Origin of the sequence: Lysinibacillus xylanilyticus (assembly GCF_001708185.1) — a bacterium.
Classification (GTDB): domain Bacteria; phylum Bacillota; class Bacilli; order Bacillales_A; family Planococcaceae; genus Lysinibacillus; species Lysinibacillus xylanilyticus_A.
In genome coordinates, this window is sequence record NZ_MDDN01000001.1 from 749,728 (window position 1) to 807,398 (window position 57,671).

Annotated in this window: 55 protein-coding genes (2 of these 55 only partly in view); 18 read left to right on the top strand and 37 right to left on the bottom strand. The window is 37.5% G+C overall.

All coding sequences use genetic code 11. From position 1 onward, the window contains the following. Both BFJ97_RS03690 and BFJ97_RS03695 read right to left on the bottom strand, forming a co-directional pair. Window positions 1-328 carry the 5' end (the start) of a tartrate dehydrogenase gene (locus tag BFJ97_RS03690; protein WP_068983272.1) on the bottom strand. Its footprint begins 725 nt before the window's first position, so 328 of the gene's 1,053 nt are visible here — the first part of the coding sequence; it begins with the start codon at window positions 326-328; the stop codon falls past the left edge of the window. 150 nt (window positions 329-478) lie between these two features. Further along, window positions 479-925 carry a YlbF family regulator gene (locus tag BFJ97_RS03695; RefSeq protein WP_068983273.1) on the bottom strand — a complete coding sequence of 149 codons (447 nt, stop codon included), beginning with the start codon at window positions 923-925 and terminating at the stop codon, window positions 479-481. 87 nt (window positions 926-1,012) lie between these two features. Between BFJ97_RS03695 and BFJ97_RS03700 the strand changes: the two genes are divergently transcribed. Beyond that, a complete protein-coding gene (locus BFJ97_RS03700; RefSeq protein WP_068983274.1) occupies window positions 1,013-1,513 on the top strand; it encodes a PaaI family thioesterase in 501 nt (166 codons plus the stop codon). Here the strand turns inward: BFJ97_RS03700 and BFJ97_RS03705 are convergent. Both BFJ97_RS03705 and BFJ97_RS03710 read right to left on the bottom strand, forming a co-directional pair. After that, entirely contained in the window at window positions 1,494-2,969 is a 1,476-nt protein-coding gene (locus tag BFJ97_RS03705) for a UDP-N-acetylmuramoyl-L-alanyl-D-glutamate--2,6-diaminopimelate ligase (protein ID WP_068983275.1), read from the bottom strand. The genes BFJ97_RS03700 and BFJ97_RS03705 overlap by 20 nt on opposite strands. Window positions 2,970-3,192: 223 nt before the next feature. Continuing rightward, entirely contained in the window at window positions 3,193-4,317 is a 1,125-nt protein-coding gene (locus BFJ97_RS03710; protein WP_068983276.1) for a CAP domain-containing protein, read from the bottom strand. A 149-nt stretch (window positions 4,318-4,466) separates the two neighbouring features. On the opposite strand from BFJ97_RS03710, the gene BFJ97_RS03715 reads away from it, so the two are divergent. Together BFJ97_RS03715 and ytvI are read left to right on the top strand one after the other, a co-directional pair. After that, complete coding sequence (locus tag BFJ97_RS03715) at window positions 4,467-4,832, top strand: YugN family protein (protein ID WP_068983277.1); 366 nt, start codon at window positions 4,467-4,469, stop codon at window positions 4,830-4,832. 213 nt (window positions 4,833-5,045) lie between these two features. Next, entirely contained in the window at window positions 5,046-6,110 is a 1,065-nt protein-coding gene (ytvI, locus tag BFJ97_RS03720; RefSeq protein ID WP_083226893.1) for a sporulation integral membrane protein YtvI, read from the top strand. Between the two features lie 197 nt (window positions 6,111-6,307). Here the strand turns inward: ytvI and BFJ97_RS03725 are convergent, their stop codons facing one another. From BFJ97_RS03725 to cyoE, 7 genes are all read right to left on the bottom strand, one after another. Further along, window positions 6,308-6,769 (bottom strand): DUF420 domain-containing protein, encoded by a 462-nt coding sequence (locus BFJ97_RS03725; protein ID WP_068983278.1) that lies wholly within the window; start codon window positions 6,767-6,769, stop codon window positions 6,308-6,310. 34 nt (window positions 6,770-6,803) lie between these two features. After that, complete coding sequence (ctaG, locus tag BFJ97_RS03730) at window positions 6,804-7,733, bottom strand: cytochrome c oxidase assembly factor CtaG (protein WP_068983279.1); 930 nt, start codon at window positions 7,731-7,733, stop codon at window positions 6,804-6,806. Window positions 7,734-8,362: 629 nt separating this feature from the next. Further along, window positions 8,363-8,707, bottom strand: coding sequence for a cytochrome C oxidase subunit IV family protein (locus BFJ97_RS03735; protein ID WP_068983280.1), 345 nt, complete (start codon window positions 8,705-8,707; stop codon window positions 8,363-8,365). 1 nt (window position 8,708) lies between these two features. Then, a complete protein-coding gene (locus BFJ97_RS03740; protein ID WP_068983281.1) occupies window positions 8,709-9,335 on the bottom strand; it encodes a cytochrome c oxidase subunit 3 in 627 nt (208 codons plus the stop codon). Further along, on the bottom strand, window positions 9,335-11,218 hold the full coding sequence (gene ctaD / locus BFJ97_RS03745) for a cytochrome c oxidase subunit I (RefSeq protein ID WP_068983282.1): 1,884 nt from the start codon (window positions 11,216-11,218) through the stop codon (window positions 9,335-9,337). The genes BFJ97_RS03740 and ctaD overlap by 1 nt, the downstream gene beginning before the upstream one ends. Before the next feature lie 40 nt (window positions 11,219-11,258). After that, a complete protein-coding gene (gene coxB / locus BFJ97_RS03750) occupies window positions 11,259-12,347 on the bottom strand; it encodes a cytochrome c oxidase subunit II (RefSeq protein WP_068983283.1) in 1,089 nt (362 codons plus the stop codon). A 100-nt stretch (window positions 12,348-12,447) separates the two neighbouring features. Then, entirely contained in the window at window positions 12,448-13,365 is a 918-nt protein-coding gene (cyoE, locus tag BFJ97_RS03755) for a heme o synthase (protein WP_068983284.1), read from the bottom strand. A 336-nt stretch (window positions 13,366-13,701) separates the two neighbouring features. On the opposite strand from cyoE, the gene BFJ97_RS03760 reads away from it, so the two are divergent. Continuing rightward, window positions 13,702-14,628 carry a COX15/CtaA family protein gene (locus BFJ97_RS03760; protein WP_068983285.1) on the top strand — a complete coding sequence of 309 codons (927 nt, stop codon included), beginning with the start codon at window positions 13,702-13,704 and terminating at the stop codon, window positions 14,626-14,628. 167 nt (window positions 14,629-14,795) lie between these two features. On the opposite strand, the gene pyc is transcribed toward BFJ97_RS03760, so the two are convergent. Genes pyc through BFJ97_RS03775 form a run of 3 tightly spaced genes read right to left on the bottom strand, consistent with a single transcriptional unit; the run spans window position 14,796 to window position 19,766 of the window. After that, the gene (gene pyc, locus BFJ97_RS03765; RefSeq protein ID WP_068983286.1) at window positions 14,796-18,230 is read right to left on the bottom strand and encodes a pyruvate carboxylase; all 3,435 of its coding nucleotides are present in this window, start codon (window positions 18,228-18,230) and stop codon (window positions 14,796-14,798) included. A gap of 12 nt (window positions 18,231-18,242) precedes the next feature. Next, on the bottom strand, window positions 18,243-19,424 hold the full coding sequence (locus BFJ97_RS03770) for an FtsW/RodA/SpoVE family cell cycle protein (RefSeq protein ID WP_068983287.1): 1,182 nt from the start codon (window positions 19,422-19,424) through the stop codon (window positions 18,243-18,245). A gap of 60 nt (window positions 19,425-19,484) precedes the next feature. Further along, window positions 19,485-19,766, bottom strand: coding sequence for a YlaN family protein (locus tag BFJ97_RS03775; RefSeq protein WP_004224778.1), 282 nt, complete (start codon window positions 19,764-19,766; stop codon window positions 19,485-19,487). 182 nt (window positions 19,767-19,948) lie between these two features. Between BFJ97_RS03775 and BFJ97_RS03780 the strand changes: the two genes are divergently transcribed. Both BFJ97_RS03780 and BFJ97_RS03785 read left to right on the top strand, forming a co-directional pair. Continuing rightward, window positions 19,949-20,449 (top strand): hypothetical protein, encoded by a 501-nt coding sequence (locus BFJ97_RS03780; RefSeq protein ID WP_068983288.1) that lies wholly within the window; start codon window positions 19,949-19,951, stop codon window positions 20,447-20,449. An 11-nt stretch (window positions 20,450-20,460) separates the two neighbouring features. Next, window positions 20,461-20,664, top strand: a complete 204-nt coding sequence (locus BFJ97_RS03785) for a YlaI family protein (RefSeq protein WP_068983289.1) — start codon at window positions 20,461-20,463, stop codon at window positions 20,662-20,664. A 258-nt stretch (window positions 20,665-20,922) separates the two neighbouring features. Here the strand turns inward: BFJ97_RS03785 and BFJ97_RS03790 are convergent, their stop codons facing one another. From BFJ97_RS03790 to typA, 5 genes are all read right to left on the bottom strand, one after another. Further along, complete coding sequence (locus BFJ97_RS03790; protein WP_083226894.1) at window positions 20,923-21,711, bottom strand: ABC transporter permease; 789 nt, start codon at window positions 21,709-21,711, stop codon at window positions 20,923-20,925. Next, window positions 21,704-22,471 (bottom strand): ABC transporter ATP-binding protein, encoded by a 768-nt coding sequence (locus BFJ97_RS03795; RefSeq protein WP_068983291.1) that lies wholly within the window; start codon window positions 22,469-22,471, stop codon window positions 21,704-21,706. The genes BFJ97_RS03790 and BFJ97_RS03795 overlap by 8 nt, the downstream gene beginning before the upstream one ends. Before the next feature lies 1 nt (window position 22,472). Further along, the gene (locus BFJ97_RS03800; RefSeq protein WP_068983292.1) at window positions 22,473-23,465 is read right to left on the bottom strand and encodes an ABC transporter substrate-binding protein; all 993 of its coding nucleotides are present in this window, start codon (window positions 23,463-23,465) and stop codon (window positions 22,473-22,475) included. Between the two features lie 262 nt (window positions 23,466-23,727). Then, complete coding sequence (locus BFJ97_RS03805) at window positions 23,728-24,126, bottom strand: YlaH-like family protein (protein ID WP_083226895.1); 399 nt, start codon at window positions 24,124-24,126, stop codon at window positions 23,728-23,730. 30 nt (window positions 24,127-24,156) lie between these two features. Next, a complete protein-coding gene (gene typA / locus BFJ97_RS03810; protein ID WP_068983294.1) occupies window positions 24,157-26,001 on the bottom strand; it encodes a translational GTPase TypA in 1,845 nt (614 codons plus the stop codon). Window positions 26,002-26,140: 139 nt separating this feature from the next. Between typA and BFJ97_RS03815 the strand changes: the two genes are divergently transcribed. Then, the gene (locus BFJ97_RS03815) at window positions 26,141-26,326 is read left to right on the top strand and encodes a DUF5325 family protein (protein WP_068983295.1); all 186 of its coding nucleotides are present in this window, start codon (window positions 26,141-26,143) and stop codon (window positions 26,324-26,326) included. Window positions 26,327-26,367: 41 nt separating this feature from the next. Here BFJ97_RS03815 and BFJ97_RS03820 read toward each other — a convergent pair whose 3' ends face one another. Then, window positions 26,368-27,162, bottom strand: coding sequence for an inositol monophosphatase family protein (locus BFJ97_RS03820; RefSeq protein ID WP_068983296.1), 795 nt, complete (start codon window positions 27,160-27,162; stop codon window positions 26,368-26,370). Between the two features lie 235 nt (window positions 27,163-27,397). After that, the gene (locus tag BFJ97_RS03825; protein WP_068983297.1) at window positions 27,398-27,595 is read right to left on the bottom strand and encodes a hypothetical protein; all 198 of its coding nucleotides are present in this window, start codon (window positions 27,593-27,595) and stop codon (window positions 27,398-27,400) included. Between the two features lie 128 nt (window positions 27,596-27,723). Between BFJ97_RS03825 and BFJ97_RS03830 the strand changes: the two genes are divergently transcribed. Further along, a complete protein-coding gene (locus tag BFJ97_RS03830) occupies window positions 27,724-28,350 on the top strand; it encodes a YktB family protein (protein ID WP_068983298.1) in 627 nt (208 codons plus the stop codon). 137 nt (window positions 28,351-28,487) lie between these two features. On the opposite strand, the gene BFJ97_RS03835 is transcribed toward BFJ97_RS03830, so the two are convergent. Then, window positions 28,488-28,775, bottom strand: coding sequence for a UPF0223 family protein (locus tag BFJ97_RS03835; protein WP_068983299.1), 288 nt, complete (start codon window positions 28,773-28,775; stop codon window positions 28,488-28,490). 20 nt (window positions 28,776-28,795) lie between these two features. Then, on the bottom strand, window positions 28,796-29,755 hold the full coding sequence (locus BFJ97_RS03840) for an NAD(P)H-dependent flavin oxidoreductase (RefSeq protein ID WP_068983300.1): 960 nt from the start codon (window positions 29,753-29,755) through the stop codon (window positions 28,796-28,798). A 145-nt stretch (window positions 29,756-29,900) separates the two neighbouring features. On the opposite strand from BFJ97_RS03840, the gene BFJ97_RS03845 reads away from it, so the two are divergent. Continuing rightward, window positions 29,901-31,370: an aminotransferase class I/II-fold pyridoxal phosphate-dependent enzyme gene (locus BFJ97_RS03845; protein WP_068983301.1), complete on the top strand. Its 1,470-nt coding sequence runs from the start codon at window positions 29,901-29,903 to the stop codon at window positions 31,368-31,370. A 273-nt stretch (window positions 31,371-31,643) separates the two neighbouring features. On the opposite strand, the gene BFJ97_RS03850 is transcribed toward BFJ97_RS03845, so the two are convergent. Continuing rightward, window positions 31,644-32,312: an LrgB family protein gene (locus tag BFJ97_RS03850; RefSeq protein ID WP_068983504.1), complete on the bottom strand. Its 669-nt coding sequence runs from the start codon at window positions 32,310-32,312 to the stop codon at window positions 31,644-31,646. Window position 32,313: 1 nt separating this feature from the next. Beyond that, the gene (locus BFJ97_RS03855) at window positions 32,314-32,757 is read right to left on the bottom strand and encodes a CidA/LrgA family protein (protein WP_068983302.1); all 444 of its coding nucleotides are present in this window, start codon (window positions 32,755-32,757) and stop codon (window positions 32,314-32,316) included. Between the two features lie 265 nt (window positions 32,758-33,022). On the opposite strand from BFJ97_RS03855, the gene BFJ97_RS03860 reads away from it, so the two are divergent. Next, window positions 33,023-33,238: a hypothetical protein gene (locus tag BFJ97_RS03860; protein WP_068983303.1), complete on the top strand. Its 216-nt coding sequence runs from the start codon at window positions 33,023-33,025 to the stop codon at window positions 33,236-33,238. 628 nt (window positions 33,239-33,866) lie between these two features. Here the strand turns inward: BFJ97_RS03860 and BFJ97_RS03865 are convergent. The 5 genes from BFJ97_RS03865 to pdhA form a co-directional block, all read right to left on the bottom strand. After that, a complete protein-coding gene (locus BFJ97_RS03865; protein ID WP_068983304.1) occupies window positions 33,867-34,649 on the bottom strand; it encodes an SDR family NAD(P)-dependent oxidoreductase in 783 nt (260 codons plus the stop codon). Between the two features lie 269 nt (window positions 34,650-34,918). Next, window positions 34,919-36,334 (bottom strand): dihydrolipoyl dehydrogenase, encoded by a 1,416-nt coding sequence (gene lpdA, locus BFJ97_RS03870; RefSeq protein WP_068983305.1) that lies wholly within the window; start codon window positions 36,332-36,334, stop codon window positions 34,919-34,921. 5 nt (window positions 36,335-36,339) lie between these two features. Further along, a complete protein-coding gene (locus tag BFJ97_RS03875) occupies window positions 36,340-37,674 on the bottom strand; it encodes a dihydrolipoamide acetyltransferase family protein (RefSeq protein WP_068983306.1) in 1,335 nt (444 codons plus the stop codon). 53 nt (window positions 37,675-37,727) lie between these two features. Next, window positions 37,728-38,705: an alpha-ketoacid dehydrogenase subunit beta gene (locus BFJ97_RS03880; RefSeq protein ID WP_068983307.1), complete on the bottom strand. Its 978-nt coding sequence runs from the start codon at window positions 38,703-38,705 to the stop codon at window positions 37,728-37,730. Window positions 38,706-38,708: 3 nt separating this feature from the next. Then, window positions 38,709-39,824, bottom strand: coding sequence for a pyruvate dehydrogenase (acetyl-transferring) E1 component subunit alpha (pdhA, locus tag BFJ97_RS03885; RefSeq protein ID WP_068983308.1), 1,116 nt, complete (start codon window positions 39,822-39,824; stop codon window positions 38,709-38,711). A gap of 395 nt (window positions 39,825-40,219) precedes the next feature. Here pdhA and def point away from each other — a divergent pair, with 395 nt between their 5' ends. Then, window positions 40,220-40,777: a peptide deformylase gene (gene def, locus BFJ97_RS03890; RefSeq protein ID WP_068983309.1), complete on the top strand. Its 558-nt coding sequence runs from the start codon at window positions 40,220-40,222 to the stop codon at window positions 40,775-40,777. Window positions 40,778-41,154: 377 nt separating this feature from the next. On the opposite strand, the gene BFJ97_RS03895 is transcribed toward def, so the two are convergent. Next, window positions 41,155-41,925, bottom strand: a complete 771-nt coding sequence (locus BFJ97_RS03895) for a Cof-type HAD-IIB family hydrolase (RefSeq protein WP_068983310.1) — start codon at window positions 41,923-41,925, stop codon at window positions 41,155-41,157. Between the two features lie 442 nt (window positions 41,926-42,367). On the opposite strand from BFJ97_RS03895, the gene BFJ97_RS03900 reads away from it, so the two are divergent. From BFJ97_RS03900 to BFJ97_RS03910, 3 genes are all read left to right on the top strand, one after another. After that, complete coding sequence (locus tag BFJ97_RS03900; protein ID WP_068983311.1) at window positions 42,368-42,577, top strand: DNA-dependent RNA polymerase subunit epsilon; 210 nt, start codon at window positions 42,368-42,370, stop codon at window positions 42,575-42,577. 5 nt (window positions 42,578-42,582) lie between these two features. Continuing rightward, window positions 42,583-44,250, top strand: coding sequence for a ribonuclease J1 (rnjA, locus tag BFJ97_RS03905; protein ID WP_068983312.1), 1,668 nt, complete (start codon window positions 42,583-42,585; stop codon window positions 44,248-44,250). Between the two features lie 380 nt (window positions 44,251-44,630). Continuing rightward, window positions 44,631-45,404: a protein kinase domain-containing protein gene (locus BFJ97_RS03910; RefSeq protein WP_068983313.1), complete on the top strand. Its 774-nt coding sequence runs from the start codon at window positions 44,631-44,633 to the stop codon at window positions 45,402-45,404. Window positions 45,405-45,442: 38 nt separating this feature from the next. On the opposite strand, the gene BFJ97_RS03915 is transcribed toward BFJ97_RS03910, so the two are convergent. Beyond that, window positions 45,443-46,276: a TetR/AcrR family transcriptional regulator gene (locus BFJ97_RS03915; protein ID WP_068983314.1), complete on the bottom strand. Its 834-nt coding sequence runs from the start codon at window positions 46,274-46,276 to the stop codon at window positions 45,443-45,445. 99 nt (window positions 46,277-46,375) lie between these two features. Here BFJ97_RS03915 and BFJ97_RS03920 point away from each other — a divergent pair, with 99 nt between their 5' ends. From BFJ97_RS03920 to BFJ97_RS03925, 3 genes are all read left to right on the top strand, one after another. Then, window positions 46,376-49,465 carry an efflux RND transporter permease subunit gene (locus BFJ97_RS03920; RefSeq protein ID WP_068983315.1) on the top strand — a complete coding sequence of 1,030 codons (3,090 nt, stop codon included), beginning with the start codon at window positions 46,376-46,378 and terminating at the stop codon, window positions 49,463-49,465. A gap of 374 nt (window positions 49,466-49,839) precedes the next feature. After that, window positions 49,840-50,043: a hypothetical protein gene (locus tag BFJ97_RS23960; RefSeq protein WP_139114368.1), complete on the top strand. Its 204-nt coding sequence runs from the start codon at window positions 49,840-49,842 to the stop codon at window positions 50,041-50,043. Between the two features lie 29 nt (window positions 50,044-50,072). Continuing rightward, window positions 50,073-50,645, top strand: coding sequence for a GNAT family N-acetyltransferase (locus BFJ97_RS03925; protein WP_068983316.1), 573 nt, complete (start codon window positions 50,073-50,075; stop codon window positions 50,643-50,645). A 102-nt stretch (window positions 50,646-50,747) separates the two neighbouring features. On the opposite strand, the gene BFJ97_RS03930 is transcribed toward BFJ97_RS03925, so the two are convergent. Then, window positions 50,748-51,248, bottom strand: coding sequence for a GNAT family N-acetyltransferase (locus tag BFJ97_RS03930; RefSeq protein WP_068983317.1), 501 nt, complete (start codon window positions 51,246-51,248; stop codon window positions 50,748-50,750). A 20-nt stretch (window positions 51,249-51,268) separates the two neighbouring features. Further along, entirely contained in the window at window positions 51,269-52,234 is a 966-nt protein-coding gene (locus tag BFJ97_RS03935; protein ID WP_068983318.1) for a S66 family peptidase, read from the bottom strand. A 349-nt stretch (window positions 52,235-52,583) separates the two neighbouring features. Between BFJ97_RS03935 and BFJ97_RS23965 the strand changes: the two genes are divergently transcribed. Then, window positions 52,584-53,120 carry a hypothetical protein gene (locus BFJ97_RS23965; RefSeq protein ID WP_139114369.1) on the top strand — a complete coding sequence of 179 codons (537 nt, stop codon included), beginning with the start codon at window positions 52,584-52,586 and terminating at the stop codon, window positions 53,118-53,120. A gap of 66 nt (window positions 53,121-53,186) precedes the next feature. Here the strand turns inward: BFJ97_RS23965 and mprF are convergent, their stop codons facing one another. The 3 genes from mprF to BFJ97_RS03950 form a co-directional block, all read right to left on the bottom strand. Next, the gene (gene mprF, locus BFJ97_RS03940; protein WP_068983319.1) at window positions 53,187-55,709 is read right to left on the bottom strand and encodes a bifunctional lysylphosphatidylglycerol flippase/synthetase MprF; all 2,523 of its coding nucleotides are present in this window, start codon (window positions 55,707-55,709) and stop codon (window positions 53,187-53,189) included. 268 nt (window positions 55,710-55,977) lie between these two features. Beyond that, window positions 55,978-56,682, bottom strand: coding sequence for a response regulator (locus BFJ97_RS03945; protein WP_068983320.1), 705 nt, complete (start codon window positions 56,680-56,682; stop codon window positions 55,978-55,980). Further along, a protein-coding gene (locus BFJ97_RS03950; RefSeq protein WP_068983321.1) for an ATP-binding protein crosses the window boundary here: on the bottom strand, window positions 56,683-57,671 show its 3' portion. The gene runs 613 nt beyond the window's last position; only the last 989 of its 1,602 coding nucleotides appear in the window; its start codon lies off the right edge, out of view; it ends in the stop codon at window positions 56,683-56,685.

Below are 57,671 nucleotides of genomic sequence, written 5' to 3' on the forward strand. Positions count from 1 at the left end.
GCTTTGCTGGACGTACATTAATAGATTGTTTCATCTCACGGCGAATTTTAATAAGTAGTCCCCATAATGAAATGTGATCTGGTACTAAATCAGGCATGCCAACCGCACCTAAGAAAATTTGATCATAACCTTTCAATATTTCAATACCATTATCAGGCATCATTTTACCTGTTTCTAAATAATAGTCACAGCCCCAGAGGAATGTTGTCCATTCAAACTGAAAGCTTCCATCTAATTGAGCAGCTTTATTAAGAACTTCTATCGCCGCTGGTACAACCTCTTTACCTATGCCATCTCCTGGTATAACGGCAATTCGATAAGTTTTCATTTGTTTATCCTCCTTTTATTTCTATATTGCTTATTCAATTACTATACAATTTTTCTGCAACTATTACACCCCGCAGTTATAGAAAAAAGACTGTATACAAACTCATAATTCATCGAGTTTGTTACAGTCTAAAAAGAAGTATTACTTAGTTTATGCAGAGCAAGAGCAAGAACCGCCTGAGCCACATCCTCCGCCACAGGAAGAACCTGATGCAAAGAACGGATTACTTACAGGAACTTTCACTGCTTCTGATACAGTTTTCCCCATAAGTAGACTTATCTCGTCAAGTAAATCTTGAAAATCATTTTCAGCAATCTTTAAGGCCGAAACTTTTTCATTTAAATCGAGCGCGCGCTTTTGCTGACGAATCGATTTCATGATTGTATGATAGTCCGGATGATATTTTCCGAAACGTTGTACATCTTCGTACTGCTCTTTTATGCGATTAAATGCGTAAATAGCTTGCACTAATTGAGCATCGCTATAAACAGCATCATACGCTTGTTGCAGCGTTTTCGCAGGCTCAGAGGAAAGAATCATCTCACAAAGCGCATCGGCCTCATCCAAAATGATTACCCAGTCAGAGGTCATCATCATATTAAATTCCCCCAATCTCTTTCCCATCATAACAGATTTTGTGGTAATTTTACATTATTGATATTTTTAAATAAAGGAGTTTTCTAATTGGTCACATCGTCTAAAGGACAAATAGAAGAATTACTAGCAGATATTTTACAAAACAGCACAGCTGAAGATGAGGAAGTTTTACTGCATTTATTGTCAGGACTTCGTGATAAACAACAAGGTGTCCACCGCCGTTATATTAATGCCGCCTTACATATGGTTGGCAAATTTGATACTGAGATTAGCGAGGTTCGTATCCCCATTACACCCGTTATCCATAATACCATTAAGGTTCCACATGGAGGAATTATTGCTACAATTGCAGATGCAGCAATGGGAGGGCTTGCTTCGCGTTCTGTACCAGAAGGCTTTAATGTGGTCACAACTAATATCAATGTCTCTTATATTGCAACAACAACTAACAAAGAACTAATCGCTCGTGGACGTTTCGTACATAAGGGACGTCAAACACTTGTGATGGAATGTGATATTGAAGATGAGACTGGGCGAAAACTTGCGATTGCGACCGCTACTTTCTTTGTCATTCAACGCCGTCCTTAGTCATAAGATTTAAAAAGTAATCTCGAATACATTGTTGATCGGAAAAAGGGAGTTTTTGATTTTTTATTTGTTGAGTCTGTTCATGCCCTTTTCCGGCAACTAATACAATATCACCTTTTTCAGCCTTTGCTAATGCCTTATGAATAGCAATTTTTCGATCTAGATAGATTTCATAGTATTGCTGTTCAGTAAAACCAGCAATAATACTTTCATTAATTAAGATCGGGTCTTCATCACGTGGATTATCGGTTGTTAAATAAATAATATCCGCATACTTACTAGCTACCGCTCCCATCGCAAATCGTTTGGCCTTATCACGATTCCCCCCACAGCTAAATACGAGATAAAGCGTTTTCGAGCTATCAAAAGTTTGTAAAACAGCCTGCAATGCTTCTGCAGTATGCGCATAATCTACATACACATCAATTCCAAATGTATTGTCTATTTTTTCAAGTCTTCCTTCTGGTAGCCTCAACAACCATATATGCGCTGCTATTTCATCAATGGAAAAACCTAGGCGCCACAAAGTCATTAACGCAGCTACAGCATTTTGCACATGATACTTACCAACAAAAGGAATTTCTACAATATGCTCACTTGATGAGGTTTGTAAACAAAGTACTGTTTTTCCAATTGATTCACTGACAATTTGGATATGTAAATCATTGTGATTATCAAAGCCAAATGAGCAGGATTTTTTCTTATCATAAATACCGACAGAACGGCAAAAATTATCATCTCCATTTAATACTAGCTTTTTTGATAAATCTGCCAATCTTTTTTTCGCACGTTTATATGCCTCAAGTCCTCCATGATCTTCTAAATGGTCCTCCGATAAATTTAAAAAAACGCCACAATCGATATCACAATGATCAAGTCTATGTTGCTGTAACCCCATCGATGAAGCTTCTAAAACAACATGTGTAACACCATTTCGTACACATTGCTTTAAAATCGGATGTAACTCTTTTGCTTGCAATGTTGTTAATTGCTCATACTTTGTTTGTTGTTTCTCTTCATTAATGAAAAATCCTACCGTTCCAATAACTGCTACATTTTTATGTAAGGCTCTTAACAACTGGCTCACAAAATGACTGACTGTTGTTTTACCATTTGTACCTGTAATCGCAATTACTGTTAATGCTTCTGCTGGAAAGGCTGAAAGTTTTGCACTCGCATACGATAAAAATAACGATGTATTCGGAACCCACACAAAAGGTATGTTTTGATCGGTAATAGGTAGTGAGATACTTTCCTCTGATACTATAGCGGCAGCACCCCGATCAATTGCTTCATTTACAAAGCGACTTCCCGATGTTTTCTTCCCCTTACGAACAATAAAAATATTTCCAGGCTTAATCGCCTGTGCATAATCCTCAACGCCCGTAATAATTGTGCGAATCGATCCTCCAGTCACGCTACATGGCCAGTCTTTCAATAGTTCAGCTAATTGCAAGCTTCATTCCCCCTTTCAGTTCTCTATCATATGACGGCGTCTGTATCCGTGTGACGAAAAATCTAAGCGGTCATTGTGCTTATCTTTTTCGTATAAAATGAAAAGACTGAAGATAAACTTGATTGTGCCAAGTTTATCTTCAGTCTTAGATTTATATGTATCCCGCGTTAACGCCTAATTGGTGGAGACTACTATCAGTGAGGATGAAGAAAACCCCCACTGATTAATATGGTGATGATTCATCAATATTTTCTACCGGTTCCTCAGTGTCTTTATTCTCACTATCCAGCTCTTGAGAAGAAGGTTCTAAAAATATTTGTGTATAATAGTTTAAAAATACGCCAGATCCTACTGTAGTGTATTTATCATTTAAAATAACCTTTCGATGCTCAGGGGAATTAAGCCAACCATGCATTGCTTCGATTGCATCAAAATAATCAGTTGCAAGATTTTCATTGGCCTCACTATAGATGATTCCCTGTGTTTCTAATCTCTTTTTTAAATCTCCATTTGTTGGTGATTCATGTCCAAGAAAATTTTGAACCTTCATATCTTCACTATGCATTTTTGCTACTTCTTCTAATGACTCATCAATTTCTACTACTGGTAAATCATGATGAACCCTTGTTACATTTATTAAATCGTCTAACTGTCTAGCATTTGCTTCATTAATTTCCTGCTGTAAAAACGAGGAAGGTGGTGTTGATGTAACAAGTTCACCTTGATAAGTCATTTCATAAGGTTGATGAAGAGCAAGCGTTTTACTATTAGTAAAGCGTATTCCTTGTAGCTCACTTGTTTCTCTATCTATATAGAGTTGCGCAAAAAGCCCATCGAATTTTACAAGCAATCGTGTCTGCATATCTTCTTCACTCATCGAGAACACGAAAATATTTTCACCTACATTCGCAGATACTTCATAATCAATGAGTGTCATTCGGTAAATATCATCGCGCTTCTGTCCAATTTTAAACGGATAAGCATCTAAATCTTCACCAGCTATGTAAACTTGTGTCACAACATTATTTTGAACGCCTACCATAAAAAATGTAGAAGCACTTGCATTATAGACCCACCATTCATAGCCAAAGGATGATGGTTCTTTCCGCGCTGGTTCACCGTATTTATCCAAAACCTTCTTTGCTTCTTGACCGATTAATGTCGACATCCCACTTTTTGGGCGTGTCACCGCACCTACTTCAGGCTGCTTTAACTCGGTTTTAGGAATAACATTTGAATTGGCATTCGGACCTTTTAATGGTTCGTTTTCCCGTGGTGTATTAAAAAACATAAAGCCAATCAACGCAATTGCAGCACATGCCATAAAAATGCGAAATAAAGCTTTCATATTTGACTCCTTTTCATCGCCATTATTCTGTAAATTATTATATCAATTGTAATTGGGTTGACACAATGTTGTCATTGCAACAATGTTAAATATGCTCTATTATAAAAATGAGCGTATACTTTGTACGAGAACCTAAAGGAGGATTATAGATGTATTTTGAAAATACTAACCTTGAAAATTTAACAGCTGATCAAGAACTTATTGTAAGCATCATGAAACAAAATGGTTTAGAATGTGATGGCGGCTGGGACTACGAACGTATGACATTTGATAAGCGTTTCGATACTCGCGAGGGACGTTACTACTTACGTGTATTTGCATATGCAAAATCTGGTGATGTTGGTGCACACGATGCAATCCTAACATTAATGAAACCAGTTCTTGGTAAGTACTACTATCCACACGGCGTTGAGTATGGAGATGACGAAGTTTTCCCAGCTCATCTGGTAAAAAAATGTGAAGAAATCTTAAAAAAGGTTAAATTAGACCTAGAAGCTTTTAAAATTCATGCGTAATTTTAGATAGTTATTTCACGGTGCATGTCGATTAAACATTCGGAATCATTTTATTATTTATCTGTCAAACGGTGACAGTACATCAAGTTGGCAACAGCATACAGTGCAATAGCTATATCTGAAAAGACTGGTGGTCCAGTCTTTTTTATTTTGAGTAAAAAAACTATTTCTTCTCATACTACCTATATCTTTAACATGATGTAGGTGAGATAAATGTTACAATTCTTTAAAAGTCCTTTTTTTCGTCATCCAATAATCGTTATAGCTATCGCGATTGCAATCCTCTGGATTATATCCTTGTCATTACCAATACTACTTGCCTACGTAACAGCTTTACTATTAGAACCTGTAATCATACGAATCAGTAAACGATTCCGAAAAAAACGCAAAGTAGTCGCTTCCATTTTTTTTATGTTCTTTTTAAGTATGACATTACTATTATGTATTTTCGTTATATTTATAAGTTGGAAACAATTTTCAACATTTATCATTCAAATTCCAGAGTACCTTAATCAGCTATCAGCCATATGGATTCAAATACAATCCAAGCTTTCCAATTATACTTATCAATTGCCCTTAGATCTAGTTATACAAATTCAACTTATGATAGCACAGGGCCTATCCGCAATCGAAAAATTTGCACTTTCTTTAACAAGTGTGAATGTTTGGTCATCTTTACTTACGTATATAGCTTCACGTTTGTTTGATATTTTTGTTTATTGGATTGTGTTATACATGTTCCTTTTAGAATTACCAACTATTAATCGTAAAATGTTAACGCCTATTCCCTTCCACTACCATCAAAAAATACTATTTATTGGACAACGTGTAAAACTTGCATTATTTGGTTTTATAAAAGCACAATTTTTAGTTAGTATTTGTATTTTTGCTATAGCTTTAGGAACCTTTTATTTTCTTAAAACACCTTTCCCACTTATTTTAGCACTCTTACTAGTCATTTTAGATTTCATTCCTTTTTTAGACTCATTTATATTGCTGATTCCTTGGGCAATTTACAAAGTCTTTACAGGTGATTATGTCTTTGTTGCTGTTTTAGTCATACTCACAATCGTACTATTTTTAGTTAGACGTATGATTGAGCCTAAAGTAATCGGAAATAAAATCGGACTGTCTTCACTGACAACTTTTATTGCCATGTTTATCGGTTATGAAATATTTGGGTTTTTCGGTATTTTAATTGGTCCTTTACTCGTTGTTGTGTTTCTTTCTCTATTTAATCAAACATCTATAAAAAATCTCCCACCTTCTCAAGAATAAGGAGGGAGATCTTTTTTAATCAATTATACCTCGGCATAATTGTGTCTGGAAGCTTTAGGCCAACATGTAGATGTTGGTCACTTAGTCGTTGCCACAGGACGTGGCGTTCTTAGACTGAGTTCCTCTATTTCAGCGGATGTTTTTTGTACCGAAATCGTAGCGACAGGTACGGATGTTTGGATACCCGCTAATAGAAGTTAGAAACCAAAAATAGCTTTAATGGCAGATGTTGTTTCACCTGGTTCGAATAAAACATATAGTAAAAAGTATACTAAAACCCCAGTAATCGCTACGAAGAACCAAATAATACTTGTAATCGGTCCAATACGACGGTGAAGCTTGATATTAGTTTTCAAACCAGAAATAATGCTAACAATACCAAATACTGCTCCTACTGTCGCAAGGGTAATATGGAAAATCAAGAAGAAAGTATAATATGGTTTTAAATCTTCTCCTCCACCAAACGCTGTATTACCAATAAATACTGTACGTGAAACATAAATGATAAAGAAGGTAAGTGCAGCAACCCCTGCAGCTAACATTACTTTTTTATGTGCTTCTACCTTTCTTTTTATGATTAAGCCCCAACCAATAGCCACAAGTACAGCACTGATAACGATGAATGATGTACTTATAGTAGGCAAAATTTGCAATTCCATTCACAAAACTCCTTATACAAAGTAAATTTCTATTTTACAATTGATGTTGCTGCTGACTTTCCCATTTCTTTTGATGTTCTTTTAACGCATCAGCTGTAATTTTATCAGGATCCTTTTGTTCTGATCGATACCATCTTGTAAAGATAGTGCCAATTAAAACGCCAAAAATAAGCTCTTGTAAAATCTTCATAAGAACGCCGCCTAGTTGCTGATCCGCAACAGGTGTCATATCTGTAAAGAGCTCTGGTCCTGATAGGGATAAACCAGATAATGTTGAAGCTGGTACACAAAGCTCCATTGCCTTAAGCCATGCTTCACCATTTGTATATGTTTCATACATAGCGTTTGGTGCGAAAATAATTAGCCCACAAGCAGGTGTAATTAAGACCGCATTAGCAATAATATAGGCTAACTTATGCAATGGCTTCATTTGCGGACTATTTGGCACCGTGTGGATTAATGGCCAATACATTAAAACAGCAGAAACAAATAATACAAACGTATATGTACCATGTAATGTTTCATTTAACTTAATGTAATCTAATACATCTGGTAAATGATAGAAAGAAAATAGACCGATAAACACAATTACCGCAACGACAGGTAATGTTAGCACTCTAAATACAGATCTAACAACTGGTGCTTCAATCGCAACTTTCCATACCCACCACGGAATCCCTTTAATTAAGAAAATCGGTACAAGTAACAATAGTATAGCCATTTGCACCATATGCATCGTAAACATAATGTGCGCCATTAAATCTATTGGAGATCCTTTAATAATATAAATCGTTACCATTGCCAGTACAAAATAAATTGCCTCTCCCTTTTTCAGAGGCTCACTTACTTTAAAATCCTTGCGCCACTTTGTTGTGACTAAAAAATAGATGACTGTTATGAAAACAAGAACCCCTATTAAGTATGGGCTCCATAAAGCTTGGAAACCAAATATACTAAGTGGCATATAGAACGCACTCCTTTAACTTCAGTACTCCTATTATAGAACGCTTACACTTATTCTGCAATGAACGAAAGGTGAACAAATAACTATCCACAGTTTACTGTTGTTCACATTGTAAAAAATAATACGGTCAAAGAAATCTGTGAATGGTGTTGGGCTTTAATGTGGGCGATTTCCGTTCCAGGCTACTCGCTTTCCTGTGGGCGAGCGTCGAGCCGCTTCCTCCGCTTCGCTCCGTCCAGGGTCTCGTCTGTCTCGCTTTCCCACGGGAGTCGAGTAGCCTTCCACTCCAATCAACAATAGCGTAGAATTTTTATAAATTTTATGAATTTCAAAATTGGACGCTAGGACAACGAACCATTATTGAACAGAATATATTTATAACAGTGAAGTAATTGACATTGTTGCCGCTTTTGTTTTCTCGTAGCAATCACAGAAGCGGCTCATCTGAAGCCCCCAGGAAGCTCTGCTCTGTGCGAAAGCAAAGCGTCAGTAACAAAGCGTCCAGTCGGAACGGAAATCAACCACTCGTTTTGCCCAAGCCATACTTTAAAACTCCATAATTTCATTGATACAATAGAAAAAAGAAAAGCACGTTCCTACGCTAGGTAGAGAACGTGCTTTTTTGGTGATTACCACCAAATAATTGTTAAAAATGCTAAGAAGAATGTAAATGCGATTAATATACCCATCCACATGAAGAAACCAATTACACCACCGAAGTGTGTTTTTTTGTCTTCTAAGTGCATGAAAGAGTAAAGTTGAAGAACAACTTGAACACCAGCAAGCAATAAAATGAGCGGGAATATTAAGTATTTAGAAAAATCAGCTGCAACTACTGCGAATGCGATAAACGTAAAGAAAATCATGATCGCAAAGTTGACTACTTGTTTACGCATATGAACGGCATTATGATGACGATCATACTCGTATTGTGCCTGAGACTTAGCAACTATCGGTGTATCGTGTGATGACATATTATCCGATCACTCCCATCAAGTATACTACTGTAAAGATAAATACCCAAACTACGTCGATAAAGTGCCAGTATAAAGCAGCCACGAAGAATTTAGGCGCATTGTATAAGTTAAGACCACGTTTAGCGTTACGAATCATTAACGTTGAAATCCACACAAGACCTAAAGTTACGTGGAAACCATGTGTACCAACTAATGAATAAAACGCAGTTGAGAACGCAGATTGGTCAAATGTGAAGCCTTTGTGTACATAGTGATAAAACTCATAGATTTCAAGACCTAAGAATCCAAGACCTAAAAGTAATGTAATACCAAACCAAGTTTGCATAGCTTTAAAGTTAAAGTTACGCATATGGTAAATTGCATAAACAGATGTTAGTGAAGATGTTAATAATAACATCGTCATAGCGAAAGCTAAAGGTAATTCAAATAAACTTTGTGTTGTGAACTCCATGCCAGCTGGCCCTTTGTTCTTAAGCGCTAGGTAAGTAGCGAATAAACTTGCGAAAAGTACAACTTCACAGGCAAGGAAAATCCAGAAACCAACAACTTTATTTTTACCTTCCATCGTAGCTTGTTCAGGATGATCTGGCCAAGTATGAGGAGTAAATTTAGTATTGAAATCCATTATTTATTTCCCCCTTTGCCGTAAAGATGTTCTTCAATTTCAAGAATTTCTTCTTTGTGTAAGTGGAAACCGTGATCATCCTTAACAGAACGGAAAATCATAGCACCAAATGTAATTGCAAGACCACCAATTAAAATATAAATAGACCAAGGTTTATCTGCATCTGGATGATAAAGTGCACCGAATGCTGCAATAAACATACCTAGAGAAATAACAAATGGGATAGCTGAGTTGTTAGGCATATGAATATCACCGACTGGCTCAGCAAAAGTCATTTCTTTATTTCCTTCTTGTTTTTCAATCCACCATGGATCTAAACCACGAACAAGAGGTGTTTGACGGAAGTTATAGAATGGGATTGGTTGTGGAATAGACCATTCTAAAGTACGTCCATCGCCCCATGGGTCGCGACCTGCTGGTTCGCCTTTGATAGACAATAAGCAGTTAATTACCATTATGATAACCCCTACACCCATCATTAATGCACCGATCGTAGAGATAAAGTTGAACTGATCCCAACCTTGACCTTCCATGTAAGTGAATACGCGACGTGGCATACCCATTAAACCTAAGAAGTGTTGAACGAAGAACGTTAAATGGAATCCGATGAAGAAAATCCAGAAAGTAAGTTTACCAAGCGTTTCGTTTAACATACGGTTGAAGAAAATTGGCCAGTAGAAGTGTGCTGAACCAAATATCGCTGTTACGATACCACCAACGATTACGTAGTGGAAGTGAGCAACGATAAAGTAAGAATCGTGTAATTGGTAGTCAAGAGGTGCAGATGCTTGCATAACCCCTGTAACACCACCCGCAACGAATGACGGGATGAAACCAAGTGCATAAAGCATTGGTGTTGTAACTTTAATAGATCCGCCCCAAAGAGTTAAGATCCAGTTGAATACTTTCATACCTGTTGGTACAGCAATTGCCATTGTTGCAACAGCAAAAATTGCGTTGGCTGTTGGCCCAAGACCAACTGTAAACATGTGGTGAGCCCAAACCATGAACCCTAAGAAACCGATTAAAATTGTTGCGAATACCATTGAAGAGTATCCAAATAAACGTTTACGAGAGAACGCTGGAATAATCTCAGAGAATAAACCAAACGCTGGTAATATTAAGATATAAACCTCTGGGTGTCCGAAGATCCAGAATAAGTGTTCCCAAATAATTGTGTTACCACCCATTGTATGATCGAAGAAGTTACCACCGAACATACGGTCAAATAACATCATTAATAAACCAATAGTTAATGGAGGGAATGCGAATAGAATTAGTGCACTTGATACAAGAGCAGTCCAAGTGAATAATGGCATACGCATGAATGTCATACCTGGAGCACGCATTGTAATAATCGTAACGATAAAGTTAAGACCTGAAATTAATGTACCTGCCCCTGAAATTTGTAAACCAAGAACATAGAAGTCAATACCATGTCCTGGAGAATATAAAGATAATGATGCATAAGACGTCCAGCCCGCATCAGGAGCGCCACCCATAAAGAATGACAGGTGAAGGAATACTGCACCTAGGAAGAATAACCAGAACCCTAAAGAGTTAAGGAATGGGAATGCAACGTCACGCGCACCAATTTGTAATGGTACAAGCATGTTCATAAATGCGAATAGTAATGGAGTCGCAGCTAGGAATAACATTGTCGTTCCGTGCATTGTTAATAATTCATTGAAAAAACCAGCTGAGATGAAATCGTTATTTGGTTTCATTAACTGAATACGCATTAATAACGCTTCAAAACCAGCGATAGCAAAGAACAATGTACCGGCTAATAAATACATTACTGCTAACTTTTTATGGTCGACAGTTGTAATGTAGTCCCAGACATTTGCTCCAAAGCCCTTTTTCTGTGTGTATGAGCTCACAACTTTTACCTCCCTCAAAGTTTGTTACAATAACTAAAAATTATTTCTCAACAGATAAGCCCATGATATAAGTTGCTAGAGCTTCAATTTCTTCGTCGGATAAGTCGCCATAAACAGGCGCAGTGCCCTCTGCATTCATCATTAAGTTACCTGGTTTGAATTCTCCAGGGTTCTTAATCCAAGCTTTTAAGTTTTCTTCATTATGTTCTAAGAAACCAGCAACACGGTTACGGTCACCAAATGTAGTTAAGTTAGGACCTGGTGTACCTCCTGCTCCTGATCCAGAAACAGCATGACAACCTAAACAACTTTTAGCAAATGTTGCTTCACCAAGATCTGTTGAAGCTTTGTCAGCCACTTTTCCTTCTGTTGCTTTCATTGAAGCTACCCATGCATCGAATGCATCTGGGCTTAATGCTTTAACTTTGAAGTCCATTAATGCGTGTGAAGGACCACATAATTCAGCACATTTACCATAGAATACGCCGTCTTTAAGGTCTTTCGATTCTTTATCGAATACTAGATAGAATTTGTTTAAGTTATCTACGTTCGTATCCATTTTACCGCCTATAGCAGGAATCCAGAATGAGTGCTTTACATCGGCAGCCTTTAAGTTAAAGTAAACTTTTTGACCTGTTGGTACAACTAGTTCTTGAGAAGTTATAATACCTTGGTTAGGGTATTCAAACTCCCACCAGTATAATTTTGCAGTTACATTTACTGTAAGTGCTGTTTTGTCACCATTTTCATCTACTTCGTCCATAGCAGCAACATCTGCAAATTTGTAAGTAGCCGTAACAACTGGTACAGCTAAGATTAATAATAAAATAATTGGAATAACTGTCCAAATCACTTCGAGAGTGTGACTTCCTTCTACTTGCTTAGGAATAACATTTTCGCCAACTTTTGAACGGCGGAATTTTACGAATGCAAGTAAATAGATAACGGATACTACTACTACTACTAACGTCATAATTCCCGTAGCTAACAGTAATAGATTGAATTGTTCTTTACCTACTTGACCAGATGGTTTCAGTGCAGAAATATAATCTTCACCACAACCAGAAAGGAAAACCATCATCACTGCTAGAAGTGAAAAAAGACGCCATTTTTTAAGCCCTTTCATCATAGCTTAATTAAACCCCTCTTTCTTTGTTGTATTTTCATGTGTACCTAGGACATTAGTTCTGTCTATATGAATTCTTTAGGATAAGAAAGAATCCCCAAATTTAGCTAAACAACGCAAATATGATAATGGATACAAATAGTATTGTCATATGGTTCAATGAATAGATAAACATTTTATTTGCCCATTTCAAATCATCTTTTGTAGTAAAGCCTTTAAAAGCTAGAATCACCCAGCCCAAGTTCAATGCAGTCGCAAGAATTAAGAAGCCTACCCCAAGCTCTGGTAAAAGGAATGGTAACGGTAATAATAAAATAATCCAAAATAACATCGAGTACTTCGTTCGTTTAAATCCTTTTACTACAGGTAGCATCGGTATATTAGCTGCACGATATTCTTCAGTACGTTTCATGGCAAGCGCGTAAAAATGCGGAGGTTGCCATACAAACATAATAAGGAATAAGGCAAGTGCTCCTGGACCTAATGCAGGTTCAACAGCTGCAAACCCAATAACTGGTGGAATCGCACCTGAAATACTTCCTACAACCGTGTTACTAACATGCTTCCTCTTTGACCACATTGAGTACAGAACGACATAAGCAAATATTCCTACTAGTCCCCACATGCCGGCTGCAAACGATGCCGCAAATAACAAAATTTCACCTACAATTAAAAATGAGAGGGCAATGGTCAATACAAAATTCGGCTTAAATCTACCTGTTACTGTCGGTCTTGCCTTCGTTCTTTTCATGATTGGGTCAATATCCTGATCAATAAAGTTATTCATTGCGCCTGAGCCACCTATTATTAATGCCGCACCCAGCATGGTGAACAATATGACATCAAGCTCTTGCAAGAAGTGTCTACTAGTAAATTGAAATGCCAGCCACATCCCTGTAAACGTTGTGACAAGATTCGAGTTTACGATTCCAATTTTTATTAGTGCTAAGAAATCTTTTACAACAGATGTTGATTCTGGTCCACCATTTCTAGTAGCCGTCAGTGCACGACCGTTTGACATGATACCTCTCCTTTCATTTTTGTAAGCATATTCCGCTAATGTTTACTATAGCGAAATTTGCGATTGATTTCTAGACATTAAGTGAAATTTAGATGAAGTTGTAAAAATTAGCTTTGTCTAGAAATATAATTAAAAACAACATATCTATAGTAAAACATTTTCTAAAATGAATTGTGAAGGTTAAAGTACGAAATTATGAACAATTTGTGAAATGGAATCGACATCTAATACTCCCTACTCTTTACAAGTTGTTTTTTTCCTGTATTTTCGATATTATCTAGTAGCAGAAACATTACTTTCATGTAATGTTTATAGATAAAGTAGGTGACTCATTTTATGCAACACAACAGGTATATGAAGTGGTTTGCTGTTGCCGCTACAATTGGAATGCTTCTTATTTTATTAGGTGGAGCACTTGTTACCAAAACAGATAGTGGCTTAGGCTGTGGTCGAAACTGGCCTGATTGTAATGGTTCTCTTATTCCAAAAGAAATTACACCAGAAGTCTTAATTGAATTTTCACATCGTCTTGTAACTGGAATTGTATCTATTTCTATTCTTGTGTTAACAATTTGGACATGGCGTAAACTCGGTCATATTCGCGAAGTAAAGTTATTAGGTTTTTTAGCGATGTTTTTCTTAATCGCACAGGCTCTTATTGGAGCTGCTCAAGTATTGTGGGGGCAAGGCGATTTTATACTAGCACTCCACTTTGGGATTTCTCTTATTTCCTTTGCTGCCGTTCTCCTTCTCTCTATGATTGTATTTGAAGTGGATCGGAAATTTGATGCCGATAACGTTTTTATTGGTAAAAAGTTACGTTGGCATACGATTGCTGTCACAATTTATTCTTATTTAGTCGTTTATACAGGGGCGCTTGTTCGCCATACAGAATCTAGCTTAATATGTCCTGACTGGCCATTTTGCAACAATGAAACACCATTCGCACCACTAAATAATATGTATGAATGGGTGCAAATGGGGCATCGATTTGCTGTTCTGATCTTTTCTATTTGGATTGCATACATAACTTGGCACGCTATAAAAGAATATAAAAATCAACGTGTTATTTACTATGGCTGGATTATTGCCTTTATTATAGTAATTTTACAGGTGATTGCTGGTATGTTAGTAGTCCTAACTAAATTGAATTTAACAGTCGCGTTACTACATTCATTATTTATTTCAATATTATTTGGTCTACTTTGCTACATGGTATTGCTAGTTGCACGTAGCGATTATAATGGAAAAAATAAAGAATAATAGAAAAGATTCGCTACATCAGTGGCGAATCTTTTTTATTTATTTAAACGACTTCAATTACAAAGCACTAATGACGTCAAAAAAATGGACAAGTTTCTTACTATAGATAAATAAAAAAGGTTATTAGTATGCTATTAAAGCCATCTAATAACCTTCTTTCGGTTCAATTATTCAATCTCAATTAGCAAATCACCTGTTGAAATGGCGTCGCCTGCACTTGCGTATACTTCTTTTACGACTCCATCTTTCGGTGCTTGAACAGTTGTCTCCATTTTCATCGCTTCAGTAATTAACAAATGGTCTCCACGTTTAACATTACTTCCTTTCGATACGACTACCTTTAAGACCGTACCTGGCATTGTAGCTCCAATTTGGTTTGGATTGCTTGGATCTGCCTTTAATGCTAAACTGCCATCTACTTCAACAGTCATATCTTGAATCACCAACTCACGGGATTGACCATTCAACTCAAAGTACATCACACGTGTTCCGTCATGCTGTGGCTCACCAATCGAAACGAGTTTAATAATCAGTGTTTTTCCTTTTTCGATTTCGACTTCGATTTCTTCACCTAGCTTTAATCCGCAAAGGAAAGTTGGTGTGTCTAATACCGAAATATTGCCGAAAGAGTCCACTGTTTTCGCATACTCTTCAAACACTTTCGGGTACAAAGCATACGCCAGCACATCCTTCTTTGTCACCGGTCTGTTCAATTTTTCCTCCAGTACTGCCTCTAGCTGCTCAAAATTCACAGGTTCTAGTAGCTCACCTGGACGTACTGTAATGGCTTCGCGATCCTTTAACACAACCTGTTGAAGTGCCTCCGGGAAGCCACCATGTGGTTGTCCTAAATAACCCTGGAAGAACTCAATCACAGAATCTGGGAAATCAATGGTTTGTCCTCTTGTCAGTACAGAGCTTTCATCTAAATCGTTCTGTACCATAAATAACGCCATATCACCAACTACTTTTGAAGATGGGGTTACTTTGACAATATCACCAAATAGAAGGTTCACGCGGGAATACATGCGCTTCACTTCCTCCCATCTATCCCCAAGACCAACTGCTTTGGCTTGCTGCTGTAAGTTACTGTATTGACCCCCAGGCATCTCATGGACGTAAATTTCAGAATGTGGGCTAATCATGCCGCTTTCAAAATCCTTATAATATTTACGCACATCTTCCCAGTAGTACGATAGTTTTTCTAGTGCTTCAATATCGGCACGAACCTCACGCTTACTGCCCTTCATTGCATAATACAAGGAGTTTGCACTTGGCTGTGACGTTAAGCCAGCCATCGAACCGAGCGCCGTATCAATGATATCCACCCCTGCCTCGATCGCCTTGGCATATAAATAAATACCATTACCACTTGTATCATGTGTATGCAGATGGATTGGCAAACTTGTCGTCTCTTTTAACTCGGAAATTAAACGATACGCTGCTTCTGGCTTCAATAACCCAGCCATATCTTTTATCGCTAAAATATGGGCACCTGCTGCCTCTAGCTCCTTCGCCATTTGCTTGTAGTATTGGACTGAATATTTTGCCCTCGTATCATCAAAAATATCGCCTGTGTAACAGATTGCTGCCTCGGCAATTTTACCAGACTGACGGGCTGCATCAATCGCTACTTCCATGCCTTTTATCCAATTCAAACTATCGAAAATACGGAACACATCAATGCCCGATGCCGCTGATTCAGCGATAAACTCACGAATTAAATTGTCAGGGTAGTTCGTGTAACCGACGGCATTCGCTCCACGCAGTAACATTTGAAATAACACATTCGGTACTTGTTCACGCAACTTGGCTAGACGCTCCCATGGGTCTTCCTTTAAGAAACGGTACGCCACATCAAACGTCGCGCCTCCCCACATTTCAAGTGAGAAGAAATCATGCATCATGCGTGCTGTTGCATCTGCAATTTCGAACATATCCTTTGAACGTACACGTGTCGCAAGCAGTGATTGGTGTGCATCTCGGAAGGTTGTATCCGTTAATAGCACGTCCTCCTGCTCCAGAATCCATTTCACAAGCCCATCTGCTCCTTGAGCATCTAAAATTTGCTTTGTCCCTGCAGGGGGAACGATTAATTTATCAACTTTTGGGATACTCGGCTGAACAAAAATTGGTTTCGCCTTCTGCTCTACTCCTGGGAAACCATTGAGTGTCACATTACCGATATAGCTTAATAGCTTTGTCCCACGGTCCTTACGCACAGGGAAATTAAATAATTCAGGTGTTGTATCAATAAAGCTAGTATCAAATGCACCCGTTAAAAATTTCCCGTGCGTCACGACATTATTTAAAAATGGAATATTCGTTTTCACCCCACGAATACGGAACTCTTTTAAGTTGCGGTCCATCTTTGCTGCGGCTTCTTTAAATGTCATTCCTGATGTTGAAATTTTCACCAATAGCGAATCATAGTATGGTGTTACAACAGCTCCCTGGAAGCCATTGCCGGCATCTAGGCGAACGCCAAAGCCACCACTTGAACGATACACCATTAGCTTTCCTGTATCCGGCATAAAGTCATTGGCTGGGTCTTCCGTGGTAACACGTGCTTGAATCGCATAGCCAATCATTGGGATATCCGCCTGTTGAGGAATATGGATCTCCTCGCTATGAAGACCGTAACCCGCAGCCACTTTTATTTGAGCATGCACGATATCGACACCTGTAATCATTTCAGTAATTGTATGCTCAACTTGAATACGAGGGTTGACCTCGATGAAATAAAAATCTTCTCCTGCGACTAAAAATTCTACTGTCCCTGCATTTATGTACGAGACATTTTTCATTAGTTGAACCGCTGCATCACAAATACTATTTCTTAAATTTTCTGAAATCGAATGAGATGGTGCGATTTCAACAACCTTTTGATGACGACGTTGTATCGAGCAATCACGCTCATATAGATGGACAATATTGCCTTGTTGATCGCCAATAATTTGGACTTCAATATGCTTTGGCTTAATAATTGCCTTTTCTACATACACCTCATCAGAGCCGAATGCTGCCTTCGCCTCTGATTTTGCACGTTCATAGGAGGAAGCTAGCTCCTCTTGACTATGAACAAGGCGCATACCACGACCACCGCCGCCTAGCGCTGCCTTAATCATAATTGGATAATCATATGTGCTAGCAAAAGCCTCTACCTCCGCTAAATCAGCTACCGGTCCATCTGTACCAGGAATAACAGGAATACCTGCAACAATTGCCTGTTCACGCGCTTTAACCTTATCTCCGAACATATCTAAGTGCAGGGAAGTTGGTCCAATAAAGACAATGCCCTCTTCTTCACATCGACGTGCAAATTCTACGTTTTCCGATAAAAAACCATACCCCGGATGAATCGCATCAACACCCGCATCCTTTGCGATGGCAATAATACCTTCAATATCTAAATAAGCATCGATTGGTTTCTTGCCAGCCCCGACTAAATAGGCCTCATCTGCTTTAAAGCGATGGAATGCCCCACTATCCTCCCGCGAATAAATGGCCACGGTTTGGATATTTAGCTCCGTACATGCACGGAAAATACGAATTGCAATTTCCCCCCTATTGGCTACGAGAATTTTGTTGATTGATTCCATAGATATCCCCCTTTATGATTGTGATTTTTTTCTTTCTACCTTTTCAAACATAGAAACATTAATTAATATTCCCATAGCTAAAGATAGAATAATTATAGATGTCCCGCCATAGCTAATAAAAGGTAGCGTTACACCGGTTAACGGGATTAACCCAGTTACACCCCCAAGGTTAATAAACGTTTGCCAGCCAATCCAGCTCGCAATACCAGCCGCAATCATACGTGCTAGTGGATCTTTTGTGCGCAACGCAATCGAAAATCCTTTATACACAATAAATCCTAGACCACCTAAGACGATTATCACACCCCAAATACCTAGTTCTTCCATTATAATCGCCATAATAAAATCTGTTTGTGGTTCAGGTAAATACCCCAATTTTTGAACGGATTGACCGAGGCCTCTTCCATCTAAACCGCCTCCGCCTATTGCATAATAACTATTTACAACTTGGTGACCCATATCATTTTCATAATCAAATGGATTAAAATAAGATAGTATTCGGCCTTTACGGTTACCCGTTAATAGCTCCCCTTTAAATAACCAAAGCATACCAAGGATAGCTGTACCAAATGCCCCTAATACCCCAAAAAACTTCCAAAATGTTTTAAATGGAATACCACTCGCTGCTACTACAGATACAGCAATGCCACAAAGTATAATGACAGCTCCTAAATCTGTTTCAAACGCTACACAAGCAACAACAAGGATCCAGAGAAATATTGGATAAAAAATTTCTGTCGGTTGTAGCTTTTCAAACGTATATTTTTGTCCTTTCCGATAAAAAGCAGCGGAAAAATATAAAATTATAAATAGTTTCGCATATTCAGACGGTTGAAAATTCCCTAGACCTGGAATGTGTATCCAACTCTGAGAACCTACTTGATCCGCACCATGACCGGCTACTTTTAACCAAGTAAATAGCACGGCAAGAACGACGGTAAGAAACAACATAACATTCTTATTGGCATAATGCTTGTACGGGAAAAATGCGGTCACTAAAAAACCCATAAAAGCTACAGTTAAATTTGTCACTTGCTTTTGATAAAAATAGTCTGGAGCCTGTCCTTCCTTTATAATAGCTACCATCATACTTGAGCTATAAATCATTACTAATCCAAATAAACTTAATAATAGAAAAGTAAAAAATAATGGGTAATCAAAATTTCGTGCATATCTTTTTAAGTATTGTTTCATCGAAAAACCTCATTCTAGAAAAAAAACTCAAATCGCAAATAGCGTTTGAGTTTTTTCTTTTTATTTGTCTGTATACGCGTCGTGCAGTACAGACAGTTCTTTCTCGAGTGAATCGAGAATCTCTTTGCCTTTTTCGCGTTCAATGAGTCCAAGCTTCACAGCAAAGTCAATTTCACGTGAAAGGCCGAACATTTGTGTATCTAATACTTCTTCATATAAAGGGCATTGTGGCATTGTTAAATGATCCATTTGTACTCGAATGAGGCGAGCGATTTTATCTGCATCAGCAACTAAAAGCTCCAAAGCCTTCTCCTGAAAAGAAGTTTGTGATTTCGTATCCATGAGGACGCCCCCATTATCTGATATTTCTTCGATTCTATCTTAATAAAGTTTATCTTTTAGTCGTTAAAATTGCAAGTGTCTTCATTGGAAAATAGAGAAATCAAATTATATTTCTTTATTATATCTAGTCATTAGCGTTATACTATTTCATGGATATACAAGATTTGAGGAGGATTTCTATAATGGAAACAATAATTCCTATCAAGGGCGCAGTTTCATTTCAACTAACGTTAGATCCCACTGTTTGGATTTTCGATGATCGTAAATTAGATTTAAAAACGTACTTCACCTCACAAAAAGTGGAAGAAGATATGGATATAAAATATATGCGTGAAGTCGGTGCGCACTGGTCACGTGAAATTATGGAAGGGGCAACTTTCCCACCAACATTAAAATCCGAACGAAAATTTGACCGTAAAGGGATGGAAACAGGTACTTTCGGTATCGAATTAAGTCACTTCTTGAAAAACGCTGAAATTAAACCAGAAGCGACAACAATCGTCATTGAATGCGAAGGTGGCAAAGAGTGTCCATTTACAATTGAAGAAGCTCATACATTAATTTTGCAATACAGCCAAGATGGGAAGCCTTTACTAGAAGATGGCCCTGTCCATGTATTATTTAGAGACGGTTCAAATGTAGACAACCCTATCAAAAATGTATTAGCTATTCGTGCCGAGTAGGAGGGAATGCAATGCGCGTAAAGTGTGTCATTTGCGATACAATTAACAATTTAGATGATAGTTTACCGTTAGCAAAAAAATTACGCAATCGACCAATTCATACGTATATGTGTGATACGTGCCATGATCGTATTAAAGAAAATACCATTGCACGCGTTGAAACCGGGAATTTCCGTTTTTATCGTACTTCACCACAAATGGATAAAGAGTTTTAACAGCTACTAAAGGAGGTGACCCATTATTTGAGCCACCTCCTTTATGCTGTTGAAAAGCTATTGTGTCAATGAAATTAAAATGTCCTATAAAATAAGATATGCTCTTCGGCAAAACGAGGGGTTGATTGAAGTCATTGTTCATATTATGTAGAAACAAACTGTACGACATTTTATTCTATCGCCTAAAATGTCTTTATATCATAAAAAATAGTATGCCAGATTTCTTCTAGCATACTATTTTATTTCGATTATTAACCATTATTTTTTTATAATCGCCTTCTCAATCAATTCCACAACCTGATACATAATCGTCGCAAAAAAGGCGATGATGAGCAGTGACATAAGCACGAGATTAAAGTTAAATACTTGAAAGCCATAAATAATTAAATAACCAAGACCTTTTGAGGACACTAAAAATTCACCAACAATAACCCCTACCCAAGATAATCCTACGTTTACTTTTAAAGTAGAAATAATTGTTGGGAAGGAGGCAGGCAGAATCACTTCTCTAAATATTTGCCATTTAGTTGCTCCAAAAGTTTGTAATACTTTGCTATAGTTTGGATCTACCCCTTTAAAGGCCGTGTAAACAACAATCGTCGTAATAATAATCGAAATTAAAGCACCCATTGCGATAATCGAAAAATAGCCTGGGCCAAGGGCAACAATTAATATTGGTCCTAGCGCAACTTTCGGCATCGCATTTAAAATAACTAAATATGGATCGAGTACCTTTGACAGCAAAGGTGACCACCACAAAACGCTGGCTATTAATGTCCCTAGTAAGGTACCCGCAATAAAACCAATAACTGTTTCCATTAGCGTGACACCAACATGCAACGTTAACGAACCATCACTTACTTTTTCTATAAACGTTTGCCATACATATGTTGGTGAACTAAAAATTAAACGATCAATCCATCCAAATCTAGAAAGAAGCTCCCACCCTCCAAAAAAAACGAGTAAGATGATAAATTGATATAATCGAACAAAGCGTTTTTCCTTTTTCAACATTTGCTGATACTGTTTAAATAATGTATTATCCAAGGCTCTCCAGCTCCTTCCAAATAGTTTGGAATACATCTGAATATGCCGGATGCTGTCTCACATCAAACGGAGATAGCTTGCGTAATACTTCAGGTATTTCAAAAACTCTATGCAATGAACCTGGATTAGCTGAAAAAAGAAAAACTCGTTCACTCATGGCGATGGCTTCACCAATATCATGTGTCACAAGAATCGCTGTTTTTTGATAGGCCTTTAAGGTTTCAACAACTAAGTCCTCAAGCTTTAATTTTGACTGATAATCAAGTGCCGAAAACGGTTCATCTAGCAGTAAGATTTTAGGATTTACTGCCAATGTCCTCGCAAGTGCTACACGCTGACGCATACCCCCTGATAACTCTCGGGGAAAATTGCTCCCTACATGTGGTAAACCTACTTCTCGCAACAGTGCATTGGCGGTCACTTTATGTGTTTTATTGCTCCGCTCCATAATTTTCAAGCCAATTGTGACATTTTCCTCGATAGTTTTCCAAGGAAACAAATAATCTTGTTGAAGCATGTAGCCAATCAGAGACTGATTTTGTGCTGAAATTTCCTCTCCATCAATGTATACATTGCCTTCAGTAGACGGAAATAAACCCGCAATAATTGATAATAAAGTTGTTTTCCCACATCCACTCGGCCCTATAAAAGATACAAATTCACCTTCACTAATTTCTAAATTGATATTACGTAAAACTTCCTTTGCCTGAGTATTGGAAAAATAGCTATGGTGAATATGTTCTAGTTTTAAAAATCCCATATTACTCAGCAGCCTTTTTAGCAAAAGTTGTATTCACAAGCTTTTCATAATCTACCCGTTGAGGAAGTTCACCTGCTTCCTCCATAATTGTTTGCAAGTTATCCCATTCCTCCTTATCTAGAATGGGATCCGTTGCATAAGAGCCTTGAGACTTATAACGCTCCACTACTGTTTCAATTAAAGCAACATCCACATTTTCAAAATATGGCTGAATGATTTTCGCTACTTCTGCAGCACTCTCTTTCTGTACAAAATCCTGCGCTCGTTTCAATGCGTTTGTAAAACCTTGAACTGTTTTCGCTTCATCCTTCAAATAACTACTTTTGGACATAAACGATGTGTAAGGTATATGACCGGATTCAGTTCCAAATGAAGCAACAATATAGCCTTTACCCTCTTTCTCAAAGATACTCGCTGTTGGTTCAAATAGTTGTACAAAGTCCCCTGTTCCAGAAGCAAAGGCCGTAGAAATATTAGCAAAATCGATGTTTTGAATGAGTGTTAAATCGTTTGTAGGATTGATGCCATGTTTTTTCAGTACAAACTCACCCGCCATTTGGGGCATTCCACCCTTACGTTGCCCTAAAAATGTAGTGCCTTTCAATTGACTCCATGAAAAATTATCCATTTTTTCACGCGCAACTAAAAATGTACCATCTGTTTGAGTTAGCTGTGCAAAATTTTGTATTGGATCATTGGCGCCTTGAAGTGTCACATAAATAGAAGTTTCCGATCCAACTAAGGCAATATCAATGCCATCAGACAGTAACGCCGTCATTGTCTTATCGCCACCTGCAATCGTTTGTAACTCAACAGAAAGCCCCTCATCCTCGAAGAAACCTTTTTCAAGTGCTACATACTGCGGCGCATAGAAAATCGAGCGCGTCACTTCTCCAACTTTGACCTTTTCAAGCTCCGTTTTATTACACGCTGTCAAAGAAAGGAGTAACAAAGCAATAACACTAAATAATAAACCTTTTTTAAGCCAACGCATTCCATTTCCTCCTCGATTGATGAAAATAAGCCTATCAACATTAACTTATTCATATCAGAAGATTTCGGTGCCTATCAATTTAGGTTTGAGAGACACAATCGATTGAAAATGGGTTCCGTAGCCAATCGTTTATATGTAGATGGCTTAAAACGATAAAATTTTTTACGATACCAAATAAAACAGCCTTAGCAAATTAATGCTAAGGCTGTTTTATTACTTAAAAACTCAATACAAGTTTCACGGTATAGGAGCCAAGCTACTCTCATTGATTGGCAGCTTGTTGCTCTTCTCTTTTTTCACGCCACATACGTGTTTTATATACAATCAAAATTAACGCCGCTACAATGAGCCCTTCTACCATTGGAAGATATAATGCAAAAAATGTTAACATAATACACCCTAAAAACAGGAAAATGTAAATAACTATATTTTGTGATAGTTTTAATTTCTTTGCAAAGCCTAGTTTATAAACAAGTGCAGAGAGCAAAAACACTAGAGCAAACAGAACATAACCTGCCATTTCATAGCTAGGTAAGTTTTCATATAAAAAACGCGTAATCCCTGCCATTTTTTCATAGGCATTTGCTGTTTCCTCTACATTTGTCTGTGCAGCAACTTGAATAAAATTCAGTTCACCCAATAAAGCGGACTTTATATCCAAGACTCCTCTTCCTTTCATGTCAGCGGAAAATTATTGTTCTGCGTTACGTAATTTTTTCGCTGCTTTCTCACGTTCGTTTTTATCTAGAATTTGTTTACGAAGGCGAATAGATTCTGGTGTGATTTCTAAGTACTCGTCATCACCTAAGTATTCAAGCGCTTCTTCTAGTGATAAAATACGTGGCTTTTTAATAACATTCGTTTGGTCTTTATTTGCTGAACGGATGTTTGTTTTTTGTTTCATTTTTGTGATGTTTACAGTGATATCAGCGTCACGAGTATTTTCTCCAACGATCATACCTTCGTAAATATCTGTACCTGGCTCCAAGAACAGTGTACCACGGTCTTCAATTTGCATCATACCATAAGTTGTTGATTTACCAGTTTCCATTGAAACTAGTACACCTTGGTGACGGCCACCAATTTTTCCTGGTAATAATGGTTGATAGCAATCGAACGTATGGTTGATAATACCGAAACCTTTTGTCATTGACATGAATTCAGTTGTATAACCGATTAATCCACGAGCTGGTACTAAGAACGTTAAACGAACTTGACCACTGCCGTTGTTCACCATATCAAGCATTTCACCTTTACGTGTACCAATTGATTCAATAATTGAACCAACATTTTCTTCAGGCACATCGATTTGAACGCGTTCGAAAGGTTCACATTTCACGCCGTCGATTTCACGCACGATTACTTGTGGTTTTGACACTTGTAATTCGTAGCCTTCACGACGCATGTTTTCGATAAGGATAGATAAGTGAAGCTCCCCACGACCTGAAACTGTCCAAGCATCTGGAGAATCAGTATCTTCAACACGTAAAGATACGTCTGTTTGTAATTGAGCACGTAAACGCTCTTCTACTTTACGAGAAGTAACCCATTTCCCTTCACGACCTGCGAATGGAGAATTGTTTACTAAGAAAGTCATTTGTAAAGTTGGCTCATCAATACGTAATGGCGTTAGCGCTTCTGGGTGTTCAACAGGGCAAACTGTTTCACCAACGTTGATGTCTTCCATACCTGAAACGGCGATTAAGTCACCAGCTTTTGCTGTCTCAACTTCTTCACGTTTTAAGCCGAAGAAACCAAAGATTTTTGTTACACGGAAGTTTTTCACTGTTCCGTCTAACTTCATAAGAGATACTTGTTGACCTACAGAAATTGTTCCGCGGAATACGCGACCAATACCGATACGTCCAACGAAGTCATTATAGTCAAGTAAAGCTACTTGGAATTGTAATGGCTCTTCTGAGTTATCAATTGGTGCTGGGATAGCTTCGATAATTTTCTTAAATAGACATTCCATATCCGCTTCTTGCTTAGCTGGATCAGCGTCTAAAGAAGCTGTACCATTTACACCTGAAGCATAGACAACAGGGAATTCTAATTGATCTTCATCTGCACCTAGTTCAATGAATAATTCAAGTACTTCATCTACTACTTCTAGTGGACGAGCTGAATCTTTGTCTACTTTATTAACAACAACGATTGGTGTTAAACGTTGTTCTAATGCTTTTTTCAACACAAAACGTGTTTGTGGCATACAACCCTCATACGCATCGACAACTAGTACAACGCCATCTACCATTTTTAAAATACGTTCTACCTCACCACCGAAGTCAGCGTGTCCAGGCGTATCAAGGATGTTGATACGAGTTCCTTCATAGTTTACTGCTGTATTTTTAGCTAAAATCGTAATACCACGTTCGCGTTCAATATCGTTAGAGTCCATTGCACGTTCTTCAACACGTTCGTTTGAACGGAATGTACCTGATTGTTTTAATAATTGGTCGACTAAAGTAGTTTTACCATGGTCAACGTGTGCGATAATTGCGATATTGCGAAGATCTTGACGTAAGTTTGTCATTATTCCACTCCATATTCTTTTTTCGAATGTTTAACTGTGATATTATAGCACAAGAAGGATAGAAATGTCCTTATTAGAATTTACATCATTCTAAAAAAATATATTTAAATTACAAATTTTTCATATAGGAGGCTCGGCTATGAATCGTGCAAAATTCGTAATGGGCATTTTCGCATTAGCAGCTGTTTTAGCAATGTGTTCTATTGGCTATTCTGTAGCAGCTGGTAGTGGTTTTGGTATAATAGCAGGCATTGTGGCTACTTGTGTCATTTTTATGACAGCCTTTAAATTGAAACGTAAACTGCGTGAGCAAGGATTACTTTAATAAGTAAGTAGGAGCCTGTCTAAAATTAGACGGCTCCTTTTTTATTCATAAGGCACAATATATTTTTCTAATAGCTCTTTGTGAATAGAAGGATTGGCAATGATGAAAGTATCCTGATGTAGGAAATCAAAGCTCTCCCCATGTAAATTAGTGGCGATAGCCCCAACTTCCTTAGCAATAATGGTACCTCCAGCAATATCCCATGGCGACAGTCGCATAGATACATAAGCATCTAGTTTACCACTAACAACAAACGCTATTTCCATTGCAGCTGAACCATACGACCGTGTACCACGTACTTTCCGAACCATTTCAATGACTTTTTCATTGTGAATATGTCGATTTGGTGCTACCCAGTGTGCGTTTATACCAATGACCGATTCCTCCATTTTGACTGATTGCAATTTACGTAATGGCGAGTCATTGTACCATGCCCCTTCGCCTGCAATTGCATAAAATAAGTCTTCACGCATTACATCAAATATGTAACCTAGCTTGCCCACCCCATTAATAAAAATACCAATAGAAATCATAAAATGCCGATGTTGTTTAACAAAATTCATCGTGCCATCTATTGGATCAATAATCCATACAACACCTTCTAACGACTCTACTTTTTCTCCCATGCCTTCTTCCCCTAAAATTTTATGGGTTGGATCAAAAGCGCGTATCTTTTCGATAAAAAATAATTCTGTTTCACGGTCAATATTTGTAACAAGGTCATTAGCGCTTGATTTGGTCTCGATCACTAAATTGTATGAAAAGGCATCTCGAATCCGGCTCCCTGCTTCAAATATAATACTTTTCGCAAATTGATCAATTTGTTGTAAATCCATAAAAACCCACCCTTCGAATAGGCACTATGCTTCTAGCCCTTCTTAAAAATACTTGCAACTTATCTTCATTTAAAGATGTGCTAAAGGTTCTCATTCCTCATGATGATGTTAAACACAGCACATAATCTTTTCTTTCCATTATGATATATTGTCTATTTTAACCTTTATAACAATAAAAATCACCTGCTGTCGGAATATTCAGCAAGTGATTTTTCAAATTGGTATGAAAGTTTTATTACGCATAGGCGTGCAAACTTTCAAGTTCCAGTTGAATTTCAGCTAGACGTTTTTTACTTTTGTCAATTTCAATCTCATTTTTTTCATTCATTGCAGAGAATAAAGAGGCCAATTCATAATCTAATTCTAATTGTAGAATGTATTCATATTGCTTTTCAATGTCAACTTTACGTATAATTTTTACGATTGGTTTCATAAAAATCACATCCTTTTTTAAATTTTTTTTTACAAAAACTTATCAATTTTGATAAAGTTCTTGTTATAAGATTTTTTCCCAATTTTCTAATAAAATAAACCTTATAAATCGAAAGGAGTTAAATAAAATTGCCGAAAATTAAATGGACTAATAAAGACTTCAATGTTTTTCAAATAGATGGATTAGACCAGAGAATGGATGCGTTAATTTCATCTGTACGACCAAAATTCCAACTGCTTGGAGAGGATTTTTCTTCCTTCTTTTCAAGTCATCTTGGAGAAGAATTTTATCCTCATGTTGCGAAGCATGCACGAAGAACAGTAAATCCCCCAAACGACAGCTGGGTTGCCTTTGCTCCTTACAAAAGAGGTTATAAATCATTACCTCACTTTCAGATTGGTCTTTGGAGCACGCATTTATTCATCGTCTTAGCTATTATTTATGAAGCTCCTCAAAAAAATGTGATGGCAGAACGTTTAATTGCCAATAAAGCATTGCTTCAACAGCTTCCTAATGATTTTATTGTTTCTGGGGATCATATGTCTCCAACAGCCATCTCCATGCAAGCCGCAAAGGAAGACAAGCTAGATGAATTGCTTATTCGTTTGCGTGATGTTAAAAAAGGTGAGTTTTTAGTCGGCCGACATATTCCAAGAGAACAAGCCATCCAACTGTCAGCTAGTGAACTTTATCAAATTACAGAAGAAACTTTCAATAGCTTACTCCCTATTTATAACATCATTGTTGGAAAATAAAGTTGAAGAAAGTTGAAGTGTTGTGCTTCATCACCATAACGTTAATTGTATGTAGTGTATGCACAGTACTTATTTTTAACACGTTAAACCATAAGATAAAAAAATGTGGACGTGAGAAATACTCACATCCACATTTTTTAACGGCGTTGCTTTGGTACAACTTTAATAATCGTACCATCAGCTGCTTCTTTCGTTTGTTTAATAACAGGGTAACTGACATAACCACTTGCCTCTTCAAATTCACGAAAAATTGATTTTTCCCCAGCTTGTGAAGGAACAATTTCTTTAAAACGACGATATTTCGCCATCATTACTTCACGCTTAATGCCTTTATCATAAGCTTGTTCAATCCCTTCAAAAAATTGAACAACATCGACAATTTCCTCGGTCGACCAATCGATTGAAAATGGATAAGAATATTCCATTAGACATAACCACCTTTATGTTACTGAATCCATTTTACCCGGATACTTTCTGCTTCTGCAACCATTCGAGTGATTAGCTCCTCAACTGTTGGAATATCATGAATCATCCCTGTAACTTGTCCAGCCCAACCAAACCCTTCATCTTTCTCACCATTATAAATAAATCGTTTATTGGCAGTGCCACTAATATAATTTTTCAACGCCTCATACGTTGGTGTCATTTGTTCAATTTCTAAAATCTTTTCGGTAAAACCATTGCGTAACGCTCTTGCTGGAGCCCCAATAGAACGCTTAATAATTGTGGTATCTGCTTCCGAACTTGCAAGTAATGCCTCTTTATAAGCCTCTGATGCATCGATACATTCCTTAGTTGCAATAAAACGTGTACCCATTTCAATTCCCTCGGCTCCTAGTGCATGTGCTGCCATCCATCCTCGCCCATCACCTATCCCTCCAGAAGCAATAACAGGAATTTTCACACTGTCAACAACTTGTGGCACAAGCACCATTGTTCCTACATCATCACGACCAAGATGGCCACCACCCTCTTGGCCAACTACCATCACAGCATCTGCCCCAAGTTGTTCTGCCTTCTGAGCTTGCCTACGTGCAGCTACAAGTACTAATTTCTTAATATCCGTTCCTGCCAATATATCAAAAATAGGTGCAGGATTACCTCCAGTCATCGTAACAACCGGTACCTTTTCTTCCACCGCAACACGCACCATATCCTCATAACCAGTGCCATACATACCAATTGCAAAGTTTACACCAAATGGTTTATCTGTTAATGTACGTACTTTATGAATCTCTGCGCGCAATAAGTCAGGATCTCGTAAACTCATTGCTGTTATTTGTCCCAGCCCTCCAGCATTCGACACCGCTGCTGCTAAATCAGCATATGCTAAATAGGCTAATCCCCCTTGAATAATTGGGTATTTAACATTTAAAAGTTCCGTTACACGTGTATTCCAATTCATAGTACCTCCCCTTTCGTACAATACTAACTTCTCGAAATCATCAAAAAATCCTTTTATTTTTTTATGTAAAGTCTATTCTTTCGTGTCATTAGGTGCTATAATTCATTTGTTTTCTTAGATATTATAAAGTGAGGTGGTACCTGCGTTGTCACAATTAGAGACTCCATTGTTCGACGTATTACTAAAACATCGGAACAGACATCCAATTCAGTTCCATATTCCAGGCCATAAGAAAGGGCAAGGTATGGATCCTGCTTTCCGTGAATTCGTCGGCGACAACGTTTTATCAATTGATTTAATTAATATTGCTCCACTAGACGATTTACATTCACCAAAAGGTGCAATTAAGGAAGCACAAGCACTTGCTGCCGAAGCCTTTGGTGCTGATCATACATTCTTTTCCGTTCAAGGTACTAGTGGCGCCATTATGACGATGATTCTGACCGTCGTCGGTCCAGGTGATAAGATTCTAGTGCCACGGAATGTTCATAAATCAATTATGTCAGCGATTGTTTTCGCTGGTGCAATCCCGATTTTTATTCATCCTGAAGTAGATAGCGAGTATGGTATTTCTCATGGAATAACGCCTGAAGCTGTCGAAAAGGCTTTAATTGCTTATCCGGATACAAAAGCAGTCCTTGTCATCAACCCAACGTATTATGGCTTCACAGCTGATTTAAAGCGTATTGTCGAAATAGTTCATAGCCGTAATATCCCAGTAGTTGTTGATGAGGCCCATGGTGTACACATTAAATTCCATGATGAGCTTCCTTATTCAGCGATGGAGGCAGGTGCCGATATGGCAGCTACAAGCGTACATAAGCTTGGTGGTTCCATGACACAAACATCAGTTCTAAATGTTCGTGAAGGCCTTGTCTCTGCAAAACGTGTACAAGCTGTTTTCTCAATGCTAACAACAACATCGACATCTTATCCACTACTTGCTTCGCTTGATACAGCTCGACGTCAGCTAGCAATTCATGGCTATGATTTAATCGATGATGCACTTCGTTTGGCTAAGGATGCTCGTAAACGTATTAACCAAATTGCGCATTTAAAATGTGCTGGTAAAGAAAAATTAAACTCATCTGCAACTTATGATATGGATCCGTTAAAACTATTGATTAGTGTTAAGGATTTGGGCATTTCTGGTCATCAAGCCGAAGAATGGCTTCGTCATAATGCTAATATCGAAGTAGAATTATCTGATCTATATAATATTTTATGTTTAGTAACATTAGCTGATACGAAAAAGGAAATTAATCTTCTAATTAATGCCCTTAGTCGTATGTCTAAAACATTTGATTCAGAAGCTGCTATTACGGAAGCAGTTGTTAATGTTCCGGATATCCCAGCACTTGCCATGTCACCACGTGATGCATTTTATGCGGATACTGAAGTTGTTCCTCTTGCAGAGGCGGATAATTGCATTTGTGCAGAATTCATAATGGTATATCCTCCTGGTATTCCGATTTTTATTCCCGGGGAAATAATTACCCAAGAAAATATTCGTTATATTCAAATGAATATTGAAGCCGGTTTACCTGTTCAAGGACCAGAAGATACAACATTAAAAACGATTCGCGTCATAAAAGAACGCAAACCGATCTTTTAAATACTAAGCTACCTCTAAATGGGGTAGCTTTTCTTAACAAAAAAACTACCATAAACTATAGAACATGGCTAACACAGGAAAAATAATCCACCAATAATACCACAAAAAATCCCCGATTGTTTTATGATAATTGCGTCCGGAATCCGCTTTGTGCTTGCAAATCGGTTATTAAACATTACTCTAAAAGCTATTATTTGCAAATTCGCAACGATTAGTTCCTTTCAACGAAAAAGAACGATTATTAGTTTGTATACATTCATTTTTGTCATTTTTTTACATAAATAAATATACAAATAACGGGCATAGAAATGCGCCAATAATTGCTGATAAGCCCATAGATAACGAGCCTACTGATAATTCTTGCTCTCCGTATTCTCTTAATTTAACAAGTCCAACGCCATGCGAAGCACTACCTACTGCAACCCCTCTGCTAACAGCTGAGTCAATATTGCCGTATTTAATGACTAATGGTCCGATAATAGCACCTACAAATCCTGCCAGCATTACAAACACAGCTGTTAATGGTGGAATGCCGCCAATTGTTTCACTCACCTGCATACCAACCGGTGTCGTTAATGATTTCGGCAAGGCTGTCAGCATCCAGCTATCGTTGACACCGATCCATTTCAACATAATAAATATTGTCACTAAGCCCGTAATCATGGCGATAAAAATACCTGACAAAATAGAATACTTATACTTTATAATAATCGCACGCTGATTATAAAGAGGATACGCAAGTGCAACAACTGCTGGGCCTAGCATTTTTTGAAGCCACTTGCCTCCCTCCATATAAGTAGAATATGGAACATTAAAGACTAATAAAATGATGACACTGACAATAGTTGTCGTCACTAGTGGAATCAATAAAGGATGTGGAAAACGCTGATAAAGTTTTGTAAATAACAAGAACAACACAATTGTGCCGATCACAACAATCATTTCAATCAATAGTTAATTCCCCCTCTCCATCCTCTTCAATAACCTCTGTTTCTTTTTTAGTCTGCTCCTTTTTCTCAATCATTTGGGTAAGTAATCCTGTAATATAAATAGAGATTAATGTGCTAGCTATAACAGCTAAAATGATTAACAGGCCTGTCGTTGACAAAAGTTCAGGATAGTCAATCACTCCCACTGTTGCAGGGATGAAAAACAATGTTAATACGCCAATTAAAAAGCCTGCTCCATTTTGAATGTATTCTACTTTAATTATTTTAAAAATGAGTGAAAGTGCTAATAATAGTAATCCAATTATACTTCCAGGAAGAGGTACATGTAATAAAGACACAATACCTTCGCCAATGTAATAATAAATATTAAGTATTCCAATCTGAACAATAATACGAACAACTCTCTGTAATATCGCAGCAAAATTTCCGTTCAACATTTCGCCACATTTCACCCCCTATTACGTTCATTCTACATCTGCAGGAATTTTCTGTCTATTATAATTTTAGGATAAAATAAAAAAAGAAGATAGCTCAAAAACACTTTAAGCGATCTTCTTTTTATTCAAACGATCAATAGGTTGTCTATAGAAACACACTAAATATGGCTCATCATCATAACGTGTAGTTGATTTCCGTTCCGACTGGGCGCTTCGTCGCTGACGCTTCGCTTTCGCACAAAGCAAAGCTTCCTGGGGGCGTCCAATGAGCCGCTTGGGGCAACAAATGTTTTCTGTGCGAAAGCATAGTGCAAATGCAGCGGCAGCAGCACGATGTTTTTTGCGCGAAAGCGAAGCGACAGCAGCAAAAGGGTTTTATCTGTGCGAAAGCGTAGTGCTAACGCAGCGGCAGCAGCACGATGTTTTTTGCGCGAAAGCGAAGCGGCAGCAGCAAAAGGGTTTTATCTGTGCGAAAGCGTAGTGCTAACGCAGCGGCAGCAGCACGATGTTTTTTGCGCGAAAGCGAAGCGGCAGCAGCAAAAGGGTTTTATCTGCGCGAAAGCGTAGTGCTAACGTAGCGGCAGCAGCACGATGTTGGTCACGAAGGCGTTATCACAGGAAGTGATGATTTTAGCCTTCGTTTGATCCCCAGGGAGTCGCCCAGTCTCCACTCCAATCAACCCATATCAATTTCGCCTTGGCGTAATTGCGTCCGGATTTTGAATTGTGCCCAGGCCTGCAAATGTTTTTTGTGCGAAAGCGTAGTGTTAACGTAGCGGCAGCAACAGATGTTTTTTGCGCGAAAGCATAGCGACAGCAGCACCGATGCAGGTCTGTTAGTCGTTTTCGCAGGATGCGAAGATTTTAGGCTAACATCCTTAAATTCATTCCTTTGAAAATCTGTGACATCCGCCGGAGGCTTTATCTTCATTCAGTAAGGGGTATGGAACCTATTGACAGGGGACCACATCCGTATTTATCTCACTACCTTCAGAGGTGGGAGTCTTCTAAGATAAAAGACATACGTTTTAACAAATGTCATCCACAACTTTTGGTGATGAGCCCTTAATATGCCTTTTCTCAAAGAATATTACTATTTTAATTAACTTTTATAATGCATGTCCTGAACCACCATCAATATTGACAGAAGTGCCAGTCACATAGCTAGCAGCATCTGATACTAAAAATGTAATGACATTTGCCGCTTCTTGAGTATCTCCTACACGTCCAAGTGGAATTGTTTGACCAACTTTACGAGAATAATCCTCCCACGAAAGCTCTGGTTCATGTTCTTTCCATTTTTTCTCTATTTGATCACTTCGAATAAGCCCAATACAAACGGAATTCACACGTATATTGTCTTTTCCTAAGTCTTTGCTCATAGCTTTCGTTAACGCAAGCCCTGCTGCACGACTTACAGTAGTGGGCAACGAGCTTGCTGGTGGTGTTTTAGCCATTACCGCAGTCACATTAACAATTGCACCTCCGCCAACGTTCCGTATATGGGGTACAGCATATTTTGAACAATTGACAGCACCAAACACTTTTAAATCTAAATCAGCTTGCCATAGCTCACTACTAACCGCTTCAAAAGGATTAGCTGAAGCTGTACCTGCATTATTAATAAGAATATCAAGGCGACCAAAATGCTCTACTGCTCGTTCAATTAAGTACTTACAATCTTTTTCCTTTGTAATATCAGTCGGTACAATTAATACGTCCTCGCCTGTTTCGTTTTTAATACAGCCAGCAGCCACTTGTAGCTGTTTTTCACCACGGGCACAAAGTACAACCTTAGCCCCCTCTTTCACAAGCTGCATCGCTGTATAATAACCTATTCCCTTACTTGAACCTGTAATAACTGCCACTTTCCCCTTTAAGCCTAGTTCCATTGATATCACCTCAGTTTTTTTGTTCAACTTCTCTTTTTTCATAAACATCGTTATCATTTTCGGACATCTAACAGTCAGTCAGAGATCTATTTGGCACTTCACAAGTTCTATCTGACACCTTCACTAAGTCTATCCAGCATTTAATAGATTCCTAATCAAATAATATTTTTCGAAATATTCATTCGATATAATTACTTTATCAAAATTACAAGTAATATACAAAAAAACGGCTACAAAGCAATGCTTTATAGCCGTTTTCATAAACTTTATTATTTTTTTGCTACAATATGGATTGGGTTGCCAAGTAATACTTCAGCGGCTTCCATTGTAATTTCACCTAAAGTTGGGTGAGCATGGATTGTTAATGCGATATCTTCAGCAGTCATACCGCCTTCAATCGCTAAGCCCATTTCAGCGATCATATCAGATGCACCAGCACCTACGATTTGAGCACCGATTAATAAGCCATCTTCTTTACGAGCAACAAGCTTTACGAAACCTTCTGTTTGGTTTAATGCAAGTGCACGACCATTAGCTGCGAATGGGAATTTCGCTGCAGTGTATTCAATGCCTTCAGCTTTTGCTTCGTCTTCATTATAACCAACTGTTGCCATTTCTGGATCTGTGAAGCATACAGCTGGAATAGCTAAATAATCAACGATTGATTTTTCACCAGCGATTGCTTCAGCAGCAACTTTACCTTCATAAGATGCTTTATGAGCAAGCTGAGGACCTGCTACAATATCACCAATTGCATAGATGTTTGGAATATTTGTACGACATTGTTTGTCAACATTGATTAGACCACGTTCACCGAATTCAACACCGATTTCAGCAAGGCCCATTTCATCTGTATTTGGACGACGACCTACAGTCACTAATACATAGTCAGCTTCAACTTTTTTCTCTTCTCCGCCAACTTCATAAGTTACTACTACGCCGTTTTCTGTTTCTTCAACGCCTTTTGCAGATGCGTTTACTTCCATTTCAACGCCTTTCTTTTTAAGGCCTTTTTTCACGATTTGTGTCATTTGTTTTTCGAAGCCAGCTAAGATATCTTTTCCACCTTCGATAATTGTTACTTGTGAGCCAAGATTAGCATAAGCTGAACCTAACTCTGTACCAATATAACCTCCACCGATAACTACTAATTTACCTGGTACTTCTTGTAAAGAAAGTGCGCCAGTAGAATTTAGTACGCGATTAGAGAATTTAAATGTTGGAATTTCAACTGGGCGAGAACCTGTTGCGATAATTACATTGTTAAATGTGTAAGTTTGAGCAGATTCACCATTGATGATACGCACTGAATGAGCATCAACGAAATAAGCTTCACCTTGTACAATTTCAACTTTATTACCTTTAAGTAAGCCTTCAACACCGCCAGTTAATTTTTTAACAACGCTGTCTTTAAATGCTTGTGCTTTTGAGAAGTCTAATTTCACGTCAGAAGCGATGATACCCATGTCATCTGAATGTTTAGCATGCTCAAAACGGTGACCTACTGAAATTAATGCTTTTGATGGGATACAACCTACGTTTAAGCACACACCACCAAGTACATTTTTTTCAACGATTGTTACTTTTTGGCCAGTTTGAGCTGCACGAATTGCTGCTACATATCCTCCAGGACCTGAACCAATGACAAGAGTATCTGTTTCGATTGGAAAATCTCCTACTACCATTTTTGTTACGCCTCCATTAATAATAATTCTGGTTCACTTAACAAACGCTTTAAGTGATTTAAAGCATTTTGCGCAGTGGCTCCATCAATCATACGATGATCAAAGCTCAATGATAATGCTAACACAGGTGCGGCTACAATTTCACCATTTTTTATTACAGGTTTTTCTGAAATTCGACCAATACCTAAAATCGCTACTTCAGGGTGATTAATTACCGGAGTAAACCATTGTCCCCCTGCAGAGCCGATATTCGTAATTGACATCGATGCACCCTTCATTTCATGTGGTGCAAGCTTGCCTTCACGTGCTTTAGTCGCTAACTCATTAATTTCATTAGATACTGCAAACACAGATTTACGATCTGCATGCTTAATAACAGGTACTAGTAAGCCTTTTTCTGTATCTGCTGCAATACCAACATTGTAGTAATGCTTCTGAATAATTTCTTGTGTTGCATCATCTAATGAGCGGTTAAATTCTGGGAATTCGCGCAAAGTTGAAATAAGCGCTTTAACTACGTATGGTAAGTACGTTAATTTGACACCCTTCTCAGCAGCGATATCTTTGAATTTTTTGCGATGTGCTACAAGAGCAGTTACATCGACTTCATCCATTAGTGTAACATGTGGTGCTGTTTGTTTCGAGTGAACCATTGCTTTTGCAATCGCTTTTCGAATACCAGACATTTTCTCACGTGTTTCTGGGAATTCTCCCTCAAGAACAACTGGTGCTGCTTGTGTAGTTGTTTCTTGTTGAACAGCTTCTTCGTTAGCAACAGGTGCTGCTTCAGCCTCTACAGCGCCTCCACCGTTTAGGAAGTTCTCAATATCTAGTTTTAAAATACGGCCATTTTTACCTGTACCTTTAACTTCACGAATATTGACATCATTGTCTCGTGCAAATTTACGTACTGAAGGCATTGCAATGATACGTTTTGTATCTACAACTACATCTTCAGTCTTTACTGCCGTTTTTTCTGGAGCTTTTTCTTCCTCGACAGGTGCCTTTGCTACTGCTTGGCCTGACTCAGCTGTCGCTTGAACTTGAGCTTCTGTTTTCGCTTCAGCATGGTCATCGCCTTTTAGCTTTAAGTCTTCATAGCCAGGTGCATCAAAGCGGATTAAGACATCACCAACAACGGCTACAGTACCTTCTCCTACTAAAACTTCCTCTACTGTTCCTTCAACTGGAGAAGGTATTTCTACTACTGCTTTATCGTTTTGTACTTCACAAAGAATATCGTCTTCTTTTACTGTATCTCCAGCTTTAACGAACCATTTCACGATTTCGCCTTCGTGAATACCCTCGCCAATATCCGGTAATCTAAATTCAAATGCCATGTGTACCCATCCTTTCTATTTACTGTTTTAAGAGCTACATGTAAGAAGCTACATTAGAATGTTAAAACTTTTTTTGCTGTTGCCATTACATCTTTATAGTTCGGTAACCAAACACCTTCAGCTTGTGGGAATGGGTACACAGTATCTGGTGCAGCCACACGAAGTACAGGTGCTTCTAAGCTTAAAATTGCACGCTCTGTAATTTCAGCCACTACATTTGCAGCAATACCTGCTTGCTTTTGAGCTTCTTGTACAACGATTGCACGACCTGTTTTTTCAACTGATGCAATAATTGTTTCAATATCAATCGGTTGAATTGTACGTAAATCAATAACTTCAACAGAGTGACCTTCTTTTTCTAGCTCTTCTGCAGCCTTTAAGCTTTCATGAACCATTAAACCATAAGCAATAATTGTTAAATCTTTACCTTCACGTTTTACATCCGCTTTACCTAGTGGAATTTCGTATGCTTCCTCAGGTACCTCTTCACGGAATGAACGGTATAATTTTAAATGCTCTAAGAAAATAACTGGATTATCATTTCGAATAGATGAGATCAGTAAACCTTTAGCATCGTATGGTGTTGAAGGTACAACAACCGTTAAACCTGGTTGTGCTGTCATTAAGCTCTCTAAGCTATCAGAGTGCATTTCTGGTGTATGCACGCCACCACCAAATGGAGAACGGATTGTCACTGGTGCATTATAAACGCCACCGCTACGATAGCTCATACGTGCTAATTGACCACTAATTGAATCCATTACTTCAAAAACGAAACCAAAGAACTGAATTTCAGGAACTGGGCGGAAACCTTCTAGAGAAAGACCGACTGCTAAGCCACCAATACCTGACTCTGCTAATGGTGTATCGAATACACGGTCAACACCAAATTCTTTTTGTAGGCCTTCAGTTGCGCGGAATACCCCACCGTTGACACCTACATCTTCCCCGAATACAAGAACGTTTTCATCATTCTTTAATTCCGTGCGAAGTGCATCTGTAATTGCTTGAATCATCGTCATTTGTGCCATAGGTTATTTCGACTCCTTCTCTTTGTAGATTTCATACTGTTCTTTTAAATTAGATGGCATTTCGCCTTTATACATATTTTCCATTAACTCTGTAACTTTTTGTTTTGGAGCTGCATCGGCTTTTTTGATCGCCTCTTTAATTTCTTCTTTTGCACGCTCAATTACAGCCTCTTCTTTTTTCTCATCCCATAGACCTTTCGCCTCTAGGTATTTGCGGAAGCGTACAAGCGGGTCTTTTTGTGCCCATTCGCTATCTGTATCAGATGTACGGTAACGCGTTGGATCATCGCCTGCCATTGTATGAGGCCCATAGCGATAGCATAGTGTTTCAATTAAAGTTGGACCTTCGCCATTCACTGCGCGCTCACGTGCATCACGTGTTGCTACGTAAACTGCAAGTGCATCCATTCCATCTACTAAAATACTTGGTAAGCCTGCTGCTACACCTTTTTGAGCGATTGTTTTCGCCGCTGTTTGTAATTCACGAGGTGTTGAAATCGCATATTGGTTATTTTGTACAATGAAGATTGCTGGTGATTTAAACGCACCTGCAAAGTTAATGCCTTCATAGAAATCCCCTTGCGAAGAACCACCATCACCTGTATAAGTTACAGCTACTGCTTTTTTACCACGTTTTTGAATACCAAGTGCTACGCCTGCTGCTTGCACATATTGAGCTCCGATAATGATTTGAGGAGGTAATACATTTACGCCTTCTGGAATCTGATTCCCTAAGAAATGACCACGTGAGAATAAAAATGCTTTATCTAAAGGTAAACCATGCCATACGATTTGCGGTACATCACGGTAACCTGGTAAAATCCAATCTTCTTTCTCTAATGCAAATTGTGAAGCGAGTTGTGAAGCTTCCTGGCCAGCTGTTGGTGCATAGAAGCCTAATCGACCTTGACGGTTAAGTGAAATAGAGCGTTGGTCTAAAATACGTGTATAAACCATACGCGTCATTAATTCAACTAGCTCCTCGTCAGATAATTTTGGATCTGCCCCGTCATTTATAATTTCGCCTTCTTCATTCAAAATTTGAAACATTTCAAACTTATCTTCGATTTCAGTTAGCGTTTGTTTAGCATCAAAAATATTGTTGTTTTTCTTGCTCATTTGTCACATCTCCCTTTCAACTGTATTAAAATAAATCACCTTTTTAACTAGTACAACTTATTCTTTGCACTCAGTATACTGAATAAAATACGGTCGGTCAATCATATATTACGCGTACAAATAAAGATTTTTTCTGAAATAACAACTTAACACCCCTGTCTTATTCTGTATCACAAAATGACATCAACTGTATTATAACAATATATTCAGAGCGCACAATTATTAGGTTTTCCTACTTGATCACCAATAGTAGAATGCCCCAGTTCTAGACAATCTAATAGCTATAGAAAAATTTTTTAAGTATATTCAAATAAGGTCTTTTTTCATGTGATTGTATTAATACGTGATGTATACTGATAAGTAAAGCACTACAAAGTTGAAAGGAAGATTCACATATGATTTTAATGGATGATATTATTCGCGAAGGTCATCCGACTTTACGCACAAAAGCTGAGGAGGTTACATTCCCTCTAAATGATGAAGTAAGACAACTTGCAGAAAACATGCTTCAATATTTAATAAACAGCCAAGATCCTGAAATTGCAGATAAATATGATTTACGTAGCGGTATTGGACTAGCAGCCAATCAAATAAATAGTCTACATCGAATGTTTGCCCTTCATTTAAAAGATGAGAATGGCGAACAATTAAGTTTCGTAGCAATAAACCCTAAAATTGTAAGCCACTCTGTAGAAAACACATACCTTACAGGAGGTGAGGGTTGCCTTTCTGTTGATCGCAATGTCCCAGGCTATGTACCACGTCATGCTCGTGTTACAGTTAAATTTAAAACAGTCGACGGTGAAGAGAAAAAAATGAGACTTAAAGGCTTACCTGCTATAGCCTTCCAACACGAATTAGACCACCTAAACGGCATCATGTTTTACGATCGCATAAATGAAAAAAATCCATTTGCAGAAATTCCAGACTCTAAACCATACGAGCGTGACTAAGAGTACATAAAGAAAACACCCATGCGGTTCATTTTACATCGCAGGGTCTATTTTCTTTTCGCAACCCGATGCGATTTTTCATCCATCTTTTTCGCTCTCCAATTAATTAAAGACAATGAATAAAATTATTGACATCGAATAATTTACTATGTAATTAAAAAAAGCAACTAGTCGTAGTTATTTTCTCCAACTAGTTGCTTTTTTATTTTCTTCTATCATTTTGCCTTGACCTAATTGCGTCCAGGTTCGGCTTTGCGCTTGCGAAAATGAAGCGACAACAATATGATGTTAGTCACTCAGCCATCGCCACAGGACGAGACGTTCTTAGGCTGAGCCCCTCTATTTCAGCAGATGATTAAAACAAACGCTGAAAGAAGTTAAATAATATTTAATTGTCGCATAATTTTTGCAATACCGTCCTCATCTACATGATCAGCTATATGAGTAGCAACAGCCTTCACACTCTCATGTCCATTTCCCATTGCTATACTGGTACCGACAGCCTGAAGCATTTCTATATCATTAATGCCATCTCCGAAAGCAATAGCATCTTCCAATGTAAGTTCCATTCTTTCAAGCACCTTTTCAATGCCAGCAGCCTTTGAGCCACCCTTTGGTAAAATGTCACAAGAATAGCGATGCCAGCGTACAAATTGTACGTTTGGAAATGCTTCACGATACAAAAGTTCATCTTTTTCTTCCATAAATATAAGTGTTTGATAGACATTGTTCTGCATATAATAAGATGAGTCTAGCTTTGGATACGGATATTTTAACGTATTTAAGCTTTCTGCCACCTTATGATCATTTCCTACTGATGCAATCATTTGCTTGTCATCTAAAAATACTACCGGTTCATTTCGAGCTTCTCCAAAAGCAATAATTTCGGCTAGCTCGTCTTTTTTAATACCATTTGTATAGACAACCTCACCTTTATAAACGACATATTGTCCATTAAAGGTAATATACGTATTAATATCTAGTTCATCTAATAAGGATTGAATCATAAAAGGTGCTCGTCCTGTTGCAATTGCAAGCTCGTACCCTTTACGACGAGCTTCAAAAAGCGCCTCTTTCGCAGAAGTTGGCAATATTTTTTCACTGTTATAAAGCGTTCCATCAACGTCAAAAAATAAAATTTTCTTCATCATAGTAGTCCCTTTCGTATGTATTCTGCAAAGGTTAATAACTTTACACATCCATAATTTTTCGTTATAATGATCCTAAGGAGTGATGTGCCATGCTGAAGAAACTAAAACGTAAATTGTTGAAGCAACTTCGCGGCATACTCGGAAAAAAATCAATTGCCTAACATTTGCCCTTCATTATTTGAAGGGCTTTTCTTTATTTTAGAGTAACTGCGTGATAATATAAAGGAAATGCATTTATTTGGCTATGTGCAACCACTGTCTCAATGTTTTATTCAATTACGCCTTGTCGTAGTGCAAATTTGAAACACTGAGATACAAGAACTTCAAACGCCTTATTTCTTCCTCAGTATACTAGAAATTCGCTGTTTTTTCTTGTAGTACGTGCGTGGTATTAGTCAAAGGTGCAATAAAATTGTACGCAATAAAAGGAGAGCAAACTATGATTTACAAAGTTTATTATCAAGAAGATGCAAATGAAATTCCAGTTCGCGAAAACACTAAAAGTCTATATCTTGAAGCTGCTTCAGAGCGCGAAGTACGTGAAAAGCTAAAAGACCGAAACTATAACATCGAGTTCATTCAACTGCTTGAAGGTAACTATTTAACTTACGAACAAGCAAGTCCGAACTTCATCTTGGAGGAAATTTAACAAACATGAAGTTTGTTAAAAATGACCAAGCAGCTGTTTTCGCACTCGGCGGACTGGGCGAAATCGGCAAAAATACTTACGGCGTTCAATTTCAAGATGAAATTATCTTAATCGATGCCGGCATCAAATTCCCAGAAGATGACTTACTCGGCATTGACTATGTTATTCCAGATTATACGTATTTAGTACGTAACGTCGACAAAATTAAAGGATTATTTATTACACATGGACATGAGGATCACATTGGTGGTATTCCTTATTTATTACGTCAAGTAAATGTCCCTGTCTACGGCGGTAAGCTGGCACTCGGCTTATTGCGTAATAAATTAGACGAACACGGCTTGTTACGTACAACAAAACTTATCGAAATTAAAGAAGAGGATGTTATTAAATTCAGAAAAACGTCTGTTAGCTTCTTTAGAACAACACATAGTATTCCAGACGCTTACGGAATTGTCGTAAAAACACCACCTGGTAACATCGTGCATACAGGTGACTTTAAATTTGACTTTACACCAGTAGGCGAGCCAGCTAACTTAACAAAAATGGCTGAAATCGGACGTGATGGCGTACTGTGCTTACTTTCAGATAGTACAAATGCTGAAAAGCCAAACTTCACAATGTCAGAACGTACAGTTGGAAAAAGTATCGATGAAATTTTCCGTAAGGTTGATAGTCGTATTATCTTTGCGACTTTCGCGTCAAACATTCACCGTTTACAACAAGCAACAGACGCTGCCATAAAATACGGACGAAAAATCGCTGTCTTTGGTCGTTCAATGGATAACGCCATTACGATTGGTCGCGAACTTGGCTATATTAATGCACCGAAGGATACATTTATTGATGCCCAAAGCATTAACCGCCTTCCAGCTAACGAAGTGATGATATTATGTACAGGCTCTCAAGGTGAACCAATGGCAGCACTTTCTCGTATTGCCAATGGTACACATCGCCAAATTCAAATTCAGCCTGGTGACACAGTTATCTTTTCTTCTTCACCAGTACCCGGAAATACAGTAAGTGTAAACAAAATTATCAACTTACTTTTCCGCGCAGGTGCTGAAGTTATTCATGGTGCACTAAATAATATCCATACTTCTGGTCATGGTTCTCAGGAAGAACAAAAATTGATGCTACGCTTAATGAAGCCTAAATTCTTTATGCCAATTCACGGTGAGTACCGCATGCTAAAAATGCATACTCATCTAGCAGAAGATTGTGATGTTCTACTTGAAAATTCATTCGTCATGGAGAATGGCGACGTGCTAGCATTAAGTCCTAACGAAGCACATGTAGCTGGTCGCATCCCTTCAGGAGACGTTTATATTGACGGAAATGGTATTGGAGATATCGGCAACATCGTGCTTCGCGATCGACGCATTCTTTCTGAAGAAGGTTTAGTTATTGTTGTTGTCAGTGTTGATATGGAAAATCAGAAAATCGTTTCCGGCCCAGACATTATTTCACGAGGCTTCGTTTACATGCGTGAGTCTGGTACGATGATTAATGAAGCACAAAAAATGCTAAATCGTCATTTAAACGAAACAATTCAAAGCAAAACTCCTCAATGGACTGAGCTAAAGAATGAAATTACTGACGTATTAGGACCATATCTATTTGAAAAAACAAAACGTCGACCTATGATTTTACCGATTATTATGGAGGTTTAGCCTCATCACTAAGAAGCTACGTAAATTACGTAGCTTCTTTTTTAATTGGTTTTTAGTCCTATTAAGAATACAGTTTTCAAAAAGCGCGTGTTCCAACAATACCCAAAGCAAACAGCAAAGTATTTTATTTTTAAAATTTTGAAACCTCTCTTTTTTATTTTACGTATATAAAAGTATCAAAACAAAAAAAGGAGCGTTTTTATGTTAGATAAAATCCTTCATTCCATACTCAACGGGTCATCTAAAAAACATCACCATTCATCAAGTAGCCATCAAAAGTTTTCCAAGCGTCATAATTATTACGGCCATAAACATTATAAACGTAGCCATCGCAAAAGCTCACGTAGCTTCTTTAGTTCAATGAGTTTCTTCAGTAGCTAATGTGGTGGAATAAATTATCCGAAAAACATTTCGATCAAGAAGTTCAACAATATATAGCAGCGCAGCAAAATTCCTCTTTCGTTAAACTTCTTGGTTTCGGTTCGTACGGTCGAACATATTTAATAGAGGAAAAATCCACGAAAAAGCTTTTTGTTTTAAAATGCCTACGATTAAAACATCGACGTCATCAAAAGACGAAAAATAAGTTTATGCAGGAAATTGAAATTCTTCAACGTTTATCAATGCCTAGTATTCCGTCTATTCAATTGACAGGTACTATTCAAGATATACCTTTTTTTATCATGGATTATATCAACGGCCGAACATTTGAACAGCTCATTTTTGATGAAGGCCAAATATTTACAATCTCTCAATCACTTTTAATCACTAAACAATTATTACAACAAGTAGTTGTTTTACATGAAAATAGCATAGTACATCGAGATTTACGCATCCCCAATATTTTATTTGCCAATCAACAATTGTATATCATTGATTTCGGCCTTGCTACTTTTAAAAAAAATGTAGATTTCACTTTAATCGATAACCCAAAGCAAGCTGAAAATCATATTAGTGATTTATATTTTGTTGGTCATTTTTTATTATTTTTACTGTACTCAAGCTACAAGCCTTCCACTAGCAAAGAAAAGCCTTGGCAAGAAGAATTAGCTCTACCGAATGACATCACGAATTTCCTTGAACGATTATTATGGATTCAAAAACCTTTTAACAGTTCAATGGAAGCCCTACAGTTACTCCCAATCAAAAAATGAATTGTTCACCCCGTTAGTGAACAATTCATTCCCTTTAGTTAAATCTTAAAAAATTTTTTTAACATATAAGCAACCCATCTATGCTCCGGCCGTAAGCGTATATTTTCGATTAAACCTTTTACAATTGCTTTGCTATAGGTTAGATCGTCAATTTGAAATTTTAACAATTCAAGAGAGTCACGTTCAATTGACTCCTCTAAGCCACTTAGGTGTTGATCAATTAATTCTAACAAAGATTCCTTTGTAACTTCTTCATTACATGGTTTTGCTGTTAATTGAACAAGATCTTCCGTGATAAACGGAATCGTTGTATGCCGTGCAATAATGTCCGTCTTTTCCGCTAAAGATTTAGCCAATTGATCTAAATCTAATGGTATATCGGAAAAAATAAAAAGTTCTGCATAACTCTTCATAAATCCTTTAATGCAGTACATAACATCATATTTTGTCTTGTGGAGTTCATCCCGATAAAGCTGTTCAAGCATATAAATGATTGACTTTGACATCTCGGCGTCATAAGCACTTATTTTTTGAAACAACTCTTTTTTGGTAAGAAGTACTTTTTCATTAAAAAACACACGGGCAGATGCAGAATGTTTTTTAAACGCTTGAAAAATACTTTTGTAAAACTCAACTAATATAACATCTTTACTAAGCGAACCTCTGACTACTTGGTCAATTTCGGTAACGAATTGCTGTAGATAATACTCTACCATCGAAACAAGAAGCTCGTCCTTTGTTTTAAAAGATAAATAAAATGCTCCTTTTGAAATTCCACATCGTTCTGTAATTTGCTGTACAGATGTAGATTCAAAGCCTTGTTCTGAGAATAACTCTAATGCTTTCTCCATAATTAGTTGCTTTTTTAACATACTTTTAATTCTCTCCTAATGTATTTCATTGACAAGTGACCAATTAGTCATTAGTATAAATAATTGAAATTAGTAAGTCAATAAAGGGTAGGTGTAAAGGTGAAAGGTTTAGTTAATTTCGTATTGAAAAACAAATTGGCAGTGTGGCTATTAACAATTATCATCACTGTCTCTGGTATTTATTCAGGCACAAAAATGAAAATGGAATCTATACCTGATATTTCCATACCTTATTTAATTGTTATGGGTGTTTACCCTGGTGCAACCCCTGAACAGGTGATGAATGAACTTTCCATTCCATTTGAAAAATCAATTGAAAGTTTAGAAGATGTGAAGGCCGTATACTCAACATCCTCTTCTAACGTAGCACAAGTTCAAGTTGAATACGACTACGGCATTGATATGGATGAGAAAAAGCGCCAATTAGAGTCCGCTTTAGATAATATAAAATTACCTGAAGGTGCTCAAAAGCCTACAATTATGGCGATTAGCATGAATATGATGCCTGTTGTGGCATTATCAGTAAGTAGCTCTGAGGAAGATATTGTTGAGTTGACGTCAACAGTAGAAGACATTTTACTTCCTAAAATTGAAAAAATTGATGGTGTTGCTTCTGCAACTATCAATGGTCAGCACATTAATGAAGTGTCATTTAAATATGACGAAAAGAAAATGGCTGCTCTCGGCTTAACAGAGGAATCTGTCGAGCAAATGATTCAAGCAAGCGATATGTCACTGTCACTTGGTTTATATCAATTTACTGTCGGTGAACAAGCGGTTTCGGTAGACGGGAAAGTTAAATCTGTAGATGAATTAAAAGACTTATTAATCCCAGTCACGCCTTCAGCTACAAACCCTTCCCCATTCGTTCGCTTAGGTGATATCGCAACGATTGAAGTAAAAGGTAAAGTACAATCTGTGTCACGTACAAATGGTAAAGATGCGATTGCCATTCAAATCGTTAAAGACCAAGATGCCAATACCGTAACAGTCGTGAATGCAGTAAAAGACTTAATTAAAGAAGAAGAAAAATTAATAGACGGTTTAAAAGTAGATATTTCACTTGACCAAGGTGCTCCGATTGAAGATTCAGTCTTCACAATGATTGAAAAAGCAGTATTCGGTGGTGCCATTGCCGTACTAATTATTTTACTATTCTTACGTGATTTCAAATCAACAATTATTTCGATTATCTCAATCCCAGTTTCAATATTCATGGCCTTGCTACTATTAAACTGGATGGATATCACATTAAACATTATGACCCTCGGTGCGATTACCGTGGCGATTGGTCGTGTAATTGATGACTCCATTGTAGTTGTTGAAAATATATATCGACGCATCCATTTAAAAGATGAAAAACTAACAGGTCGCGCCCTTATTCGCGAAGCCACAATTGAAATGTTCAAACCAATCCTTTCTTCTACATTAGTAACTGTAGCAGTTTTCGCTCCATTAATTTTTGTTAGTGGTATGGTTGGTGAATTATTCATGCCGTTTGCATTAACAATGTCATTTGCTCTAGGGGCTTCTCTAATCGTGGCGATTACAATTGTTCCTGCTTTATCTCACTTCTTATTCCGTAAAAAATTATACGGTGAGAAAAAAGAAAGTCAGCATAAAGAAGTTGGTAAACTAGCTACTTGGTATAAAGGTGTACTAGAAAAGACATTAAACCATAAAATCATTACATCTGTTATAGCGATATTAATGCTTGTTGGTTCTCTTGCTTTAACACCACTCATCGGCTTTAGTTTCATGGGCTCTCAAGAAGAAAAGGTTATGTACTTATCATATACACCTGCTACAGGCGAGCTAATGAAAGATACAGAAGCAAATGTTGCACAAGTAGAAAAAGAATTAATGAAACGCGAAGACATAGATATTTTGCAAGTCTCTATCAATGATCCAAAGAATGTTGATCCTTCTGCAATGATGATGGGCGGCGGTGCTGGCGGTGCATTAATGTACCTCATCTTTGATCCAGATATGGAAGACTTCCCTAAAGCAAAAAAAGAAGTAGAAGACTATATAGCTAACATTGGTCAATCAGGAGAATGGAAATCTCAAAACTTCTCGTCAGCGTCTACGTCTTCAAATGAAGTAAGTTACTCATTATATAGCGAGGACTTAGATAAGCTTCGTGATGCAGTGAAACAAGTTGAAGGTGCATTAAAAGAAGTTGATGGCTTAGAAGACATTAAATCTAATAATGAAGATCCATATGTTGAGCATGTTTTAAAAGTAGATCAAAAGAATGTTCTACAATATGGTTTAACTACCGCTCAAATCGTAATGGCCTTGAACGCAAATACATCATCAGAAGTTTTAACTTCAGTCAAGTATGATGGTGAAGATATTGATGTCATTGTACAACGTGAAGCAAAGGCAGCAGCTACATCTCTTGATGATGTATTAGCTACTGAAATCAAGACAGCTTTAGGCACAACAATGACAATTGGTGAATTAGTCAAGGTAGAAGAAGGCACTACGCTTAACTCTTTAGCTCGCTCTAAAGGCGAATATTACGCAACCGTTTCTGGTACGATTACTGAAGACGATATTTCAAAAGCAACTTCTGCTGCTGATGAAAAGATTGATAAATTAGATTTACCTAAAGGTGTAACGACTGGGGTTTCAGGTGTGGCTGCAGATATGCAAGAAACATTTACACAGCTTGGAATTGCTATGTTAGCTGCAATCGCTATCGTTTATTTCATTCTAGTCGTAACATTCGGTGAAGGTTTAGCACCATTCGCTATTCTGTTCTCACTACCATTCGCAGTAATTGGTGCATTTGTTGGCTTGTTCGTCACAGATCAAACAATTTCTGTTTCTGTTATGATGGGACTATTAATGCTGATTGGTATCGTTGTGACAAATGCCATCGTATTAGTAGACCGCATTATCCATATGGAACGCGACGGACTCGTTATGCGCGAGGCTATTTTAGAAGCAGGTGCAACTCGTTTACGCCCTATTCTAATGACGGCCATTGCAACAATCGGTGCGATGATCCCAATGGCATTCGGCGGTGGTGGCAGTGGTCTAATTTCAAAAGACCTAGCGATTACCGTAATCGGTGGTTTACTATCTTCAACATTATTAACATTAGTAGTTGTACCAATCGTCTATGAAATGTTATCTAAAATGTTAAAGAAAAACCGAAAAGATTTTGAAGAAAATTAATAATAACTTGTAAAATAAGGGCTCTCTTTGAAGGGGGCCCTTTTTTCTTATTTTGACGGAGCATTATCGTCATTTATACAAACTACATTATTTATAATTTTTATGACTCCGTGAGTTAGGCCCCCCTCTCTTAATATCTAATTAAAAAGCTTAACAATAATTTACAAATCTTGTTATAATAAAGGCTCATCACCAAAAGTTGTGGATGACATTTGTTAAGACGTATGCTTTGTATATTAGTTGATTGGAGTGGAGACTGGGCGACTCCTTGGGGATTAGCGGTAGAGGAACGAAGGCTAAGAGCATCACGTCCTGTGATAACGCCTTCGTGACCTACATCGTGTAGGCCCGAGACCCTGGAGCGAGCAACGCGAGTGAAGCGGCTCATCGGACGCCCCCAGGAAGCTCTGCTCTGCGCGAAAGCGAAGCGTCAGCGGCAAATGTTTTATCTGTGCGAAAGCGAAGCGTCAGCGGCAAATGTTTTATCTGTGCGAAAGCGAAGCGACAGCAACAAACCGCCCAGTTGGAACGGAAATCAACCACACGTTATGGTGATGATCCATAATAAAATACACTAAAATGCTTTCACAAATAAAGGGGGAGTTTTGTGAGTGACAACGTTTTTAAACAAACAATACCTGTTTTAAAAACAACAAGACTAACATTAAGACCAATTACTCTGAATGATGTAGGAGCCATGTTTAATTATGCTTCCAGCGAAAATGTAGCACGCTTTGTTACCTGGGAGCCACATAAAAGTTTTGACGATACAAAAGAGTTTATTGAATTAATTTTAAACGGGTATAAACAAGGCAAACACCTATTATGGGGCATTGAATATGAGCAGAAATTGATTGGCACGATCGACTTTGTTTCAATTAATGACCAGCATAAATTTGCGGAGATCGGCTACGTTCTTTCTGAAGAATATTGGAATCAGGGAATGATGACTGAAGCAGCAAAAAAATTAATTGATTATGGATTTAACGAATTACAGTTAGCTCGAATCCAAGCACGGTGCTTTGAGGAAAATATCGGTTCTCAAAAAGTAATGGAAAAATCGGGTATGCTTTATGAGGGTCTGTTACGAAAAAGTATGTTTGTTAAGGGTAATCATCAAAATGTGAAAATGTATGCTATTATTGACAATGATTATTTTGCAAAGATTGAGCCTTGTTGAAAAATCAAAAAGGCTCTCCTTATTTAGTTTACAATCATGCCTCGCACAATAGACATTTTTTTACAATTTCATGCGTAGTACTTTTAAATCGACTTGTGTTTCTTAAACGTTCAATAATTTCGACATGTAATATTCATCCATATATTCATCATCAACATATAGGGAATGTCTTTTAGTCCCCTCAACTTCAAACCCCATTTTTTTATATAAGGCTATACCTGCAATATTATTCACCATTACTGTAAGTTCCAAGCGATGCATACCCTTCTCTTTTGCCCAATTGTCTAAGTGGCCAAATAATGCAGTGCCAATTTTTCTTCCTCTATAATCACTATGAATGCCAACAACAATATAGGCTCGATGTGAAAGTCTAGCTGGTGTACTCCCTTGAACAATTAAATAACCGACCACTCTCTGATCTATTTCAGCTATAAATAATGCTGAATGACTGTTTTTGTAAATATTCTCAATAAATCTAGTAAATTGTTCAGCTTCGAATTGTCGTTCGCCTGGCCCGAATAACATAAAATTAGACTCTTCCGCATTTTTTATAACAGCCATGTTCTGTTCAGCATCTTCTATTCTTGCTTCCCTTATAAACATTTTTGTTGTCCCCTTTCGATCTAAAATTTAGTAACATGTATCATTAATTCATTCGTATTCATTTGAATTTCTCCACCAATAGGAAATGTAAAGATCGGCTGTGTATGTCCAAAATCCACATCATAGATAACTGGAATTCTTCTTAAAGTTGGATGTTTATCTAACATAAAATGCAGTTGTTCCTCTGTCATTTTAGAAGCTCTTTGAAAGCGCCCTATCGCAATACCTTTAATATTAGTAGTAGCTTGTAATAATGAGGTAAAATCACGGGCAAATATTTCTGGAGTAACTAGTTCATCATCCTCTAAAAATAAAATACTATTCGATAAATCAGGCATATACGGGGTACCTTGAAGTAGATTTAATGTACATAAATTTCCGCCAAATAATTGCCCACTTGCTTCTCCGTCAGAGTACACCTTCCAGTTAGCCGTTTCAAAATGACGATTCTGTTGATCTAAATACCAAGCATCATCACTCCATATGCCTGATGCTTTTATCGTATATGGTTTATTTCCCATTAGACATTTTTGAAAATATGATAGCTGATAGTCTTGTGCCTGTTCCATTTTAAAGCTAGAAAAATGTGGCCCCGAATACGTAACAAATCCACATTTTTTTGTAATTGCGGTTGCTAAAGCTGTGATATCACTGAAACCACAAAGTATTTTGGGGTTATTTGCTATCATGTCGTAATCTAAATAGGGTAATATCTCATTACAGTTAAAACCACCAATGACTGTTAAGACAGCCTTCACATGATTATCTTGGAAGGCATCATGAATATCAGAAACTCGATGCTCAATTGAGGATGATTGTTGAAGATCACACTCAAAAATATGACGCCCATAAGATACCGTAAAGCCTAAGTCTTCAAGTTTTTTCTTTGTTTGCTCAGCGCCTTCTTCTGTTATGATTGCTGCGCTACGACTAGGTGCAATAACTCGTATCTCATCACCTACTGTTAATTTCTTTGGAACACGCAAACTGCTCCCTCCCCCTAATAAGTTTCAACTTTTACTATTAACCTCTCTTCTAAAAAGAAGGGTTTCTGAATCTCGTAAAGTCTAACACCCCTATTAATTATCACCGCTCACCTCACAACTAAAATTTTCTCTATTATGACAAAGCACTAATGGAAAATCAAATATAAATTTACAATTTTTACACATTGTAATAAAGGCCATTAAATATTTTTCAAGTACTATCACCACTATTTGTCATAATAAAGGCTCATCACCATAACGGGGGTTAATTTCCGTTCCGATTGGGGGCATTCAGCTCATTTAGTCCTGTATTTAAGTGAGTGAAAAATAAAATCATCGTTTACCGGCGATGTTTGAGGTTTATCAGCGATTCCGGCTCTTTTATCAGCGATGTTCGGGTTATATCAGCGATTCTGACCCTTTTATCAGCGATGTTCGGGTTTTATCAGCGATTCTGACCCTTTTATCAGCGATGTTCGGGGGTTATCAGCGATTCCGGCTCTTTTATCAGCGATGTCCGGAGCTTATCAGCGATTCCGGCTCTTTTATCAGCGATGTCCGGAGCTTATCAGCGATTCCGGCTCTTTTATCAGCGATGTCCGGAGCTTATCAGCGATTCCGGCTCTTCAGCGATGTCTGGGGTTTATCAGCGATTCTGACCCTTTTATCAGCGATGTTCGGGGGTGTCAGCGATTCTGACCCTTTTATCAGCGATGTTCGGGGTTTATCAGCGATTCTGAGGTTCTTTTATCAGCGATGTCCACTGTTCTACCTTCATTGGATGTCCATTCATCCGACGATAAAAATCCAATCGAAAAAAGATGCATCGCAAAGTAATTTTGCAATGCATCTTTTTTCGATTGGCCGAGCGAATACTTCAGTTTAAGCTAGGTGCGACCAATGCATTTAATTATACTGGCAGCACAGGCTCCTTAAAATTTGATTCGGCTATCTATCCCCTCTTTTTGCCAATTAATAGCGTGATTTGTGCCATTGTAAACGGCAATGAAGATTTCTTTCGATACCCTACATACTTTGGCACCCAAAAATCTGCATATTTTAATTTAAAGTTTTTTAATCCTTTAAAATGATAGAGGTAGTGCCCATGTAAAAATATTTGTGCTGCTATTTTTTCACTTAAAAAGGAAAACCTAGACTGTCCGACGTTTGACAATGGCGACATCCCTATATTGAAAACGCGATAGCCTTCTGCTTTTGCCCACTCAAATAGTGATAAAAAAATGAAATCCATCGTGCCAGATGGTGCTCCCGGTTTAAAACGCATGAGATCTACTGATATGCTTTCGCCATTATCGTACATGGGCATGATACTGGCAAAGCCAATAATTCCTTCTGCTCCACGTAATACAGCAATGTTTGAAGTACTTAAATAGCGTTCATCAAAAAAGCCAAGAGAAAAACCCTTTTCAGCCCTTCCTTGCAACCATTTCGTTGATACTTGTTCCAATTCATTCATAACTTCCTGTGAGTATGGAGGGCATATAAATTCCACAGTAAAATTTTCTCGTTCAAATTTATTTTTTATCGCGCGACTTCCCTTCATTCCCTTACCGGCAAGTGTAAACTTTTCTAAATCAACAAATGCTTCCTCGCCAAGCTTAAAAAAACTATACCCATTCTCATGTAATGAAGAGAAAATTTTATTATTAATTTCATAAAAGACAGGTCTATAACTATGCTTATCCGCCAATTCTAAAAATTCCTGAATAGCAGATAAAAAATCAGATTCATCTCCTACTGGATCTCCAAGCACTACGATCTTATCAGCAAATATTTGATAAGAAAATAAAACGGTACCTTTTTTATTCCAGTATACAAATTTGTCATGTAAAAAAATTAAATGTGAATACTCCGTCCCTTTATAGGTCATCAAATGATTTTTAATTGCATCTTCTTGCTCACTAGATGAAAGCATTTCCATATTCTTAGGCGCACGGATAAAATAACCTATATAAAAAATGAAAATTGCTATTAGGATACCCATTAAAGCACTATGAAATAGATCTCGGTAATCTGTAATTATATAGTCCTGTAGAGCAACTGGAATATGAATGATAGAAGTAGGTAAGTTCACATAACCAATCAATAAATACATCACTGTAATGATTGTCACTACAGCAAGGTCAAACAAAGCTATCCCCCATGTTAATACATAACTTTCACGGTAAAATTGTTTTTTTGACGCAATTAACAGCACTGTGACAATCACTAAAAAACTAGCTTCTTCATAGTCAAAGCCCTTAAAAATTGAAAACAGTGCGGAACTAATTAACACAATGATGGTAAACTGATATGCCCTTGTTACTTTATATTTAATCCCCCTACATAATCCTAAGAGAATAAAGCCTGCTGCAACAGTCAATTGATGAGAGATATTCATGATTGGCGAGGATAAAAATTCCTGAGTTATTTTTAGTCTACTTAAAATACCAGGTACCGCCGCTGATAGTAATAACACAATGCCAGAGATAAATACTAATACTGTTAACAACATATGGCTAAGCTTTTGAAAAATAATATTCGGCAAGTCTTCCCATGATTGATTCCAACGATTCCAATATTCTTTTATAAACAAGATTGAGGAAACTAAAAATGGAAGCACAAAGTAGCCAACCCGGTACAAAATTAATAAAAAAAGCACTTTTTCATCAGCAATTCCTAAATTTTGAGTCCCCCACAAAAAAACAAGGTCAAATGAGCCAACTCCACCAGGAATCATACTGACTATTCCCGCACAGGAAGCAATTAAAAATATTGGAATTAAAGCGGATAATTCTATCGGTATCTTTAAAATTAAAGTTAATATCCAAATAACTAAAAAGATAGCAAGCCATTCAGCTACTGAAGTGATCATCAATTGAAGAGATACCTTTGGATTTAAAGAATTCGCTTTTTTATAGCGAATAATGCGCATAACAATAAAAGCCGGAACATATAAGCTGACAATAATGACTGCAATCGATAACCATCGTACTTCTTTCAGCAACGGGAAGTCCCAAAAGAATATATACATGATCCAAGCTAACAGAGAAATCCCTGTTAAATAAAAGAGTGTTACGGAGGCAATACTTTTTAACAAGTCTTCCTTGTCCTCTTTATATTTTGAATAGAAATAATTACGCAGAAATACACCGACTAGGCCACCAAAGCCAATAAGATTTGAGAATGTATTCACGATAAATGAATGGTTCAGCAAAATACGGTTATTTATTTTGATGCCCAATATTTTCACTAAAATAACATCATAAAAAAGCATCGGTGTAATAGCACTGAAGGTGATGAAAAGAATCAATAAGAGCTCCCACAACTGTAATTCATTCACTTCTTTCCGAAGTAAATGAACATCTATCCCACTTACCGTTTGTTGAATTTCAAAAATAGCTATCGCTAAAAGTACTGTTGGAAAAAGAATTTTCAAAAATTTAAATAGCGATTCTTTTCGAACGTTAAACATGTCTAAACCTACTCCCCATAAGTTTTGAAATCAATCATATCTTCCGTTTTGTCTATACTACTTCATATCAATTCGTATACAGTTTGTTCATGACCGAATCTTTCTAACACCTGTACTTTTTACATACCTAATTTTTCAAGCAAACAACAAGAAGCAATATTGAGAGATTTATCGAGACTTTTCGGCGCTTTATCGCCCAACTTTTTAAAAATATCGACATCAAGAAAAAAGCACACCTTAATTTGATACTCATAGGTACGCTCATTATCTAAATATAATATCGATGGATAGGACGTCCCACACTTCCATACTGGATATCCACCTTTAATAAATTTTGCTTTTCTAAAAAATCTAAATAACGTCGAGCTGTTACACGGGCTGTTCCAATGTATGTGGACACTTCTTCTGCTGACACCGCAACATTACTTTCATGAATATAGGAAAGTACCTTATCTAATGTTGCTCGGTTAAAACCCTTTGGTAGCTCGTTAATGATAATGGTTTCGGTGACTGGAGGAACAACTATTTGATCTGGTATGCGCTGCTGCATTAGATGATCAACGTCATGTTGGGTTAGATCTTGCATGTCACCTATTTTCTTTTTATACGCTTGATAATTCATTAAAGTTTGCTCAATTCGTTCAAACGTAAAAGGTTTCATAATATAATCATAGACACCTAAGTGTAAAATCCGTTGCACGGTTGGCATATCATTAGCTGCGGTCACAGCAATAACATCAACCGGAAGATGTTCCTCCCGTATTTTCCCTAGCGTAATAATGCCATCCTGCTCAGGCATAAAAACATCCATAAAGACAAGCTCTGGCTGTAATTGCTTAATCTTTTCAATACCCTCAATTCCATTACTAGCATAGCCTACTAGCGAAAATCCATTTATTTGTTCAATAAATTGCCTGTTCACTTCTCGTACCATCGGATCATCTTCAATTAATAACACTTTAATTACATCCATCTATTCTCCTCCTAACTCAAATAAGATTAAGAAACTTGTCCCTTTCATAAATTCACTTACTACCTCGATATCGCCATTGCCTTTCCTAACAATTTCATGTATTAAATGCAAGCCAATTCCACGATTCTCACTTGCCTTCGTAGAAAATCCATTTTCAAACATACGTGCTTGCACCTCTTCAGACATTCCAATTCCATTATCAGTGACAGCAATTGCTAACACATCGTCATGCTCATCTACAGAAATCGCTACATATTTATCCTCCTTGGAAAGAACATTTAACGCTTCAAAAGCATTTTCAATTAAATTCCCTAACAGGACAACAAAATCGTGATGATCTAATAGAGGTGGAAAACGTTTAAAATGACTTTTTCGATCAATTTCTACTTGTATGCCTAATTCCTTGCCATAACTAACTTTACTTAGCAATAATCCTGAAATATTTTCATTATGAAAGCGTTCATTCAAAAACTTCGTTAACGAGGCTTCATTTTCGGTAGTAGCTGTCACATATTCAAGTGCTTGCTTCGTATGTCCCAGTTGTAGAAGCCCTGCAATCGTATGAAGTTTATTTTTATGCTCATGTGTTTGTACGCGTAGTGCTTGAACAAAAGCTTTAACACCTGTTACCTCTTCCGCCAGCTTTTTCACCGCTGTTAAATCTTTAAACATGGCAACGGCACCGACTAACTCACCATTTACAATAATCGGAACTCGATTACTCAAAATACTATGATGATTTATGTATAACTCTTGATTGTATACAGGCGTTGCCGTTTCAACAATTTCAGGCAATCGTGTGTCAGGCAAAACATCGTAAATCTTTTCACCGATACACTCCTCTATCTTTCTAGTAACACCTAATATATCAGCTGCTTTTTCATTAAAAATTGTAATATTCATTTCCTTATCAACCGCTATAATGCCTTCATGCATAGCATTGAACGTTTCTGTTCGTTCTACATACATTTTGGCAATCTCATGAGGTT

What these genes read in the sequence shown, in the direction of transcription:
- BFJ97_RS03695 (WP_068983273.1), bottom strand. Translation starts at nt 925, where the DNA reads ATGATGATGACCTCTGACTGGGTAATCATTTTGGATGAGGCCGATGCG.
- BFJ97_RS03710 (WP_068983276.1), bottom strand. Translation starts at nt 4,317, where the DNA reads ATGAAAGCTTTATTTCGCATTTTTATGGCATGTGCTGCAATTGCGTTG.
- BFJ97_RS03715 (WP_068983277.1), top strand. Translation starts at nt 4,467, where the DNA reads ATGTATTTTGAAAATACTAACCTTGAAAATTTAACAGCTGATCAAGAA.
- ytvI (WP_083226893.1), top strand. Translation starts at nt 5,046, where the DNA reads ATGTTACAATTCTTTAAAAGTCCTTTTTTTCGTCATCCAATAATCGTT.
- BFJ97_RS03725 (WP_068983278.1), bottom strand. Translation starts at nt 6,769, where the DNA reads ATGGAATTGCAAATTTTGCCTACTATAAGTACATCATTCATCGTTATC.
- ctaG (WP_068983279.1), bottom strand. Translation starts at nt 7,733, where the DNA reads ATGCCACTTAGTATATTTGGTTTCCAAGCTTTATGGAGCCCATACTTA.
- BFJ97_RS03735 (WP_068983280.1), bottom strand. Translation starts at nt 8,707, where the DNA reads ATGTCATCACACGATACACCGATAGTTGCTAAGTCTCAGGCACAATAC.
- BFJ97_RS03740 (WP_068983281.1), bottom strand. Translation starts at nt 9,335, where the DNA reads ATGGATTTCAATACTAAATTTACTCCTCATACTTGGCCAGATCATCCT.
- coxB (WP_068983283.1), bottom strand. Translation starts at nt 12,347, where the DNA reads ATGATGAAAGGGCTTAAAAAATGGCGTCTTTTTTCACTTCTAGCAGTG.
- cyoE (WP_068983284.1), bottom strand. Translation starts at nt 13,365, where the DNA reads ATGTCAAACGGTCGTGCACTGACGGCTACTAGAAATGGTGGACCAGAA.
- BFJ97_RS03760 (WP_068983285.1), top strand. Translation starts at nt 13,702, where the DNA reads ATGCAACACAACAGGTATATGAAGTGGTTTGCTGTTGCCGCTACAATT.
- pyc (WP_068983286.1), bottom strand. Translation starts at nt 18,230, where the DNA reads ATGGAATCAATCAACAAAATTCTCGTAGCCAATAGGGGGGAAATTGCA.
- BFJ97_RS03770 (WP_068983287.1), bottom strand. Translation starts at nt 19,424, where the DNA reads ATGAAACAATACTTAAAAAGATATGCACGAAATTTTGATTACCCATTA.
- BFJ97_RS03775 (WP_004224778.1), bottom strand. Translation starts at nt 19,766, where the DNA reads ATGGATACGAAATCACAAACTTCTTTTCAGGAGAAGGCTTTGGAGCTT.
- BFJ97_RS03780 (WP_068983288.1), top strand. Translation starts at nt 19,949, where the DNA reads ATGGAAACAATAATTCCTATCAAGGGCGCAGTTTCATTTCAACTAACG.
- BFJ97_RS03785 (WP_068983289.1), top strand. Translation starts at nt 20,461, where the DNA reads ATGCGCGTAAAGTGTGTCATTTGCGATACAATTAACAATTTAGATGAT.
- BFJ97_RS03795 (WP_068983291.1), bottom strand. Translation starts at nt 22,471, where the DNA reads ATGGGATTTTTAAAACTAGAACATATTCACCATAGCTATTTTTCCAAT.
- BFJ97_RS03800 (WP_068983292.1), bottom strand. Translation starts at nt 23,465, where the DNA reads ATGCGTTGGCTTAAAAAAGGTTTATTATTTAGTGTTATTGCTTTGTTA.
- typA (WP_068983294.1), bottom strand. Translation starts at nt 26,001, where the DNA reads ATGACAAACTTACGTCAAGATCTTCGCAATATCGCAATTATCGCACAC.
- BFJ97_RS03815 (WP_068983295.1), top strand. Translation starts at nt 26,141, where the DNA reads ATGAATCGTGCAAAATTCGTAATGGGCATTTTCGCATTAGCAGCTGTT.
- BFJ97_RS03820 (WP_068983296.1), bottom strand. Translation starts at nt 27,162, where the DNA reads ATGGATTTACAACAAATTGATCAATTTGCGAAAAGTATTATATTTGAA.
- BFJ97_RS03825 (WP_068983297.1), bottom strand. Translation starts at nt 27,595, where the DNA reads ATGAAACCAATCGTAAAAATTATACGTAAAGTTGACATTGAAAAGCAA.
- BFJ97_RS03835 (WP_068983299.1), bottom strand. Translation starts at nt 28,775, where the DNA reads ATGGAATATTCTTATCCATTTTCAATCGATTGGTCGACCGAGGAAATT.
- BFJ97_RS03840 (WP_068983300.1), bottom strand. Translation starts at nt 29,755, where the DNA reads ATGAATTGGAATACACGTGTAACGGAACTTTTAAATGTTAAATACCCA.
- BFJ97_RS03850 (WP_068983504.1), bottom strand. Translation starts at nt 32,312, where the DNA reads ATGATTGTTGTGATCGGCACAATTGTGTTGTTCTTGTTATTTACAAAA.
- BFJ97_RS03855 (WP_068983302.1), bottom strand. Translation starts at nt 32,757, where the DNA reads ATGTTGAACGGAAATTTTGCTGCGATATTACAGAGAGTTGTTCGTATT.
- BFJ97_RS03860 (WP_068983303.1), top strand. Translation starts at nt 33,023, where the DNA reads ATGAGCCGCTTGGGGCAACAAATGTTTTCTGTGCGAAAGCATAGTGCA.
- BFJ97_RS03865 (WP_068983304.1), bottom strand. Translation starts at nt 34,649, where the DNA reads ATGGAACTAGGCTTAAAGGGGAAAGTGGCAGTTATTACAGGTTCAAGT.
- lpdA (WP_068983305.1), bottom strand. Translation starts at nt 36,334, where the DNA reads ATGGTAGTAGGAGATTTTCCAATCGAAACAGATACTCTTGTCATTGGT.
- BFJ97_RS03875 (WP_068983306.1), bottom strand. Translation starts at nt 37,674, where the DNA reads ATGGCATTTGAATTTAGATTACCGGATATTGGCGAGGGTATTCACGAA.
- BFJ97_RS03880 (WP_068983307.1), bottom strand. Translation starts at nt 38,705, where the DNA reads ATGGCACAAATGACGATGATTCAAGCAATTACAGATGCACTTCGCACG.
- pdhA (WP_068983308.1), bottom strand. Translation starts at nt 39,824, where the DNA reads ATGAGCAAGAAAAACAACAATATTTTTGATGCTAAACAAACGCTAACT.
- def (WP_068983309.1), top strand. Translation starts at nt 40,220, where the DNA reads ATGATTTTAATGGATGATATTATTCGCGAAGGTCATCCGACTTTACGC.
- BFJ97_RS03895 (WP_068983310.1), bottom strand. Translation starts at nt 41,925, where the DNA reads ATGAAGAAAATTTTATTTTTTGACGTTGATGGAACGCTTTATAACAGT.
- BFJ97_RS03900 (WP_068983311.1), top strand. Translation starts at nt 42,368, where the DNA reads ATGATTTACAAAGTTTATTATCAAGAAGATGCAAATGAAATTCCAGTT.
- rnjA (WP_068983312.1), top strand. Translation starts at nt 42,583, where the DNA reads ATGAAGTTTGTTAAAAATGACCAAGCAGCTGTTTTCGCACTCGGCGGA.
- BFJ97_RS03910 (WP_068983313.1), top strand. Translation starts at nt 44,631, where the DNA reads ATGTGGTGGAATAAATTATCCGAAAAACATTTCGATCAAGAAGTTCAA.
- BFJ97_RS03915 (WP_068983314.1), bottom strand. Translation starts at nt 46,276, where the DNA reads ATGTTAAAAAAGCAACTAATTATGGAGAAAGCATTAGAGTTATTCTCA.
- BFJ97_RS03930 (WP_068983317.1), bottom strand. Translation starts at nt 51,248, where the DNA reads ATGTTTATAAGGGAAGCAAGAATAGAAGATGCTGAACAGAACATGGCT.
- BFJ97_RS23965 (WP_139114369.1), top strand. Translation starts at nt 52,584, where the DNA reads ATGTTTGAGGTTTATCAGCGATTCCGGCTCTTTTATCAGCGATGTTCG.
- mprF (WP_068983319.1), bottom strand. Translation starts at nt 55,709, where the DNA reads ATGTTTAACGTTCGAAAAGAATCGCTATTTAAATTTTTGAAAATTCTT.
- BFJ97_RS03945 (WP_068983320.1), bottom strand. Translation starts at nt 56,682, where the DNA reads ATGGATGTAATTAAAGTGTTATTAATTGAAGATGATCCGATGGTACGA.